This window comes from Hungatella hominis (assembly GCF_014288005.1).
Taxonomy (GTDB): domain Bacteria; phylum Bacillota; class Clostridia; order Lachnospirales; family Lachnospiraceae; genus Hungatella; species Hungatella effluvii.
The window spans coordinates 288,358-346,028 of record NZ_JACOPB010000004.1 but is presented as its reverse complement, the minus strand read 5'-3'; the positions used below and the strand labels follow the sequence as shown (position 1 = coordinate 346,028).

Genomic DNA, 57,671 nt, shown 5'->3' with positions numbered 1-57,671 from the left:
AGAAGGAGCCAGTCCGCCGTCATGTATCTTGTGATGGCGTTTTCTTTCTGTATTTTTATATGGCTTCTCGGGACTGTGAAGGCTCCCGATGTCCGCTTTGACAGTGAGAAGCCGGTGGTGATTACGGGTGACTGGAGTATGGAATATCAGGGAGAAACGGCAGTGTCGCAGCTGCCGGGGCCATTTTCCCCGCAAAAGGGGATTCCGGTCCGCTATTCCATAACGCTTGGTGAATACGGGATCAGAGGCAATTCGGTCATGGTTCGTGCTGTTCACCAGTATGTGAGGATTTTCCTGGACGGGGAGATGATAGAGGAGTTCGGATACGGCCAGAAGACTCCATTTGGAGAGGCGCCTTATAACGCATGGGTGATTGCCAGACTTCCGGATGACTGCCAGGGAAAGACTCTTTCCATCGAAATTGAGAACTATTACAGCGGCCTTTCCGGCCAATTGAACCAGGTCTATATCGGTACTAAGAATGCGCTGGTATTTCAGATTATCCATGAATGCATGCCGACGATGATCTTTAACTTTGCAATTATCCTGGCGGCACTTCTGCTGCTGGCGTACAGTTTCAGCTTTAAGAAACAATATGTGACGTATCAGCTGCGCTGTCTCTGCCTTTTTTCGCTGGTGACCTGCATGTGGCTCGTGCTGGAGTCCGGGGGATACCAGATCCTGTGGGGGCGGGCGCCGCTTGTGTCCAATATGCTCTTTCTTCTTTTTTATCTGATTCCGCCGACCTGTATCCGGTTTATTCTAACCTATGAAAGCTTTTCGAAGGACAAATGGCTGAATCTGCTCTACTGGCTGTCCTGTATCAACGTTGTGGTGGTATCGGTCCTTCAGATTGCCGGAATCCGCGATTTTATCGAGAGTCTGATTGGAGCCCATGTGCTTCTGGTCCTGATTATGGCGGAGCTTTTATTCCAGTTTGTCTGGCGTATACTGCACGGGGGTAAGGTGCGGGATATTCAGCTGATGGCGGCCTGTCTGTCCTTTGCCGTGTTTGCCTGCCTTGATATTTTGCGGTTTTACGTGTGCAGCCCGGAGATCAGCTCGGCCTATTTCAGCCAGATCGGAGTGGTGATATTTTTCTGCATTCTGGTCTATTACGCAGTACGCCAGATCGTGGAGGAGCGGGAAGAAGGCGTGAAACGGGAACTTTTGGAGCGTATGGCTTACACAGACCTGCTGACCGGCCTGCCCAACCGAAATGCCTTTGAAAAGAGGATGGAGGCGCTTCGCGGAAGCGGAATTTCCGGTACTATGGTGGTGGTGGCCGATTTAAATGATTTAAAACGGATCAATGACCAGCGCGGGCATCAGAAGGGGGATGCGGCCCTGATCTTTGTGGCAGATGCCCTGAAAGCTACCTTTCAGGATAAGGAAGAGCTCTACCGCATTGGAGGCGACGAGTTCTGTGCCCTGTCCGGCCGGATTACCGGGAAAGAGCTGGAGGATTTTGCAGCCAGCCTTCAGAAGAAGCTGGAGGAGGGGGAGACGAAGCTTGGATTTCCTGTCTCGGTGGCGGTCGGCTGGTCCAGGGAGGACGAGTGCGGAATCGATCTGGCCTTTCGCCGCGCCGATTTTACCATGTATGAGAAAAAGCAGCAGATGAAGCGGCACCAGGATGAAACGCGTTTAGAACCGCCGGAATGTGGCTGCGGAGGCATAAAGAATGAAACAGAATAAGAAACTGATGGAAGAAATACCGGACCGGTTCTGGGGGCTGTTCCGCTCTGTGAACCGGTCCACCTACATAGAAGCACTATTGAGAATCAATGAGGAATATGAATACAGCAACTACTTTTTGAGCCGTGAGGTCTGCATCCAGGTATTAAGTGAGTATTTTGCAAAGAAGCGGTACGTGATCTGGCAGGATGAGCTGGAGGATGAACTGGATACGCTGGAACCGCCGGCCACGAGGGTGCTCAACTGGCTTTTAAAGACCGGATGGCTCAGAAAAGTGGACGATTATGCCTCTATGACGGTGTATATTGTGATTCCGGACTACGCCGCCGTCATGACAGAGGCTTTTTTGCGGCTTGACAGCGAGGATGAGGATGAGACGCAGATATACATTCAGAATGTATACGCCATATTGTTTTCCTTAAAGAATGATCCGAGGGCCAGCATCAGCCTGCTGAATACGGCATTTGTCAATACGAAACGGCTGAACAAGACGCTGCAGGATATGCTGCATAATATGGACAAATTCTTTGCAAGCCTGTTGGAACAGAAGTCGTATGAAGACCTTCTCCGGGATCATTTAGAGGGGTATGTGGAGGAGATTGTGAAGAAGAAATACCACATTTTAAAGACCTCCGACAATTTTTACCTCTATAAGACCGACATCAAAAGATGGATCGCGGCCATGCGGGAGGACACGGAATGGATGGAGCAGATGAGCAGACGGAGCGGAGGAAAGGTATCTGCCGCCGATATCGCAGAGAAGCTGGACCAGATCGAGAGGGGCTTCGACAGCATCGAACACCGGATATCCAACATGGACCGGGAGCATTCCAGATATATCCGCGCCACGGTGACAAGGCTTAACTACTTACTCAACCAGGATGATAATATGAAAGGGCTGGTCATACAGCTGCTGAACCATCTATCCGAAGGCGAGGAGCAGGAGGAACGGATCCGGGAGGTGGGAGAGCACATGAACCTGTCGCAGATGACCATCTTGTCCGAGAAATCCTTATACAAGAGGAGACGGCCAAAGGCCGACTTCACCGGGAATCTGGAGGCGGAGGAAGAGGCGGAGGAGCTTTCCAGGGAAGAGATCCTGAACTTAAATAAGCTGAAAAACCGCTACAGCAAAAAAGAGATCGAGAACTTCATCGAGGAGAACATGGAAGAGGGGCGTATGGAGGTAACAGATGGTTCCGTTCGCTCTGGTGAAGACTTTGAGAAACTGATTCTGGCCTACGACTATTCCACCAGGCGAAAGAGCCTCTACCGGGTGGAAGAAGCGGATGGAGAGCCGGAGATGATAGAGAGCGGAGGATACCGTTATCCAAAGCTGACATTTATAAGGAGGAAATCTTAATGGGGTACGAGGAAGAGACGACAGTAAATTTGGGGCTCCCCTATTATGACAGCCTTTTGCCGGAAGAGCAGCAGGAGGTAACGGAAGCCGTTAAGCTTCTGCTTCGTCAGACGTTTGTGCTGGAACGGAAATACGAGAAGCGTTCCGGACGTTTTACCAATAACCGGGAGTTTCGGATCTGCAACAAGCATCTGGAATTTCTGCGGAAGTATTTTGCCGTCAGCGGCGTGTCGGTGGTGGAGAACAGCCAGATGGGAGTCATTTACATCCAGGGGGAGACCCTGGTGGGCGACAAGCTTCCAAAGCTGGCCACTCTTTACTTACTGATATTAAAGCTGATTTACGACGAGCAGATGGCCACGGTCTCCACCAGCGTCAATATCTACACGTCGCTGGGAGAAATGCATGAGAAGCTGGGAAATTACCGGCTGTTCAAAAAGCAGCCGTCGCCCACCGACATCAGAAGGGCGGTCACCCTGCTGAAAAAATACCAGGTGGTGGAGCCGCTGGACCTGCTGGAAGATTTAAATGGCGACAGCAGACTGATTATCTATCCGTGCATCAATGTGGTGCTGTTCGGCGACGATGTGCGGGTGCTGCTGGAATCATTTGGCGAAGGAGAAGAGAACGATGACGAATCAGAGATTTGAGGCCCTGTCCCGGATCTGTTTAAATAACTGGCATTATATCAACCGCAAAACGCTGTCCTTTAACCGGGAAATCAATTTTTTTACCGGGCATTCAGGGAGCGGAAAGTCCACGGTGATCGACGCCATGCAGATTGTGCTCTATGCCAACACGGATGGCCGCGGATTTTTCAATAAGGCGGCCGCGGATGACTCCGACCGGAACTTGATTGAGTATCTGCGGGGGATGGTGAACATTGGAGAGAACAACGAGTTCGCTTACCTGCGGAATCAGAATTTCTCCAGCACCATTGTTCTGGAGCTGCAGCGCACGGATACAGAAGAATGCCAGTGCGTGGGCATTGTATTCGATGTGGACACATCGACTAATGAGATATCGAGACGTTTCTTCTGGCACCGCGGGCCTCTGTGGGACAGCGGTTACCGGACGGCCAGACGGACGATGTCCATTGCGGAGGTGGAAGGCTGGTTACAGAGCCATTACGGCAAAGAAGAGTATTTCGCCACTTCTCACAACGAACGGTTCCGCAGGCAGCTTTACGATGTGTATTTAGGCGGCCTGGACTCTGAGAAATTTCCGCTGCTGTTTAAGCGGGCGATCCCGTTCCGCATGAACATCCGCCTGGAAGATTTCGTGAAGGAATACATCTGCATGGAGCAGGATATCCATATCGATGACATGCAGGAGAGCGTCATGCAGTACGGGCGCATGAGAAAGAAGATTGAAGACACTTACATAGAGATTTCGATCCTGAAGGAGATGCAGGAGAAGTACGGCCTCGTCCTGGAGAAGGAAGAGAATATCCGGAAAAACGGTTACTTTACGGGCAGACTTGAGATTCTGGAGCTGAAAGAAAGGGCTGGAGAACTGACGGATAAGGCGGCGCTTTCCAGAGACGATCTTCAGAAGCAGGAGAGCTTAAAGGACGGCCTCGACGAACAGATCGCAGAACTGACCGCCCAGGGAGAGGAACTGCTGAAACGGATATCCTCCACCGGATACGAGGATTTAAAGACGCGTCTGGAATCCTTAAACGAGCTGATGGAGCATTTGAATAAGAGTGAGGTCAAATGGCGCCAGACCGCGGAACGCCTAAATGTATGGATCGACCAGGAGACTACGTCGAACCAGACGATCTGGGACATTGAGGAGTTTGAGAAAAACACCATCGACGGGGAGAAGCTGGAACGTTTAAAAAAGTCCATTGCAGAGATGCGGAAGGAGGCGGAGGATTTAAAGAGTGAGGCCGCCGCCGTCCTTCGCGATTTGAAGCGTCAGGAGCGCCAGCTGAAAGAGGAGCTGGCTCAGTTAAAGGCCGGAAGCAAGGCGTATCCCAAGTATCTGGAGCATGCCCGGACCTATATTCAGCGAAGGCTGCTGGAGGAGACGGGAAAGGCTGTGGAGGTTCACGTCATGGCCGATCTCTTAGATATCCGCAACGAGGAATGGAGAAATGCGGTCGAAGGATATTTAGGAGGCAATAAGCTTTCCCTTGTGGTGCCGCCGGCATACGCGGAGGATGCCCTAAGAATATACAGTGAACTGGACAAAAATGAATACTTCCACGTGGCCGTTCTCGATACGGAAAAAGCTGGAAAGGATACGCCGACCGTTCTGGAAGATGCGCTTTGCGAGGAAGTTGAGGTGCGGGAGGCGTATTTAAAGCCGTATCTGGAGCGGCTTCTGGGTCAGGTGGTCAAGTGCAGGAGCATCGATGAGCTTCGCGGCTGCCGCATCGGCGTGACGCCGGACTGCATGGTCTACCACACGTTCCGGCTGCAGCAGATGAATCCGGAGCAGTACACGAAATCCGCCTATATCGGTAAGGACAGTGTGAGACAGAGAATCCGCCTTCTGGAGAAATCCCTGTCGGAAATGGAGAAAAAGCGGGCTCCGGAAGAGACGACGGTCAGGGAATGTGAGGCCGTATTAAGCCTGGAGCAGTTAAGCGAGGAGATCTCCGTCTATCTGGAGTGGCAGAAGGATATGGGAGATTTGAAGGAGCGGCAGAAGGAAAAGAAGAGGCTGGAGCAGAAGCTTTTAAAACTGAAAGAAGAAAATGTGGACCAGTGGGAGAAAGAGCGGAGCGCGGTTTCAGCCCTTGCCGACGGCAAGAGGAGAGAACGGGACGCAGTGAGCCGCCGGATTTACGAGATCAACACAAGGATCACCCAGATGGCCCAGGCAGTCACCGCAGTGGAGCAGGAGCTGCTGGCAAAGGACCGGGAATTTATGCAGGACGATTTGCTGGAGGCGGAGTTTGCAGAGTACATGGCTGGAAAAGAAAATCCGCGGTATGAGAAACTTAAGGATTACTTTACCGGAAGACTGAATGCTGCGGCGGAGGCCAGGGACCAGGCGTTTCAGACGCTGATGGACGCCAGGGGAGAGTACGCGAGAAAGTATCCGAACCGGAATTTCTCCATCACGTCCAGGGACAACCGGGAATATGAGAAGCTGATGGAGATTCTGGCGTGCGGTCATCTGGAGGAGTACCGCCAGATCGCGGCCGAGCAGGCGCGGTCGGCAGTGGAGCATTTTAAGGACGACTTTATGTTTAAGATCAGGAGCGCTATCCGGGAGGCGCTTCAGCGAAAGGACGAACTGAACCGCATCATCAGCCGCCTCGATTTCGGCAAGGACAAATACCAGTTTGTTATCGGCAAAAATAAAGGGGCAGACGGCCGCTTTTACGATATGTTCATGGACGATTCCCTGGAGGTCAATCCCAACGAGCTCAGTGAAGCTGTGGACAACCAGATGAATTTGTTCACGATGGAGCATGAGAGTCAGTACGGGGAGCTGATAGAGGAACTGATTAACGTCTTTATCCCGCCGGATAATGCGACGCCGGAGCAGATGGAGGAGGCCAAACGCAATATGGACAAGTATGCCGATTACCGGACATACTTATCCTTCGATATGCAGCAGCTGATCCAGAATGAGGATGAGGTAATCCGGATCCGCCTGAGCAAGATGATCAAGAAGAATTCCGGCGGCGAGGGGCAGAACCCGCTCTATGTGGCGCTTCTGGCCAGCTTCGCGCAGGCGTACCGCATCAGTATGCCGGAGAGCGTCCGGAGAAATCCGACGATCCGTCTGGTGGTGCTGGACGAGGCATTTTCCAAGATGGATGCGGAGAAGGTGGCCAGCTGTATTGAACTGATCCGCGGCCTCGGCTTCCAGGCGATCATAAGCGCTACCAATGATAAGATTCAGAATTACGTGGAGAATGTGGATAAGACATTCGTATTCGCCAATCCAAATAAGAAGTCAATATCGATTCAGGAATTTGAGCGGGAAAGCTTTCCGCAGCTGATGAAGGAACTGGATGAGGGGGAAGAAGATGATTGATGATAAAAAGAGGAAGTTCAGAGTGATACTGGAGGACTGTCCGGTAATCGCCGCGGTAAAGGATGAGACGGGGCTGAAAGAATGCTTATACTCTGAGAGCCAGATTATATTTCTGCTGTTTGGCGATATCTGCAGTGTAGGCCGGTATGTGGAGATCGCAAAAAGCGCCGGGAAAATGGTGTTTGTGCACATGGATCTGATCAACGGACTGGGAAATAAAGAGGTGGCCGTCGATTTTATCCGGGAGCATACCGGAGTGGACGGGATCATTTCCACGAAACCCCAGCTGGTCAAGCGGGCCAAGGAGCTGGGGCTGTTCGGAATCCTGAGGATCTTCGTGATAGATTCCATGGCCTTTGGAAATATCGAAAAACAGTGCGCCTCCCTGGTGCCCGACGCGGTGGAGATTCTGCCGGGGCTGATGCCGAAGATCATCAAGAAGCTGTGCAGTACCGTGAACGTGCCCATCATCGCAGGCGGTCTGATCTCCGATAAGGAGGATGTGATGAATGCGCTGAATGCGGGGGCGGTTGCGATATCGGTGACGAATCAGAGGGTGTGGTTTATGTGAGCGGAATCCCTTTATTTTCCTGCTGAAAACAGGGGCCTGTCCTTCCCGAAAATGGGAAAACAGAAAATCATGGAAAACACGAACAAATGTTTGCAAAAATGAAAAAGCTGTGATATTATGAGATGGCAGACCATTAGAATGAGTGCTGGAAACAGCACAGATCATATAGTAATGATTATTTATTTCATACTTTCAGACAGGAGTCATATGTATGGCAAAGCAGTATATTAAAATCAGAGGTGCCAATGAGCACAATCTTAAAAACATCTCTCTGGATATTCCAAGAAACGAACTGGTGGTATTAACGGGTCTCAGTGGTTCCGGCAAATCTTCCCTGGCGTTCGACACGATTTACGCGGAAGGGCAGAGGCGTTATATGGAGTCGCTGTCTTCCTATGCCCGCCAGTTCCTGGGTCAGATGGAGAAGCCGGATGTGGAGAGCATCGAGGGGCTGTCCCCCGCCATTTCCATCGATCAGAAGTCCACGAACCGCAACCCGCGTTCTACGGTGGGAACGGTGACAGAGATCTATGATTACATGAGACTTCTCTATGCGAGAATCGGTATTCCCCATTGCCCGAAGTGCGGACGGGAGATTAAGAAGCAGACGGTGGACCAGATGGTGGACCAGATCATGGGACTGCCGGAGAAGACGAAGATTCAGCTTCTCGCCCCTGTGGTAAGAGGCCGGAAGGGCGAACATGCGAAGGTTCTGGATCATGCCAGGAGAAGCGGTTACGTCAGAATCCGTATCGACGGCAGCATGTACGAGCTGTCAGAGGAAATCAAGCTGGAGAAGAACATCAAGCACAACATTGATATCGTGGTGGACCGTCTGGTGGTGAAGGAAGGGATTGAGAAGCGTCTTGCCGATTCCATTGAGACCGTGATGGAGCTTTCCGACGGGCTGATGACCGTGGATGTGATTGACGGCGAGCCGATTACCTTCAGTCAGAGCTTTTCCTGCCCGGACTGCGGAATCAGCATTGACGAGGTGGAGCCGAGAAGCTTTTCCTTCAATAATCCCTTCGGGGCCTGCCCGGACTGTTTCGGACTGGGATATAAGATGGAATTTGATGAAGACCTGATGATTCCGGACAAGAGCCTGAGCATCAATCAGGGGGCGATCACCGTGCTGGGATGGCAGTCCTGTACCGATAAGGGAAGCTTTACCCGCGCCATTTTAGAGGCGCTGAGCAGGGAATACAAGTTTGACCTGGATACCCCGTTTGAAGAGTACCCGAAGGAGATCCATGACGTTCTGATTAATGGAACGAATGGAAAGGAGATCAAGGTGCACTACAAGGGCCAGCGTGGAGAAGGCGTATACGATGTTGCCTTTGAAGGCCTGGTTCAGAACGTGGCCCGCAGATACCGCGAGACGTATTCCGAGGCATCCAAGGCGGAGTATGAAACCTTCATGCGGATTACCCCGTGTCCGACATGCCGCGGCATGAGACTGAAAAAAGAGTCTCTGGCGGTTACGGTGGGAGATAAGAATATCTATGAAGCGACCAATATGTCGATCGTCAAGTTCCGGGAGTTCTTAGACCAGCTGGTGCTGACACCGATGCAGCATTCCATCGGCGACCTGATTTTAAAGGAGATCCGGGCCAGAGTGACGTTCCTGATCGACGTCGGCCTCGATTATCTGACCCTTACCCGCGCCACTGGCAGCTTATCGGGAGGCGAAGCACAGCGTATCCGTCTGGCGACCCAGATCGGCTCCGGCCTGGTGGGCGTGGCTTATATTCTGGATGAGCCGAGTATCGGCCTTCATCAGAGAGACAACGACAAGCTGCTGAAAACGCTGCTTCATTTGAAGGATTTGGGAAACAGTGTGCTGGTGGTCGAGCATGATGAGGATACCATGCGCGCGGCAGACTGCATCATCGATATCGGTCCGGGCGCAGGCGAGCACGGCGGCAATGTGGTAGCCGTCGGAACGGCAAACCAGATCATGAAATGCAAGGATTCCATTACAGGCGCCTACTTGAGCGGCAGAATCAAGATTCCGGTTCCGGAGGAGCGCAGAAAGCCGACCGGCTGCCTGACCGTCCGCGGAGCGAAGGAGAATAACTTAAAGAATATCGATGTCACATTCCCTCTGGGCGTGATGACGTGTGTGACCGGTGTCTCCGGATCAGGAAAGAGTTCTCTGGTGAACGAGATCCTGTATAAATCACTGGCCAAGAAGTTAAACCGGGCAAGGACCATTCCGGGCAAGCACAAGTGCATTGAAGGTGTGGAACAGCTGGATAAGATCATCGCCATCGACCAGTCCCCGATCGGAAGAACCCCGCGTTCGAATCCGGCCACATATACCGGCGTATTCGATCTGATCCGCGATCTGTTTGCATCGACATCGGATGCGAAGGCAAAGGGTTATTCCAAAGGCCGTTTCAGCTTTAACGTGAAGGGCGGCCGGTGTGAGGCGTGCAGCGGCGACGGTATTATTAAGATTGAGATGCATTTCCTTCCGGACGTTTACGTTCCCTGTGAAGTCTGCGGAGGTAAGCGGTACAATCGCGAGACGCTGGATGTGAAGTATAAAGGCAAGAGTATTTATGACGTGCTGAATATGACGGTGGAAGAGGCGCTGAAGTTCTTTGAGAACGTTCCTTCCATTTCGAGAAAGATAGCGACCCTGTACGATGTGGGACTTTCCTATATCAGGCTGGGACAGCCTTCCACGGAACTTTCCGGCGGTGAGGCACAGCGTATCAAGCTGGCGACAGAGTTAAGCAAGCGTGGGACAGGCAAGACCATCTATCTGCTGGACGAGCCGACGACGGGACTCCATTTCGCTGACGTCCATAAGCTGATCGAGATTCTGCGGAAGCTGTCGGAAGGCGGCAACACCGTGGTCGTTATTGAGCATAATTTAGATGTCATAAAGACTGCGGATTACATCATTGATATCGGTCCGGAAGGGGGAGACAAGGGCGGTATGGTGATTGCCCAGGGAACCCCGGAGGAAGTAGCTGCAAATCCGGTGTCTTATACGGGGCAGTATGTGAAGAAGTATCTGGAATAAAGAATGAATGCCGGGATTCCTTGTGGAATCTGGAGTTTGAAAAATAAAGAGATGCCAGGTCATTTGCAGAAGATGCAGGTGGCCTGGCATCTCTTTAAAAGTTCCCCCAAAAAGGGAGGAAGCCGGCAAGAGGGGGATCCTGCCGGCTTTGAGTATGAAAAAAAGTTTTATGTTGAAAAGGTGTTTACCTTGTTTACGAGTATTAATATACCCAATGAATGTGAAGATTATTTGATGAAAATGTGAAAAAAATGTGATGAAGAGGATTTATAGGCCTCTGTTCGGAAACCTTCTTGCACCGTCTGCCAAAGAAGTCTATAATATACCATATATTGACAAAAAGCAGGTGAAAAATTATGTATATAGCGGATTTACATATTCATTCCAGATACTCGCGGGCGACGAGCAAAGACTGTACACCGGAATATCTGGATTTATGGGCCAGGAGAAAAGGGATTTCCATTGTTGGTACCGGGGACTTTACCCATCCGGCATGGCGTCAGGAGCTGAAGGAGAAGCTGGAGCCGGCGGAGGATGGGCTCTATGTGCTGAAGGAGGAGTACCGGATCAAAGATGAAACGGCAGGTGCTTCAGCTGTGCCGCGCTTTGTGATTACAGGAGAGATCAGTTCCATTTACAAGAAACACGACCGGGTGCGGAAAGTGCACAGTGTGATTCTGCTTCCGGGGCTGGAGGCGGCCGAGTGCCTGTCAGGAAAACTGGAAACGATCGGCAACATTCACTCCGATGGGCGTCCCATCCTGGGGCTGGACTGCCATGATCTTTTGGAAATTATGCTGGAACTCAATTCTGAATCGATCTATATTCCGGCGCATATCTGGACGCCGCATTTTTCCCTGTTCGGAGCATTTTCAGGGTTTGACACGGTGGAAGAATGCTATGAGGATTTGACGCCGTACATTCACGCCATGGAAACGGGACTCTCCTCCGATCCGCCTATGAACTGGCGGCTTTCGGCGCTGGACGGCTATCAGCTGGTGTCCAATTCAGACGCTCATTCCCCTGCAAAGCTGGGGCGGGAAGCGAACTTACTCGATATGGAGTTGTCCTATAAAGGGCTGCAAACGGCGATACAGACGGGAGAGGGGCTGATGGGAACCATCGAATTCTTCCCGGAAGAAGGAAAATACCATTATGACGGCCACCGGAAATGCCATCTCTGCCTGAGCCCACTGGACGCGGAAAAATACTCCGGTAAATGCCCTGTCTGCGGCAGAAAACTGACCATAGGCGTTTCCCACCGCGTGGAGCAGCTGGCGGACCGGGAGGAAGGGTTCGTGCTGCCGGGAGCGAAGGCATTTGAGAGTCTGGTTCCGCTGCCGGAGGTGATCGCCGCATCCACCGGACATTCAGCGGCCAGCCGGAAGGTGGAAAATCAGTATTATGAAATGCTTTCCGCACTCGGCTCAGAATTTTCAATTCTCAGGGAGCTTCCGATTGAAGATATCCAAAAGGTCTCCGGCCGCCTGACGGCAGAGGGAATCCGCAGACTGCGCGAAGGAAAAGTGGAACGCCGTCCGGGCTATGACGGAGAATATGGGACCATACGCTTATTCGATCAAATGGAACTGGACGGAATGGACGGACAGCTCAGCCTGTTTACGGGAGTCGAGATGGCCGAATTGTCACGCATGGAGACGGCTGCGGCTGCGATGGAGGTTCCGGATCATTCATCAGAGCAAGGGGCGAAACAGAGGATAGAGGGAACGGTTGACGCAGGCGGAGACGAAGCAGCGTCCCACCAGCTTACGTCCGTCTTAAATCCGCAGCAGGAGGCCGCTGTGACAGCAATCTCGCGCACCATCAATGTGGCTGCAGGCCCTGGAACGGGAAAGACGAAGACACTGGTGGCCCATGCTTTCCATCTTCTGGAGGAAAGAGGGGTAAAACCAACGGAAATGACTGCCGTTACATTTACCAATCAGGCGGCCAGGGAGATGCGGGAGCGCCTGGAAAGCCAGTTAGGCGGAAAACGATTCGTAAGCCGTATGAGAATCGGAACCTTTCATTCCATTTGCCATGATATCCTGAAAAAATCAGGCCTGGAGTTTACTCTGGCCGATGAATTGGAGATGAAGGATACCGCAGAAGAGATCATTGCAGACCGGGAGCTGAACCTGCCGGTCAGACAGTTCCTGCGGCAGGTTTCCGCGAGAAAATGCGGTCTGGAAAAAGAGACGGAATCGGTTCCGGCAGAGGCTTACGAGGCATATCAGAGAAAGCTGAAGGAGCAGGGGATCCTGGATTTCGATGATCTGCTTCTGGAAACGCTTCACCTTTTCGAAGAGGAGGGGAAGAATAAAACGCTCCGCCAGGGATTCTCTTATCTGCTGGTAGACGAGTTCCAGGATATCAGCCCTGTTCAGTACCAGCTGATTCAGGAATGGAATAAGGGTGGGAGAGAATTATTTGTCATTGGAGACCCAGATCAGGCGATCTACTCTTTCCGGGGATCGGATGCCAGATGCTTTGAAAAACTGAGAGAGGACTATCCTCAGATAACCACAATCTGTCTGGAGCAGAATTACCGTTCCACTCCGCAGATCCTGGAGGCGGCCTCCGGCGTGATTTCACAAAACGATGGACCGGAGCGAAGACTGATTCCGCAGAGGCAGGCTGGTACTCCGGTGCGCCTGGTGACGGCATCCGGGGAGATGTCAGAGGATATTTTTGTGGCAAAAGAGATTAACCGCCTGATCGGCGGAATCGATATGCTGGACGCGCAGGGGCATTTGGAAACGGGGGATGACTTAAGAGCCAGAAGTTTTTCGGACATCGCCGTGCTGTACCGTACCAACAGACAGGCGGAGCTTCTGGAGACCTGTCTGAAAAAAGAGGGAATTCCTTATGTGGTTGCCGGCAGGGAAGATTTCCTGATGGAACCGGCTGTACGGGGAACGCTCTGCTTTTTCAAAGCGCTTCTTAACCCGGAGGACCGGACGGCGCGCCGGCTGAGCCTGAAGCTGTTATGGAAGCTGCCGGAGGATGAAATGTCCGGGAGTATTTTCGATGCGGCGGCTTTAAAGTACCGGAAAAAGATAAAAAAGGAAAAGCCGCAGAAGCTTCTGGAGGCCTGGGTCTCGGATATGAATCTGCAGGAAGAAGAGGGCGTGGCAAAGCTGGCCTCCATGTCTGTTTTTTATAAAAATATGGCCGAATTCCTCGATAACCTGACCTTTGGGCAGGAAAGTGATATAAAACGGTGCGGAGGCAAAACGTATACATCGGATTCCGTGACACTCATGACGCTTCACGGCTCAAAGGGGCTGGAATTTCCAGTGGTTCTGATGTGCGGAGTCAGAAAAGGGCTGATTCCACTGGAGAGCGGTAAGCAGGATATCGATGAAGCCGAAGAGCGACGTCTCTTCTATGTTGGTATGACCCGTGCAAAGGATGAACTGCTTCTGATTACATCGCAGGAACCGTCACCGTTTTTGAAAGCGATTCCAGAGGAAGTGATAACGCGGGAAAATGCGGGAAAACAGCGTGATCCGGGTATGGGGAAACAGATGAGCCTGTTTGATTTCATGCAGCCGTGATGCGTGGAATATGTGGAAGCGAAATAATGGATTAAACGAAAATGCTGAAAGAAGGTAAAAACTCGAGAGTGTGATTGGAAATAAAAAAATGCCCTGACAGATATCCGGGCACACTTCATTATCCATTATACATAATTTTTTATTACAAGTCTACCATTTTTTCTTTTTTTTGCTAAGATAGTAATATGCACGTAACAGTTCAGACGGCGGGAAAATTGGCGCAGGAAGCAGCGTCAAGCTTGCTTGTAAGCGGCTTTATGCACCAATTTTCCCGCCGTATAAACTGCAACATATGCGCAGAACAAAGAAGGGAGACGGGCATGAAGCAGAAAAATCAGACAGAGACAAAGAGTATACCGGGAGTCACCCTGGAGGATGAGAGAAATACACTTTCAGAAATTCTTGCCATAGCGGACAGGAATTTAAATCAGGCCAGGTCCTCTGTTGAGAATTTAGCAGATGAACTGCATGAACTGAAGGAAATTTATGATGTAGAGGACAAAGAAGGTCTGGCGCTGTGGTTCAATACCGACGCCAGATTCCAGCAGGTCCGGCAGGAACTGCTCCGCATGGAGCGAAGCAGAAAAAAGCCGTATTTTGGAAGAATTGATTTTACTGATGCCAGTCTGTTAAAGAAAGAGTGTTACTACATTGGAAAGGCAGCAATTACAAAGAATTCCGCAGAGCTGGTAGTCATCGACTGGAGGGCGCCGATCGCATCGGTTTATTATGAAAGTTCCCTTGGAGCGTGTACGTATTCGGTAAAGGGAGAAGGGGCGTTTGAGATTGATCTCTCCAGAAAGCGCACCTACGAAATCGAAAATGATGAACTGAAGGATTTTTACGATTCAGACGTAGTGGCCAATGATGATCTGCTGACAAAATACCTTGCCAGGAATAAACGATCCGTTTTAAATGATATCATTGCAACGATTCAACAGGAGCAGAATGAGATCATTCGTAAGAGGCCGCAGCATAATGTCATTGTACAGGGCGGGGCCGGTTCCGGTAAGACGACTGTGGCCATGCACCGCATTTCCTATATTTTGTACAACTACGATCTGGAATTTCAGCCAAAGGATTTCTACATTATTGGAAGCAACCGGATTCTCCTCAACTATATCACGGGTATTTTACCGGATCTGGACGTGTACGGCGTATCACAGATGACGATGGAGCAGCTGTTTACGCGTCTTCTGTATGAGGACTGGGATGATAGGAAATATACGATTAAAAAACTGGAGCGGGAAGATAAAACAGCCTGCGTAAAAGGCAGCTTTTCCTGGTTTCATGATCTGGAAGCGTTTTGCCGGCGCTACGAGTGGAGCTATATTCCGTTGGAGGATGTCTATACGGAGAAAACACACCGCCTGCTGATGACCCGGAGCTCCATTGAGGGGCTGCTTAAGAAGTTTGATTACCTGTCGCTTCCTGACAAGCTGGACAAGCTGACGGAGCACCTCATGGCGAAGGTGGAGAATGAGATATATGGAAGATACTATACGTATCCGCCGGAAGAGCAGAAGGCGCTTCTGAAGTATTACCAGACCTATTTCGGAAAACGGGAGTGGAAGGGTTCCATTTTTGAGTTGTATGACAGTTTTCTGGCAGAGCAAAGGGAAAAAGGAACCCGGATTCCTTCACCTGGAAATTCCTTCGATCTCTATGATCTGGCCGCATTGGCTTATCTGTATAAACGAATCAAGGAGACGGAGGTCATCCAGGAAGCAAGCCATGTGGTTATCGATGAGGCGCAGGATTTTGGCATGATGGCCTATGGGGCATTAAAATACTGCCTCAGTAAATGTACGTATACCATTATGGGCGATGTGTCCCAGAACATCTATTTTGATTACGGACTGACAGACTGGGAGGAACTCAGGAGCCTCATGCTGCCAGGGGAATTTGATTATTTCGGGCTGCTGAGAAAAAGTTATCGAAACACGGTGGAAATCTCTAATTTCGCAACGAATATTCTGCAGCATGGGAATTTTCCTATTTATCCGGTTGAGCCGATTATCCGCCACGGAAAAGAAGTTCGAACGACGGGGTGCGAGGATGAGGGACGGCTGATTGCAGAGACCGCGGGCACCATTTTGGAATGGCAGAAGAAGGGCTATGAAACGATTGCAGTCATTTGCAGAGACGAAGAGGAAGTGAGCAAATTAACGAAAGAGCTGCGGAAAAAAGTAGAACTTCGGGAGTTTGATGCGGAAACGGAAGAGTTTGGAAGCGGTGTTATGGTTCTGCCGATCGAATATGCAAAAGGTCTGGAATTTGATGCAGTTCTCCTTTTTAATGCCAGTGAGGAGAATTATCCGTCAGAGGATGGCTTTGCGAGACTGCTGTATGTGGCGGCTACGAGAGCGCTCCATGAACTGGTGGTGCTTTATTCCGGAAAATTGACAGATTTGATTGGTACCACCGTATCAGAGGAGAAGAAACGAAAGTACGTAGTCGTGCGGCAGGAGCAGCCTGCCAGGCGGGTGCGTGAGGAGAAGCCCAAAACCAACAGGGAAATAGAACTGGAACGCGTATCCCATGGAAAATTCGAGATGGAACTGCGCAACCGCATCGGACCGAAGCGAATTGTTGTTCAGAATTCCATCGAAGAGAAGCGGTCAGAAAAAGCACGCGCTGCAAATAGCCCGTCAGAAAAATCGGAATTTGGAGTAATTCCGGGTACGAACAGCTTAAGGCCGCTGGGCCATTCCAAATTAAATCTGGCAGTACGATGGGTGACCGGCAATAAAAGCTATGTTGAGGTGACGAATGCCTGCGGAGTTCTTCGGGTCACGCCGATATGTGAAAATGCAGTACGAATCACTTTTGCAGGGGAGTCATTAGGCAGGCTTCCGGAGATACCGGCAGAGATTGAACTCACACCAAGGCTGAAATGGAATTACAGGGAAGACAAGGCCCGTGTGGAGGTGAAATTTGGAAAGCTGCTCTTGCGGATCGACAAGAAAAACGGCGGAATCTCTTTCTATACTGAGAAAGAGATGCTTCTTCTCAGCGAAAATCCATCACTGCCAAGACAGATAGCAGGCGCTCCCCAAAATAAGACGTGGACCTATTTCGACTGGAGCAAAAAAGAGGTATTGAAGGCGAGAGGGGCGGTCGACCAGCAATGGCTTGATTTGAAGACTACAGCAAAGTATATCTCTTTCGGTGCAAAATCAAAGAGGCCTGCCTGTGTCAAGTCGAACAGCGGCTATCAGATCCTGGTTCCAGGGGGCAGACGGGTCATGTGCTGTACGATTCCGATGTATGGCTCTTATTTATATACGGAAGGGGAAGCGCAGATTGATTATTTTTTCATTTTATAGGTAATGGCGGGCTCTTTATTTGAACGGTGTTATAGTGTAAGCAAATAAAAGTAGGATATGGCGTATGTAATTCGGCAGCCATATCCTACTTTTTGTTTTACGTGGATTCTCCAATGATGAAATCTGAAAAAAATTCCGCCGCATGCGGTGGAGCCTTTTGATTGTTTTTTACAGCTTCCATACGTGCGATTGCCTCGCGTGCGCATTCACGGTAAGGATGCCGGAACGTGGTCAGGGAGAGCGGGGACATGGCTCCTACATCAACATCATTGTCACAGCCGATCACACAGATGTCCTTTGGCACACGCACGCTGTTTTTGGTGAAAAAATTAATCAGAGCAACTGCAATACGGTCAAAACTGCATACAACAGCTGTTGGACGCGGGCTAAGCGATAGAATTCTGGCGCCTATACGGTCGATTTCCCCCTGAATATCTGCGATTGATCCAACGTTGGCGTTAGTCAGGGAAAAGATATTCTGCTTTTCCAATGGTATGGAAGAAAGGTCCAAAGCAGTCTGGAAGGATGAAAATCTGTCGTGAATAGTAGAAATCTTTCCATAGGCTTTGATGTAAGCGATGTGCTCATGGCCATTTTGCAGTAAATATTCAGCAGTCCGGCTTCCAATATAGTTGTTGCTTACACCAATGTAATGAAAATTCCGGCCATGAAAATACCGGTCGATCAGAATACAGGGCAGTTCTTCATTCATTTTCTGGAGCAGCGCCAGGTTCGGGTTATCGGTACTGTCACAGGTAGTTAAAAATAAAAAATCCGGACGCAAAGAAGCCGGCTTGGAGTAGATTGTTTCCATCAGACGGCCTTCCTCTTCCACGGAATTATGGGTATTACTGAAGATTAAATTGATTCCGTGTCTCGAAAATATGCTTTCGAAATTAGACAGATATTTGTTGATCGTGTAATTCCAGGTAGTAAAAGGAAGCAAGTACTGGACCGACAGTTCCTGGCCCCGATTGTATTTGCTGTTTACTCCGATTGGCTTTTCGCAGAGCCGGTATCCCTGACGGGGAGATGTCCCTTTTTTTATGATCCCCTTTTCATTCAGAGACTGGATTGCTGTCAAAACAGAATTGCGCGACAAACAGAGACGGGATTGGAGTTCACGTACAGAGGGAATTGTATCGCCTACTTCAAGCTCATCCATATAAATCTGCTGTAAAATTAATTTTTCCTGGGTTATTAAATCATTCTTATTCATGTAATTATCTTAGATGAATAAGGGGGAAAAGTCAATACAATTATTCCGGAACAGGAACAAAAATATAAACAAAATAGGAACAAAAAGATTGTATAATATGACAAAAATAACAAAATAGGAACAAAAATAGAACAAAAGTGGTTGACTTTAAATGGTCAAGTATGGTTTAATTCAGTTAGGGCGAGAGAACAACTGCCAATATGTTCGACGAAATGTCAACATTCAGAAGCGGAAATGTTGAAGTCTCCGGCGGATGTGCAGAGCGCCCAAAGGTATTATGTCATGCAGGCATGACGGGCGCTCGCACCAATTCGCCGAGGCGAATTGAATAGGATCATGGAACAAAAAACGGAGGAGTGATTATGGAAGTAACACAGCAAATAAAGAACGGAATAAAATTGGCCGTGTGTTCTTCAGGAGGTGGGCACGCGGGGGGAAGTCTTTCTGTCTCAGATATTCTTGCAAGCCTGTATGGTACAGTTATGAAGTATGATTCTTCAAATCCGGAGTGGGAGGGGAGGGACCGGCTGATTTTATCAAAGGGGCATTCTGGAATTGCTCTCTACGCGGCTTTGGCGGCCAGCGGATTTATTCCATTTGAAGAGCTTGCCAGCTTCGGAGCGGCGGGAAGCCGTCTCATGAACCATCCGGACGCACATCTGGTTCCAGGAGTGGAAATGTGTACCGGTTCACTGGGGCATGGCCTTTCCCTTGCAGTGGGTATGGCTTTAGCTGGACAGATGAAGGGGCAGGAATATTTCACATACTGTATTCTGGGTGACAGTGAATGCTGTGAGGGCAGTGTGTGGGAGGCCGCCATGTATGCCTTCCAGAAGAAATTAAAACGATTGGTTGTTATTATTGACCAAAATGGAATCGGATGTGATGGTCCGTTGGAGAAGATGGTTCAGATGGAACCGTTTGACAGCAAATGGAGCAGTTTTGGATTCAAGGTAGAGGAAACTAACGGACATGATGCAGATGAGATGAATCAGTTGTTTTTACGCCTCCGGGAAGAAAGGAATGGGCCTTATGCGGTTATCGCTCATACGATAAAAGGCCATGGGCTGAAAAGGGAAATTGAGGGAACGGGAGCCAGTCATTACATATCAGGAACCAGTGAGGCTCTCAATGAAATGTTTGCATTTTAGGAGGTGAAGCAGACTATGCAGGTGAAAGAAAAAGTATCCGCGCTTTCGCAGTTGGGAGCATCGGCAGGAAAGTTGGAACAGTTAATGGAGACAGATGAACAGATTGTTGTAATAACTGCGGATCTGGCAGAATCCTGTAAACTTAAAAGAATCGAGAAACGCTTTCCGGATAGATTTATAAATGTCGGTATTGCTGAGCAAAACATGGTATCCATTGCAGCAGGGCTGGCGCATGAAGGATTTAAGCCATTTGTTCATACGTTTTCTGTCTTTTCCAGTCTGAGGGCCTGTGAACAAATCCGTACGGATGTATTCTATAACCAGGCAAATGTAAAGATTATAGGGACGCATTGCGGCATGAGCGGAGGGCAGGCAGGATCAACGCATTTTTCCCTGGAAGATATCGGGGTGATTCGGGCCATGCCGGAAAGTGTCATGATTGCTCCGGCAGATGCAGTTTCTGCCGCCAAATTTATAGAATTGCTTTCTGGTATCAAGGGACCGGCTTATGTCCGGCTGGACAGGAATCCGCTTCCGAATTTATATGATGAAAGCTATGAGGCTGTGATTGGAAAAGGTAAGGTATTGACGGAAGGAAGGGATATTGCAGTTATCGCTATTGGTGAGGCAGTGTCAGAGGCGCTGGCAGCAGGAAAAGAACTTCTGCAGCAGGGAGGTCCTGTTATTACGGTGGTGGATATGGCGACCATTAAACCGATGGACTATGAGCTATTAAAGCGGTTATCGGAAAAGCATTCTGTTTTTATAACCGCGGAGGAGCACAATGTTTATGGTGGCCTGGGAAGCGCGGTCGGACAGGCTGCGGCAGAGTTGGGGCTGGGAATCCGGTTAAAATGTATTGGGATACCGGACTGTTATCCTCAGGGAAATCCAATCGGCTGCAACAGAGCTATGTATGGTTTAGATAAAAAATCAATAAAAGAGGCCGTAGAAAAATTATATGGAGTAACAGGCGGTCGGGACAGGGAGGACAGTTATGAGAGTGGCATTGATGAATGAATTCAGCCAGGCAAGTAAAAATGCATTGATTTTACGAGCACTGGAAAAGAGTGCTGCAAAATATCATGTGGAGTGGTTCAATACGGGGATGAGGACAGATAATGATCAGCCGGTGCTAAACTATATCCACCTGGGCATCCAGGCATTCGTACTTCTTAATACAGGGACGGTCGATTTTGTAATAACAGGATGCGGTTCTGGTCAGGGAGCCTGTATGTCTTTAAACAGTTATCCAGGTGTAAACTGTGGTTATATTACAGACACTTCAGATGCATATCTGTTTACACAGATTAATAATGGAAACGCGGTTGCACTGCCTTTTGCCAAGGACTTTGGATGGGCTGCGGAACTAAAATTGGAGGATATTTTTGATAAGCTGTTTTCCTGTGAGGGCGGGGGCGGCTACCCCGTGGAAATGCGGGACATTCAGCGTAAAAACGGTACAGTTTTTAATCAGGTAAAAGATGTATTGTGTAAGGAACCTGTGGATATTTTGAAGGCATTGGATCCGGAAATGGTGAGAACTGCACTGGAAGGGGCGTGGTTTTGCAGTTGTTTTCAAAAATATGCAAAGCCGGGAAGCCTGACCGCATATGTAAAAGAAATAATTGCAGAAAAACCAGATGATCCTGCTTTGTCAGGCACAGGCGGACACGACGGCTCTAAAAACTGACAGGGAGGAGACGGATATGGATACAAAAAAAACAGGGCGGAGAAGGATGGGAACGACTGGAGTTATACGAAAGATGCAACCATACCTGTATATTTTGCCACTCTTTATTCTTCTTGGAGTTTTCAAACTGTATTCCTCGGTTTATGCGATCTATCGGTCATTTTTTGAATGGGACGGCGGACGGATATCGGTGTTTATCGGAATTCAGAACTATATAGCGCTGCTTACCGATGCAACGTTTGGAAAATCGCTGGTGAATCTTTTTATATTATTGGTAACGTCTGTACTTAAAGTAGTAACTGTTCCGCTTCTGGTAGCAGAACTGGTAATGAGTGTGAAACGTCAGTTTTCCAGCAACTTATATAAATATCTGCTCATCATTCCCATGGTGGTACCTGGCGTGGTGATGATTCTGTTATGGCGCTGGATTTACGATTACAATGGGCTTCTTAACGGTATACTATCGACACTGGGGCTTGAAAATCTTATGCACTCCTGGCTGGGGGAGCAGGCGACAGCTTTGGGGGCTCTGATCTTCTACCAGTTTCCATGGGTCGCAGGAATTCAGTTCCTGATCTTTCTGGCAGGGCTGCAAAGTATTGATACGAGCATTTATGAGGCGACCAGAATTGATGGCATTGGTCCGGTAAGCAGGCTCTTTTACATTGATATTCCACTGCTGACAGGACAGTTCCGCTATCTGATAATAACTACAATCATATCGACATTCCAGGCATTTGAACACGTCCTTATCATGACAAATGGAGGACCGGGGGATTCCACCATGGTGCCGGCATTACATATGTATAATGAGACATTTTCATATTATAACATGGGATATGCGTGTGCCATGGGAACGGTACTGTTTTTGTTTACATTAGGTGTTACCGCCTTTAATATGAAGTATATTAAGGGCGTTGACAGTCAATAGGGGGGAGAAAGTTACATGAAAAAAAGACACATAAATCGCTTGCTTGTGCATGGTACACTGATTTTTATACTTTTTCTTACTATTTATCCTTTATTTGTGATGGTGGTATCTTCCCTGAAAACGAATATACAGATTTATCAGAATCTCTATTTTTTCAGTCTGCCGCTGCATTTTGAACATTATACCATTGCTTTTGGACAAATATACAAAAGCATTATAAACTCATTGATTGTAACAGCAGGTAACGTAATTCTTACGCTGATTATTTCTGCGTTGGCTGGCTATGCCTTTGCGCGATTCCAGTTTAAGGGGAAAAACTTATTATTCATGGTTATGATGATGATGATGATGGTGCCATATTTCCTTATATTGATCCCTCAGTTTATTATTTCACAGAAAATGCATTTATTAAACACTTATGCAGTGCAGATACTGCCGCCATCGTCGGCCTTTGCAATATTATCTACATTTCTGATCACTACTCATATGGAATCCCTGCCGCAGAGCCTGTTTGAAATGGCTACGATTGAGGGTGCAAGTGATTTTAAAATTTTCTATTACATAGCATTGCCGCTCAGCAAACCAATTATGGCTACTGTATGTATTACAACGTTGATTTCCAGCTGGAATAACTACATATGGCCGCTGGTATCAGCCAATGCCGAGAATGTACGTCCGGTAATTTTGCAGGTATCAAAGGTGATAGCCAGTACCTATCAGATGCCGGGTGTCAGTTTTGCAGCATACGTAATTGCATCGATCCCGCTGCTTCTCATCTTTACAGTTGCAACAAAACCGTTTGTGGAAGGGCTGACCGCAGGGGCAGTGAAAGCATGATAAAACGTTTATTATTTTAAGGAGGATAAATTATAATGAAAATGGGGAAGAAACTTTTAGCAATGACATTGGCAGCACTTACACTGACCGCCTTAACCGGATGCGGAGAAAAGACGGAAAGCAGCCAGGCGTCACCAGAATCGACACAGGAGGCGGTAAATACAGGCCAGGCGGATGGAAACTGGCATCCGGATAAGCCCATTACACTTAAGTGGGCAACCTGGGAACATAACAGTGCGGAAGGACAGGAATACTTAAAAAAATCGCTGGAGCTATATAAAAAATACCAGCCCAATATCACGGTTGAATACGAATACATTGCCAGCGACCAGTATCAGACGTGGCTGCAGACACAGTTGATGGGAGGCACCGCTCCGGATCTGTTCCTGGTTCGCCATACCTGGGGGCAGCAGTATCTGCGCGATGGTTCTGTGATTGATCTGACCGATTATCTGAATCAGGAAACCAACCCTTACAACAGCAATTTAAACTGGATGAGCACATTTCAGGAGTCGGTAATGGCGCAGGTGATGGATCCTACCAACGGGAAATACGCCAGTGTACCAACCAATGGGGTTCTTTGCAAGCTGTTTTACAATAAGGATCTGATGGCGAAAGCAGGAATTGATACGATGCCGTCCACATTTGCTGAGTTATTGGAAACGTGTAAGGTGCTGCAGGGAGCAGGCATCACTCCAATGGTAGTCGGTATGAAGGTTTCAGAAGGTGGTGGTTATCACTGGTTCGAACGTCTCATGATGGATCCGCTGGCCACCCGGTTTATCGAGGATCTGGATATTAACGGAACCGGACTGATCGAAGTCAATGAAATTGCCCGCGGTGTAGACCAGGGAGTCATTGATATTACAAAGAAGCCGTGGAAGGATATTTATCCGCTTATTAAAGAATTTTCGCAGTATTGGTATCCAGGCTACACCGCTATGGATAATAATGAGGCTTTGGAACAGTTCATGCGGGGAGAGATTGCCATGACCTTTTCAGTCGGATCTTATGCAAAAATCATGGCCAGTAATCCTGATTTGTCTTTTGAGATTGGAATAACTGAATTTCCGACCCTTGGGACAGAGAGCCATCCGGATTCTTCCGGGATTGCATATGAAATTGGAGGGGCACCCCAGGGAAATATCTGTATACCGACCACAACCACAGGGGATCAGCTGCTGGCGGCCATGGATTTCCTGAAATTCAAGACAGGCCAGGAGGATTCCAGCCTTTACGTAAATGAGCTGTGGGGCGTTACTCCGATAAAAAATGTAGAAGTCAACAGTGATAATCCTATGCTGCAGGCCCTGCAGTTTAAAAATGACGTATCGCCTTTAAAATTGTATGAGACTTATTTTGATAAGCAGTTCTTTGATGATTCTGTTATGTATGGCCAGTTGTATTTACAGGACGAGATGAGTCTGGAGGAGTATACTCAGGTTCTTCAGGAGGATCTTGTAAAAGCAAAAGATAATTACGTGAAAAAGGAAGGCTGGAGCGAAGCGAATAATTGGGGAGAGGATTAATATGAAACTTACAATATCACCGGATAAACATTATTTTATGAAGGAGGGTAAGCCGCTGTTTCTGATGGCAGATACAAACTGGAGTGCGTTTACCCATCCGGATTTGGAAGAATGGCGTGAATATCTTGATTTTCGCAGGGAGCAGAATTTTAATGCGGTACAGATGAATCTGCTGCCGCAGCGCCATTCCTGCACACCACGTCAATGGATTCATCCATTTACAGTTACGGGTGAAGGCCGTTTTGACTATTCCTGCATCCGGACAGAGTATTTTGACCATGTATGCCAGTATCTAGATGAGATGGCAGCACGAGAGATGCAGCCCATGATTGTACTTCTATGGGGGAATTTTGTTCCGGGTACCTGGCAGGGGATAAGGGACGCAGGTCGCACAAACGTGGAGGAAAAACCATATTATCAGCCTATGACGATAGCTGAGATGGAGCATTTCTTACAGTACGTGATCCCGAAACTGCGGGAATACAATCCTGTATTTCTGGTAAGCGGTGATGTAAATCTATCCGAGGACGTGGTTCATTATGATACTGTTCAGGATCAGAGGGGGGCCAACCCTGAGACTGTGGCGTTTTATCACAAAGCGTTGCAGATCACAAAGAGTCTGGCGCCGGACTGTCTTACAACGCTGCATATTGCTCCTAAAGTAGTACTGCCTGCGCGGCTGATAGAGGCTCCGGAACTGGATTTTTATATGTATCAGCCGGGTCATGTATACTCGGAGCCACAGCTAAATCGTACACTGGCACAGGATATCCGTTCCTATCCGGTCTCACGTCCCGTATACAACAGTGAGACCAGTTATGAAGCAAATATATACTTCGACCGGTCACAGGGCCGGTTTGATGAGAGATGGATACGGAGAGCTTTCTGGCAGGGAGTGTTGAGCGGGGCAAACGCAGGATTTACCTATGGTGCTGGCGGTGTGTGGCTATGGAGACAGAATCAGAATTTTTGCAGTGAAAGAGGAGATTTGGGGTTGGTAAATGACTGGCGGGATGACTTACGCCTGCCGGGAGCCTACGACATGGGGTTTGCAAAACTGGCCGCAGATACGATCGGATTTTACGATTTGAAGCCAGCTTCTGATCTGATACACAACAATCCCTGTGAGGAGATTGTATGTGCAGCAAATGATGATCAAAGCAAACTTGTTATCTATATGCCGTTTTCATGGCCAATGAGTGTCAATGCCGATTTAAGTGGTTATCGTGTCTGCGGAGTGGATCTGGAAAAACGCTGGGCATTAACTCCTGCATTCTCTGTGCAGGACGGAATCACCTCTTTCGGACAATTGCGTTATAATCATGATTATCTTATTGTTGCATGTAAAGAATAATGTTTGGGAGAGCGGAGGCCGAAGGGTCTCCGCTTTTCGATGTATTAACAATTGTATTGAGTAAAGTATTTGATAAAATATATAATTTAGTATACTATATTATTAAACAAGACATCAAAAGCATCCACCCACGGAGGTACCCTATGCGAAAAGTAACCCTATTTATCGCCATGAGCTTAGACGGCTATATTGCGGATAAAAACGGCAGCGTAGACTGGCTGGCCGGTCAGGAACCGGATTACGACGATATGGAAAGCTATCATGAGTTCATCAAAGACATTGATACAGTCGTCATGGGCTGGGACACGTATCACCAGGTGGCAACTGAGCTGTCACCCGATGAATGGATATACCGTGGGCTGACAACTCATGTTGTGACCCACCGGGCCATGGTTTCAACGGAAGAAATAAAGTTTACGAAGGAAGATGTCTGCAGTCTGGTAACCGCACTGAAACAGGAAGATGGAAAAGGTATCTGGATTTGCGGCGGGGCGAACATAATTCAGCCCCTGATAAGGGAAAACAGGATTGACCGATACCATATCTCCGTCATACCAACTATTTTAGGCTCCGGCCTTCCTTTATTTCCGCGGACAGCGAGTCCGGTGGGGGCGCCTGCAGACAGGGAAATTAAATTAAAATGCATCAAAACCCAATTATATAACGGCATAACGGATCTTATTTACGAACCAAGATAACTTTCGTGTAAACGAGGAGAGGAGCACTATTATGCAGGAACGTCCAATTCTGGAACGAAAGAATATCCCCATCGCCTCCCTTTTGAGAAACCCATCCATACGGAAGGAAATTCATTCTATTTGTCAGAATCAATGTGTGGATGACACATTTCTGACCAGCGCATCGGTTACGTTTCGCCAGTTATTTCTTCTGTCTTCGAAAGCGCGGATACCCAGCGGGACGATGGAACTGATATTTGAATTTTTGGCCTCAGAAGACAGGAGCCATCCTGTTTTCCTGGAAGAAGAATACGCTTATTTAAAAGAGCCCGCCTGGTGTTTGAATATGAGTGAAATCAGTTATATGAAGGTCTCTTTGGAGAAAAGAGGAGAGTATGTTTTCTCCATACACAAAATACAAAAAGGGATTGATCCAGTGTCCGGGAAGCCGTATCTGATACTTTTTCCGGAAGGTTCCTGGAAATTTAATGGCTGTTCAGAGGACAGGGAAAGAATGGCGGAAGAGAGGAAAGTCACTTTTGATCATGAATATCAGTTGCAGGAATTTATGAAAGAAATTATATTAAATGGAATGGTTGATCTTAAAGACTATTCATAATAAAATAGCAGAATGATAAAAACAGCCTCATGGTTTCAATCAGAAACCAACTTGCTTTTCTGTTTGAAATCATGAGACTGTTTGATATGAAAACGATCTCTGCCCCAACGATCCCTACAGGAATAATTCAGTCAGAAATACAGCCGCACATGCAGCCAGTGAGACGACAAAAAGGCTTTTTCCTCTGTAAGCCAGGAAAATAGCAATCATGAGGGCAATCACAGCCGACCAGACACTTGCCGTGGCGGTTAAGATTGCCGGAAACGTCATGACAGACAGCGTCACATACGGCACGTAATATAAAAATGAACGGATATAAGTGTTTTTAATTTCTTTTCTTATCAAGGTCAGGGGGAGAACCCGGATCAGATAAGTGACTCCCGCCATGACGAGTATGTATAAATAAATACGGTTATTCATGCTGTTCCTCCCCTGTCTCTTTTACCGGGAATAAATATGCGGCCGCCCCTGCAATCAGCAGTGTCAGAATAATAATTTTAAATCCCGATGAAATGGTATTTAATATCGGTGTTGCCGCAAAGATCAGGCTGCAGACCATGGATACCACGATAACCCCTGATAAAATCCGGTTTCCCTTAGCGGGAGGGATAATAACTGCAAGAAACATGCCATACAGGGCTACATTTAGTGCACTCAAAATACGAGGAGGCAGGAAATCTCCGGAAACCGCACCGAGAAGAGTACCCAGAGTCCAGCCCGGTACTGCGACGGCAATCAGGCCGTAGCTGAAAAATGGGATCAGCCTTCCAGGCCTGCACACAGAAACTCCGAAAATTTCATCGGTAACACCATATCCGATCAGGAAGCGGTGAAAAAATGGCGTCTTTTCGTCCAGCTTCTGGGAAAGAGAGCAGGACATAAGGCAGTATCGCAGATTTATGATAAATTGCGCCACTGCCATTTCCATAAATGGCGCCTTCGCCGCAATGATTCCCAGCGCCGCAAATTGCCCCGCCGATGTCAGATTTGTAAAGGACATGATGACTGCCTGCCAGGGTGAAAGACCGGCGCCGGAAGCCATAATGCCAAAGGTAAAGGATACTGCAAAGTATCCGAGACAGATAGGGATTCCGTCTTTTAACCCATTTCTCCATTGAATCGCATTCGTATTCATTTTTAAAACCTTCAATTCTTATATTCTTTTGTTATCAAAATAGTTCCTACAAAATATACCACGAAACTTTACATCAGTAAAGCAAATGTTTATAATGAAAACATTGACCTTCCGGCCGGCGGAGAAATATGCCGATTTCGGACTGTTTGAGAAGCAAGGAGGAAATCTATGAAGAAAATTCATATATCACTGTTCAGCGCGATTGTGCTGGTAATTATTCTGGCAGCATTGTACGGAAATCTGACCGGAAAGAATGATCCGCTGTTTGACCAGGGGACGAAAACCACGTTTTATGCAGAAACAGAGGTTGGAAAGGAGCCGGATATCAGGGCTGAGAATTATTTTTCCGAAGAGGAATATGATTTATCGAAATTTACCTTTGATTTGAGCAGCTGTAACTGGGAGCAGGAAGGAATCTGCCAGATTCCGGTACTGTATAACGGAAAGGAAACAAACTGCGTGGTTTCTCTGGAAGTCATGGGGGCTGCGGGCAGAATACCGGAGACAAAAGCAGGAATGAGCGAGGATACGGCAATCACCAATTAATATTTATTTTTTTTTCACCCAAAGTGTCACAAATCTCTGGCTGGATTGTTTTATAGTCAGAAGGAGGGGATGGGCATGGAACAGGACGAGTTTACAACTGTATACAGGCAGTTTTACAGGCCGCTTTACGTCTATGCGCTGTCTCTTTCCGGTAACCGGTCTGATGCGGAAGACCTGGTGCAGTCCACATTTTTGAAAGCGCTGTTGTCTTATGAGGGAGGCGGAAGTCTGCGTTACTGGCTTACCAAGGTACTGAAGAATGAGTATTTCAACCTGTGGAAGAGGCGTAACCGTCTGGTGGATGAAGGAAGCTTTGATTTATCGCTTATCAGGCAGGAGGATCACATTCTGGAGGATCTGATTCAGGATGAGGAGAAGCGTCTTTTACTGGAAGCGATAACCACGCTCCCGGTTCACTATAAGGAAGTGCTGCTGGATTCGGTCTATTTTCATTTAAGCGATGAGGAGATCGGAAGATCCATGGGAATCACAAAAGAGAATGTACGGCAGATCCGGTCCCGTGCAAAGAAACAGGTCATGAGGTTGTTGGAGGTGAAAGATCATGAAGGATTTTGATGAACTGGCAGAAGGCTTGAGTGATCTGCCGGAATGGAATATTATGGAGGACACAGGCCTGGAGAGGCAGATTGAGCGTCAGATTAACAGAAGGATTACAAAGATCAGCCTTCGCACGCTCTTCGCAGTGGCGATTGCGGCGGCGGTGCTGCTTCTGATCATTAATCCTGTGATGAAACTCTGCAGTTTTAATCCACGCCCCCTGTTTACATCGGCTGAGGCGGCCTACGAGAATGAATTTACGAAATATATGAGGGTTTATTATGAAACTGCCCAGCCATATGTAACGGTATACGATTCCAGCCTGAAGGATCGTGGATTTGGCCGTTACGTAATTGAAATGAGTGTTTTGGACACCAGCAGTCCCATATATGTGGGACTTCCTCCCAATGTTAAGATGAATGTAAACTGGGGCAGAATTGCAGTTGAAGATCCTCAGAATCTTACGGCGGTTACCGCGAACCGTTATGGCTACGGACTGATGAGCGAAGAGGATAAAGCTGCACTTAAGGAAGAGATGGAAGAACTTCCGGATTCCAGTGTGATTCATTTATCACTCAGTACCAGGACCGCGAAACCGGTATCTGAAGTGATTGACGCCCCGATCCAGGTAAACTGGGTGGAAATATATAATGAAGAAGGAAAGGTACGCGGTGGTCTTACGATCAGAAAGAGCATTATGGGAGAGGATGAACGCGACCGGGTGGGAATGACAGATGAAGAGTTAAAGCAGGAGTATCTGGGGAATCTGGAATATCTGCTTTCACAGCCGCAGCTGTTGAATGCTTTGGGCCTCCGTATGGGAAGCAAAGGACGGTATTACGTATATCCTACGACGGTGGAACCAGTGAAGGTATTGCTGGATCAGACCAGGGAGCAGGCGGTACTGACCACGAAGAACTACTGTATTTCCGGAAAGAAGCAGGAGATACTGGATTATTTGAATACCATAGACTATACTTCTGTCATGGTGGATGATGTACGTTTATCAATTTTGGGGAAGAGGAAGTAAATTCATGCCGCATACAAATTTTACAACACTTTGTTATATCGAAACGGAAGACAGCTATCTGATGCTGCACCGGGTGAAAAAAGAAGGGGATATGAACCGAGATAAGTGGCTGGGCGTAGGCGGCCACTTTGAGAAGGGAGAGAGTCCGGAGGAGTGTCTGCTTCGGGAGGTGAAGGAAGAGACCGGACTCACACTCTTAAGGTGGTGTTTCCGCGGCCTTGTCACGTTCGTTTCTGACCGTTGGCCGGAAGAGTATATGTGCCTGTATACAGCTGACCGCTATGAGGGGACGATCGGTGATTGCCGGGAAGGACAGCTCGAATGGGTAAAAAAGGATCAGATTCGGGAACTGAGTCTGTGGGAAGGCGACCTGATCTTCTTTGAATTGCTGCAGAATAACCAGCCTTTCTTTTCGTTGAAGCTTTGTTATAAAGGGGAGCGGCTGACTCAGGCAGTACTGGATGGCAGTTCTCTGGAACTATTGGATGAACGGGATGCGGATGGGAGTGTAACCGGACGTGCCAGGGCCAGATTTCTGATGCACCGCTATGGAGATCTCCATGGAACGTCCCATGTGTGGATCGTGAGGTCTAATGACAAGAGTGGATTCGATCTGCTGCTTCAGAAGCGGAGCGAGGAGAAGGATGCGTTTCCGGGGTGTTACGATATTTCATCGGCAGGACATATTCCGGCCGGGGACGATTATCTGGAGTCAGCTGTCAGAGAACTGGAGGAGGAACTGGGAATCACTGTCCGGCCAGAGGAACTAACCTTTGTAGGGCTTCATGATGAGACGGATATTGCAGAATTTTACGGGAAACCATTTCATAACCATGAAATATGCAGAGTCTATGTATACACAAGGCCGATAGAAGCAGATCGGCTGAAGCTTCAGAAGGAAGAGGTAGAATCTGTCATGTGGATAGACTATGACGAGTGCCTTTCCCGAATCGAGAATCATACCCTGAAAAATTGCCTGAATGTGAAAGAACTCCAGATGCTGAAAACGTGGTGGACAGAAGGTGGAAGGAAATTCCGTTGACATTTGAAGATTGACATGATATAGTAGCGATAAATAAAAATGATTGGAAGTGTGTGTTTGTTAATTGCATCTGAATATGGCGCATAGAAAGAGAATAGCGGGAACAGGAACAGCTTAAGAGAAGATTGATTTTGTAAGGCAGAATCTTCTTTCTATTTTGTGTACCTGTTTGGACCATAGGGATGTGAATGGCAGTGATATACACGAAAAGGATGAATCGTTATCTGCAGGAACATAGCCAGCCCTATGATCCTGCAGTTTTTTGTGTAACAGGAAAGTGCTCCTGTTACACAAAAAGCCCTCCGGGCAGGATGCGCACTCCGCGCTAAGGAAGTATGGTTGCTGAGGCAACCGCGCTCCGGCGCGAGAGTCCGGCGAGCCGGACTCTTTATTCGTAATAAGAAAAGCTGCTGTCTATTCCTCTTCTGATGACGCCTGGCTGCTACTGGTAAAGGAACAATAAAACAGGAGAAAGAACAATGAACAACACATTTCATACATTAGAATTTGACCATATATTAAGACAACTGGAAGAACTGGCATGTACAAAGTCAGCAAAAGAGAGAATACGCAGCCTGGAACCGTATCTGTACGAGGGCGATGTAAGGAAGAGTCAGAAAGATACGACAGAGGCGAGACTGATTATTGAAAGTGCAGGAATGCCGCCGATTGCATCCATGGGTGATGTGGATGACATCCTGATTATAGTCGGACAGGACGGCTGTCTGTCAGCCGAACAGCTGGAATCGGTCGGTATGACGCTGACGGCGGTAAAACGCCTGAAGGACTTTTTGAACCGGTGCAGATATTTAAACACGAGTCTGGCCTGCTATGATGAGGAACTGGATCCCCTGGAGCACTTGAGGGAGCAGCTCGCGGAAGCTGTCAGAGGGGGACGGGTTGAGGACGGAGCCAGCCGCCTTCTCAGAAGTCTGCGGCAGGACATGATCCGTATGGAGGAAAAGGTCCGGGCCAAAGCGGATTCTATCTTAAAGAGCAGGAAGAGCTGTTTTGCTGATCATTACGTGACGAACCGTAATGGCAAGATGTGTCTGCCTGTAAAGAAGGAATACCGGTCATCGGTGCCGGGAAGCGTGATTGATAAGTCCGCTACAGGGGCCACTCTTTTTATCGAACCGGAAGCGGTTGCCTCTATGAATTCAGAGCTGGAGCTGCTGAAGATGGAAGAAGAGAATGAAACGAGACGAATTCTCTATGAATTGACGGTAATGGTGGCGGAAAACCGGGAGGTTTTCGAAGCCGACAAGAGACTGATTGAGAAGCTGGACTATATATTCGCCAAAGGAAAGTTAAGCGCTGCCATGGAGGCGAAAGAACCGCAGATCAACATGGAACGGTACATTCGAATCAGGAACGGCAGACATCCGCTGATGAGCCGGGAACACGCAGTGCCCTTGAGCTTCGAACTCGGAGACAGGGGAAATGGTGTCGTCATTACAGGGCCCAATACAGGCGGGAAGACTGTGACGATGAAGACGGTGGGACTGTTCTGTATCATGGCGCAGTGCGGACTTCACGTGCCATGTGAAGAAGCCAGTCTCTGTATGAATAATCAGGTGCTGTGCGATATTGGAGACGGACAGAATATATCTGAGAATCTGTCCACATTTTCCGCTCACATTACAAATGTGCTGGATATTTTGAAAAAAGCAGGACCGGAGAGTCTGGTACTTCTGGACGAACTTGGGTCCGGTACGGATCCGGTGGAGGGAATGGGGATTGCCATTGCCATATTGGAGAGTCTGAGGCAGTGCGGATGTCTGTTCCTGGTTACTACCCACTATCCGGAGGTGAAGGGGTATGCGGAAGCGGCCGATGGTGTTGAGAATGCGAGAATGGCCTTTGACCGGGAGACCCTGCAGCCGCTTTACCGGCTTGTACAGGGAGAAGCGGGAGAGAGCTGCGCCCTGTTTATTGCTAAAAAATTAGGTATGCCGGACGCCATGCTTTTAAGAGCGGAACAGGCTGCATACGGCAACTTGAAACCAGAGTGGCTTCAGGCGGAGAGCGGAGGCAAAAAGAAAAAGCATGTCATTCTTCCGGAAGGCCCCCGTATTCGAAAACAGAAGGAAGAAAAGGGAATTCAGAAGGAACTGGCTGTGAAGTTTACAGTTGGCGACAGTGTTTTAGTTCTGCCGGATAAAAAGACGGGAATTGTATGCAGAACGGTGAATGAGAAGGGTGTCCTCCAGGTGCAGCTGCAGGACAGGAAGATATGGATCAATCACAAACGGATAAAGCTTTTAGTCGCAGCAGAAGAGCTCTATCCGGAAGATTACGATTTCTCGATTATATTTGACACAGTGGAAAATCGGAAGAATCGGCATCAGATGGAGAGGAAACACCAGGAGGGTGTAGAAATCAGGAGGGAGGATGAATGAATGATGGAGGAAGAACGGCTTGACCGGTATCTGGCTTTTATAAAGGAGACAGAGCTTTTAAAGAATGTACTGCGCACGGCGTGGGGATCTGCAGGGAGACAGGAGAGCACGGCTGAACACAGCTGGAGGCTGGCTCTCTTTGCCGCTCTGATGCTGGGCGAATATCCGGAACTGGATGGAAAGAGGGTACTTATCATGTGCCTGATCCATGATCTGGGGGAGCTGTATGACGGTGATATATCGGCCGCTCTGCTGCCAGATGAACAGCAAAAGCATGCGGAGGAGCAGCGGTCTGTGGAACGGCTGTTTTCATTTCTTCCGGATAAGGATCGTGAGAATTTTATGGCGATCTGGAAGGAATATAACGAGAACAGGTCTCCTGAGGCCCATCTGGTGAAGGCTCTGGATAAGGCGGAAACTATTTTGCAGCATAATCAGGGAATGAATCCCTCCGATTTTGATTATGAATTTAATCTGCAGTACGGCGCAGCCTATTTTCGTGAAGACGGGCTGATGGCCGTACTGCGTGACAGATTGGATCAGGAGACGAAGAAACACATTATGTAGGAACCTGCGTAGTGGGCTCCGGTGATTCGGCCGGCTCCGATTGCGGTTCCGGTTCCGGCATGGAAAGCTCGGATAAGAGAGAACGGAATATCTTGACGTGAAGCTCTTCATCCGCGATGATGCGGTTTAAAATTGATCGAATATGTCCATCTTCAATCCATTCAGATTGAGCATGGTATTTGCGGATAGCTTCGATCTCTCCTTCGAGTGCGTTATTGAGCAGTGCATGAATCTGCGTCGGATACTGGTTGCATCCGGGACACCAATAATACATGCGCCCTTTGTTATAGCTCCATAACCGCGGGTCAGTTCCCAGCTTTAAAGCCAGTTCACCGAAGATATCGAGGTGCCGCATTTCCACAATGCTGATCCGGTGGAAACATTCGGCTACGTCGTGATAGTACTCCCTGGTGACCAGGCTGTTATAAAAGTAAAGGCTGACCGCGGTCATCTCGGAGTTACAGGCACCGATATTGGAAAGAATCGCGGCCGCATACTGGGGATTTTTGCCGTCCACCTTTACGGGTGGATACGGAGTATGATCTGAGTAATGAAATGTTGCTATATCCATGAAATATCCTCGTTAAATAAGGTTCTTATTCAATATATAAGCAAAAAAAGACGAGTTATGACTGGAAAGTTAAAAAAGTGGCGGCAGGAGGGAAAAAGAGATGAATTTGAAGGAAGTGTTAATGGACTATATACCATATAATGAACAGGAAGAAAAAGACCGGGAACAGATTCTGAAGTTTTTGGAGCGAGGGGATCTGGTATATACGAGAGAGAGCAAAGACGTCCATATGACGGCCTCGGCATGGGTGACAAACCGTGAGCGCAGTAAAATTTTGATGGCGTATCATAATATTTACGATTCGTGGGCATGGCTGGGCGGTCATGCGGATGGAGAGAAGAACCTGCTTCTGGTGGCTCAAAAAGAGGCGATGGAGGAGAGCGGGCTTCGCTCTGTGAGCCCTGTCACCGAAGATATCTTTTCCATTGAGATACTGACTGTGTCCGGCCATATAAAAAATGGAAGCTATGTATCGTCTCACCTTCATTTGAACATCACCTATCTGCTGGAGGCGGATGAAGAAGCAAATCTGCATGAAAAAGAGGATGAAAACAGTGATGTGCGCTGGTTTTTGACGAAGGATGGAATCAACGCATCAAAGGAGCCGTGGATGCAGACCTGGGTTTATCGAAAACTTGCAGAAAAGATGAAGAGTTATGAATATTAACAGAAAATTGATAACTATTTTGTGATTTGCTGTTTTATTTTTCCTGATTATGCTTTATAATAGAACCAGCTTATATATTTGCCAAGAAAGACAACGAGGTGATTGATATGAAGATAGTTTATGCAATTGTCAGTTCCGATGATGGAAACCGTGTGACAGATGTACTGAATGAAAACAGCTTCAGCGTAACGAAATTGGCTACTACCGGTGGGTTCTTGAAGAAAGGCAACTCTACTCTGATGATTGGTACGAATGATGACAAGGTTGAGGAAGTAATTAATTTAATTAAGGATACCTGTGGAAAGAGACAGAAGATAACCTGTAATGTTCCGGCACCGAATATTGCATCTATTTCAGCAGGATATATGATGATGCCAATGACAGTTGAGCTTGGCGGAGCAACGATATTTGTAACGGACGTGGAACGGTTCGAAAAGATTTAAGCGGAAAGAGGGATTGCAGGAAGCTGTGATCCCTTTTATTTTTGCCTTTATAAATGGAAGTGAACAGAACCCCTAGAACTCTTTTTTCCTGTTGGACATAGAATAATAATGGAAAGAGAATTCAGGAGGTTTTTTATGAGTTGTAAATATTATCCGAAGGCGGGGGGCCCGTTTGGAATCCCCAATTTCGATAACCATATATCTGATGGACAACAGGAGTACCAGTCTGTTTCACAGCAGTCGCCGTATGCAGACCGTCCAGGCTGTCCGAATGTATCAAATCGTAGCTGTGGAGGTACTTGTGGTAGTAATTGCGGTAATAACTGCAGTAATAACATGTGCCACTGCTGTCCAGGGCCTCAGGGACCGAGAGGACCGCAGGGACTTCCAGGTCTTCCGGGTCCGCAGGGGCCGCAGGGCTGTCCTGGGCCGAGAGGGCCTCAGGGCGCGACAGGTCCGCAGGGGCCTCGTGGGGCAACAGGGCCGCAGGGGCCGCAGGGACCAAGAGGTTTTCAGGGCGTTACAGGTCCGCAGGGGCCTGCCGGTGTGACAGGTCCTCAGGGACCGCAAGGTGTAACCGGACTTCAGGGACTTCCTGGAGCAACAGGTGCTACCGGTGCAGCAGGAGCTGCAGGTCCGAGAGGAGCTACAGGTCCGACAGGTCCAACAGGAGCAACCGGCCCAATGGGTCCGACAGGAGCGACAGGGGCAGCAGGCAGAACAGGAGCAACAGGTGCGACCGGCGCGACTGGCGCGACTGGAGTCGCAGGCCCAATCGGCCCGACTGGCGCAACGGGAGCGAATGGCCCGGCAGGTGCTACAGGAGCGACTGGAGCAACGGGAGCAAACGGAGCCGCAGGTGCGACGGGTGCAACTGGAGCAACGGGAGCGAATGGAGCCGCAGGTGCGACGGGTGCCACTGGCGCTACCGGAGCTGCAGGCCCGATTGGCCCGACCGGACCAACGGGAGCTAATGGTGTTGCAGGTGCGACAGGAGCTACCGGAGCAACGGGAGCGAATGGAGCCGCAGGTCCGACAGGCCCAACAGGAGCCGCCGGAGCCGCTGGAGCAACGGGAGCAACTGGAGCAACAGGCGCTACTGGAGCAGCAGGAGCGGCTGGAGCCACCGGAGCTACAGGTGCCACTGGTGCTACCGGAGCAAATGGTGTGGCAGGTGCCACTGGAGCGGCTGGAGCAGCCGGAGCCACTGGCGCCACAGGTGCAACCGGAAGCGCAGGTCCGATGGGAGCCACAGGCCCGACAGGCCCAACAGGTCCGACAGGTCCAACCGGAGCCACAGGTCCAACCGGAGCCAACGGAGTGGCAGGAGCCACAGGAGCCACCGGAGCTACAGGAGCGGCCGGAGCCGCAGGCGCAACCGGAGCAACGGGAGCGACTGGCGCAGCAGGAGCGGCAGGAGCCACGGGAGCTACAGGTCCAACAGGTCCAACAGGTCCGACAGGCGCTAACGGAGCAACGGGAGCGAATGGAGCCACAGGCCCAACAGGAGCCACGGGAGCAACAGGAGCAGCCGGAGCGGCCGGAGCAACAGGAGCAACAGGTCCAACAGGAGCGACAGGAGCAGCCGGAGCGGCCGGAGCAACAGGAGCCACTGGAGCGACAGGAGCAGCCGGAGCAACAGGAGCCACTGGAGCGACAGGAGCAGCCGGAGCAGCCGGAGCAACAGGAGCCACGGGAGCCACGGGTGCAACGGGAGCAACAGGGGCCACAGGCGCTACGGGAGCAACAGGAGCAACCGGTGCAGCGGGTATAGCCGGAAGCAGTGCAATTATTCCGTATTCATCTGGATTACCAATTACAATGACAACAATTCTCGGCGGATTAGCTGGTATTCCATCATTAATTGGTTTTGGAGACAGCGCACCAAGTGTTGGTGTGTTGGGAACAACAATCGATTTAACAAATGCGTCCGGAACACTTACAAACTTTGCATTTTCAGTACCGCGTGATGGTGTGATCACTTCTATGTCCGCATTTTTCAGCAGTACTGTGGCATTGTCTTTAGTAGGTTCGACAATTACAATCCGGGCACAGCTTTATCAATCTACGACACCGAATAACATTTTCTCACCGATTGCAGGGGCAGTTGTTACGTTGGCTCCAGCTCTCAGCGGTCTCATTTCCATTGGTGATATCTCCAGTGGGTCGACGACAGGGCTTTCAATCCCGGTGACAATGAATACACGTCTCTTACTTGTATTTTCAACTACGGCTACGGGCCTTAATCTTGTAAACAGTGTTGTAGGTTATGCAAGTGCTGGTGTGGCTATATCATAAAGAAAAATAGAAGCAAAGGAATAAATGTCTCCTTGTATTAATGGGTGAAGAAAACACTGGCAGTTCATATTTTGTTGAACTGCCGGTGTTTTTTGTATAGGTGTGATGAAAAACAGGAGTATGCTGAAAATCATTTCTGCTGCATGTACAATTCCATTTTTCAGTATGACAGCATCAAATCAAAAGGGCATAGGTGGCGGTTTTTTCAGGCATTTCATTTTATATTTAGAATGACGTGCCGCAGAGCAATGAATTATTCAGATATATTTCAGCAGATTGCAAATGACTTCAATGTGGTAATATGCCTTTGTGACATAATACAAGCCTCCGCATATAATAGCCTAGGTGTATTAGATCCATCTGTGCGTCTGATTACAGGACGAAACAGCTGGCGCCTGGGAATGGAGTAAATTTAAAATATCGGTTTCGGCTGCATGGCACAATATACCTGGCAGCTCCATTCATGCAGCATATTGATTTGCAGCTTAATCAGGAAAGGAACATGCGTGATGCTTAGGGACAATGATAATGATAACCGCGGACACGGTGATGTGAGGAATTGTGAGAACACCTCTTGTAACAGATGCTGCTGCAAGCGCTGTTGTCCCATCTGTCCTCCGGAACAGAGGTCCTGTAACTTAAGTGGTGTACAGGTACAGCTGTGCGGGGCGGCAAGAGCACTTTTAGAAAACAACAGCAATGTCGTGTTTGATAAAATGGTAAACCAGTCAAATCCAAGAATCCAATATAATGATATGACGGGAGAGTTCACATTACCTTCCAATGGAAGCTACTATGTTTCCTGGGAGGTGGCTATTGATGGGTCAGAAACTGTGCAGAGTATTGATTTTTGTGTGGTAGTTAACAATGTCATGATATCAGTCAGTTCGTCTTCACAGGTAACCTGTCAACTGGCAGGAACAGCTCTTATTACGACGGGAAAAACACCGGGAAGACTCTCACTTGTAAATATAAGCGGAGGTATTGTGAGGTACACGGAAGCTTCGGTACAGGCTAATCTTGTGATTGCAGGAATTACTTGTCAGGCTGGTAGTTACAAAAGCAATTGAATAAATCAGAAGTTTACGCAATAAAACATTGCGATTTATATAGAATTTAGGGAAGGTGATATTATGGCTGATATAGGATTACAACTTCAAAATACTATTGCTGATTATATCGCTGTAGGCGGTGCGGTCCTTTTCAATGAGACGCTCGTCAACGATGATCCAAACGTAGTTTATAATCCTGCTGATGGAGCAATATCCTTTGTGCAGGAAGGCGAATATTATGTATCTTGGTTTGTGGTGACGAAAACGGGGCTTGGCACATCTGGGCCAAGCTTTTCCATTGTGACCAATGAAGCCACGCCTACGTATTATACGGCTGGTAGCGGTATAAAAACAGGAGAAATATCCGGTTTTGCACTTCTCAATGTAAGTGCCGGATTTAGTTTTACACTTCGAAATGTGACCAATGGTGGTGTTCGGCTTAATGATAATGTAGAAATTATGGCTGGAATTGCAGTAGTCAATATCGGTAAGGGGGGGCCAACTGGCCCGACTGGTGCCACTGGTGCAACCGGAGCGACTGGTGCAACGGGAGTGACCGGTCCTCAAGGAGTTATAGGCCCGACTGGGGCGACAGGAGCTACGGGCCCGCAAGGGGATATAGGTCCAACGGGAGTAACTGGCGCAACGGGGGTGCAGGGAAATACCGGGTCAACGGGAGCGACAGGAGCAACAGGCCCACAGGGAGATATAGGCCCGATGGGGGCAACTGGTTCAACAGGAGCAACAGGACCGCAGGGAGATACCGGGTCAACGGGAGCGACAGGAGCAACAGGCCCACAGGGAGATATAGGACCGACGGGGGCAACTGGTTCAACAGGAGCAACAGGACCGCAGGGAGATACCGGGGCAACGGGCCTGACGGGAGCAACGGGCCCGACGGGAGCAACAGGTCCACAGGGAGATATAGGCCCGACGGGGGCAACAGGCCCATCAGGAGTGGTTGGTGGTATTCAGCTTGAAGTTAAGAATAGTTCGGGAAACAATGTTGTGGATGGAGGAGTATTTACTTTTGATACAATCTTTGCAAATTTAGCTCCGGATATCACAAATACGGCTGGGACTATAGAAATTACGGCAGAAGGTTTATATTTTGTTGATTGGTGGTTGAATTTAGACGGATCAGGAGATCTCGACTTTGTAGTAGTGAACTTAGTTAATGCTGCGACATCCGCTATAATTGGCGAAAGTTATGCACCGCCATCCATACCGGGACAATTTTATGGGAATGCGATTCTTCAAGTAACGGCTGGTCAATTACCATTTACAATGCAATTGGTAAACCAATCAGGTGCGGCACTGACGTTATCAGATATAACTGTTCAGGCGAGTATGCGTATAGTAGAGGCCAAAGTGTAAGCCATATTTGAATATGGCTAGGAATAAAAGGTTTTAAAAGAGGTGTTATAATGGCTGGTTTAGGATTACAGTTACAAAATACGACGCCCCTTATTGTATCTGCAAATGCTGCAGTAATGTTTAACGAAATATTGGTTAATTCTGATACCAATGTAACGTATAATCCGGCAGATGGTATGATAACGTTTATAAATGCGGGGCAATACTATGTATCATGGTTTGTGACTGTCAAAACAGCACTTGGCGTATTCGGTCCAAGTTTTTCGGTTGTGACTAACGAAACGCCATCCAGTAGTTATAGTGCTGGCAGTGGAATAAAAAATGGAGAGATATTTGGCTCGGCAGTTTTGACAGTTACAGCAGGTTTTAGTATTTCATTAAGAAATGAATTAGCTGCGGAGGTCAGTCTATCAGATGTGGTTCCGGTTAATGCTGGTATCAGTGTATTAAATGCTGGCTCAGCAGGTCCGACAGGTCCTACGGGAGCGACAGGTCCTACAGGGACGATAGGCCCCATAGGAGCGACAGGCCCGACGGGATCAACAGGAGCCACCGGTCCGCAAGGAGCGACCGGAGTGACGGGTCCACAAGGAGCCATAGGTCCGACAGGAGCGCAAGGCGTCATAGGTCCCGCCGGCCCGACAGGAGCGACAGGAGCGCAAGGCGTCACAGGTCCTACCGGCCCGACAGGAGCGCAAGGTGTCATAGGCCCTATCGGCCCGACAGGAGCGACAGGAACGCAAGGTGTCATAGGTCCCACCGGCCCGACAGGAGCGACAGGAGCGCAAGGCGTCACCGGCCCTATCGGCCCGACAGGAGCGACAGGAGCGCAAGGTGTCATAGGTCCCACCGGCCCTACAGGAGCGACAGGAGCGCAAGGCGTCACCGGCCCCACCGGCCCGACCGGAGCAACGGGACCGCAAGGTGTCATAGGTCCCACCGGCCCTACAGGAGCGACAGGAGCGGAAGGCGTCACCGGCCCCACCGGCCCGACCGGAGCAACGGGACCGCAAGGTGTCATAGGTCCCACCGGCCCTACAGGAGCGACAGGAGCGCAAGGCGTCACCGGCCCCATCGGCCCGACCGGAGCAACGGGACCGCAAGGTGTCATAGGTCCCACTGGAGCGACAGGACCGCAAGGTCTTATAGGCCCGACCGGAGCGACAGGACCGCAAGGCGTCATAGGCCCCACCGGCTCAACAGGTGCCACAGGTCCGACTGTCACCAGCGAAGGTTTTTCAGCATTTCTGTCAACAGCTAGTGTATCTGCCAGCAGTCAGCTAACTGGCTGGTCGGTGGCCGCCCCATACTTCAACAGTGGAAATTTTAATCCGGCGACTGGAAATTATACTGTGCCGGCCACAGGCAGATATATTATAGAAGCGACAATTAACTATGCAACGACAGCGGTAATTACAATCGCACTGGGGGCGGGAATTAACCCTGCATTTGTTGTACAGAGAAGTTCACCGACAGTGACCAGTTTAATTACAGGTTTATTTCCAATCTTAAATGTTAATATTGCGCTGATACTGTCATTAAGAACGATATTGGGCAGCGGAACTGTAACATTGGCTGGCGAGGTACAGCTAAATGCTGGTGATATCATCGGACTTTACTATGTAGCAAACGGACTTACGATCGGGCTGAATTTAGGTGGTTCCGGAAGTGGTATTGTATGGTCCGTAAATCAGATTAATTAGCAGCAATAAACAAAGGAAAAGCAAATGGTCTGGATTAAAACAGACCACATAAGTCAGGCGGATTCTTAAGAATCCGCCTGTTAAGAATACCTTAAACTCTGTTTACGATACCTTCCATTCGTATCTGGATCCACGCCTCACCCCATTTGCTGATTCTCCCTTATTAGCCTTTCAATTCATACCTTAATTTGCTTTTCGGAAAACGTCATAATTCCTCAAAAACTGTCTCCACCCCACCCTTAAATCTGCTTCACCCCTGAAAAAATCTGCCTCCACTCCCCCCAAAAATCTGTTCCCAGATCCCCCCTAAACCTGCCACCACTCCCCCAAAAAAATCTGTCCCCAGATCCCCCTCCCCAACCTGCCGCCAATCCAAAAAAATTCTGCCTCTCAATCCCCCCAAAATCCCCTCCTCTCCCATATCCTGGCCGCCCAATCAAGTTGTCTCCGAGTCCCCATCACCTCAATGCCGCCCCTTGTCCCCACCATCCAAAGGACAGGCAAGATGCCCAAATCCCGATATGTCACCTTTTTCCATTTTTTAAATATACTGTAGTATACCATCAGGGTATTAATAAAAGAAATAATATGGAGGTTCCATTATGAGTGATATGAACTATAATAACTGTGAGTGTGATCAGAGAGAATCCTGCGATTGTGACTGCAAATGTTACTGTGAATGTGAAAGATGCAGAGCTCTCGCTCCGAACAGAACAACATTAAAATGCGGCTGTCCTGGTGCGGTGACTCTTCCTCTGGCAACGATTGCAGGAACTAATTTTACAGTTGCTACAACAACTGTAGATACAAAAGGATTCCGTAAACCTTGCATTAAGTTTGAATTTGCCAGCAATATTGTTACTACGGCGGCAGTTCTTTCCCTGAATTTCCAGATTTTCAAACAGTGTAAAAATCAGCTGGTTCCGATTCCGGTTGGTCCTGTCTGGACGTTCTCCCGCCTCGTTGCTGTTACTGCGAGTGATTCATTCTCATTTTTCGTATGTGACTGCGATATCTGCGAGGCAGAATGCTGCACTTACAGTGTAGTTGCAACTGTTGCAGGTGTTGCAACGGTTGGTGTTACTTCTATTAACAATGCGACTCTTGGAGCTATTGTTGTCGATAACGCTACCGGTTGCTAATTAGCTAAAAGGAGCAGCAATGTATTACAGGCTATTTGGACATGGTTGTCAAACAGGTTCCAGAACATGTAACTGCATTCCCCCGAAATTCAATCAGCCAAGATATAATGTGGGGCAATACCCTTTCCCCCAAATGAAACAGCGCCCGCATTCTTCTGAAGATGTATGCCGTAAAGAAAATATGTTCATTAAAAACGCTGATTTTGGGGGAGTTGTCCTGCCTGAAGGAACAGATAAGAGAGCCACATTTCATGTGGCTTCTCTTAGTTTGGATACCTCTGGTTATAAAAATATACTGATCCATTTGGCTTTTTCCTGTAATATCATTGCTGAGAAACTAAAACTGCGGCTGAGATTTCAAATTTTGAGGCAGGAAAGCGGTCAGGGGGTAACTGTTCCAGTCAGTGCAGGGATCTTATACGATCGGGATAAAGTATGTTCGGAGGCGAATAGTTTTACGCTGTCTGTGTATGACCACAGTGCAGCGGCAGAAAGACGTTGCGTCTATAGCGTCTTAGTGGATATTGAAGAATTCGATACGGGGGGAAGCGCAATAATAGCAAATCCTACATTAATTGCAACAGTTGTAGGAGAAGTGTGATTTCGTTTTTGGAAGGATACATTATGTCAGGAAAAAACCAGGAAACTCAGTATAAGATTTCTAACATACAGATAAAAGATGGTCTCATAAGCTGGGAAAATCATACGGTGCGGTCATCAGGGATTTCCCAGGTATGGCTGGGGGAGCTGACGGTGAAACCGTTTCCGGCGGAACTGTTTCTTATCCTTTTATTTATAGCATTAGCGGGTACGCATGTTGTGTGCATGTTGATCGCCCTGGCTGCCTCTGTCGCTGTGTGGCTGCTGTACCATCGTACCGGCAGCGCAGAGAAAATGGTTCATATGAAGCTTCTGAACGGAGATATTATTTCTTTTTCAGCTCATGATGAGGATTCCATAGTCGGATTTTACGAGGCTGTTAAACGTTTGACAGAGGATGGCAGTGCCTCAGAGATTCTGTTTGATGAAAATGGAAAGGCAGTAAAAAGCTCAGAGGAAGACACCACTAAGGATACGACACCAGCTAAAGTAAAAGCCGTCAACAGAAATGCGGTAAGCGGGCCGCTGGCCCAGGAACTGCAGGTGTTGTACGAGAACTATTCGAAGAAGGAAGATGCGGACAGTGAGATTTTAGCTTTTATTGATGAGATGATCGGCTTGACTGAATCCGGTGACCGGAGCGGTCTGACAGCGGCTTATAAGAAATTTGTTACAATGGGGCTGATCAGTGAGTGTAATGAGCTTGGCCTCGATAAGATCATTCAGGAAATAAAAGCCAGCATCTATCAATAGCAGAAGGAAGTATGAACACAGCCGGACTGAACCGAAAGGTTCGTTCCGGCTGTGTTTTGCATATGATAACCGTAAGAGCCTATACGTATTTTGCGGACAAAAATCAGAAAGGATGAGATAAAATGGCGACGGTGAGCCTGTGTATGATTGTACGGAATGAGGAGGATGTTCTGGGGCGGTGCCTGGAGAGTGTAAAAGATATCGTGGATGAAATCATTATTGTGGACACGGGGTCCACGGACAGGACAAAGGAAATTGCCGGCCGGTTTACGAAAGCGGTATACGACTTTCCGTGGATTGATGATTTCTCGGCAGCGCGCAATTTTTCCTTTTCAAAAGCGACTATGGATTATCAGATGTGGCTGGATGCGGATGACGTGATCGAAGAAGAGGACAGGAAGAAATTTCAGCAGATGAAAGAGGAGCTGGATGGGAGCACGGATGTCGTCATGATGCCGTATCAGGTGGCCTTCGACCAGAAGGGGAACCCCACCATGACGTATTACCGGGAGCGCCTTCTGAAACGAAGCAGGAGATTTCTCTGGCAGGGAGCGGTTCACGAGGTAATCACACCGGCCGGGGCCATCCTTTATGGCAAGGCGGCCGTCTGCCACAGAAAGCTGCACCCTTCGGATCCCGACCGCAATTTGAAGATCTATGAGACCATGAAAGAACATGGAGGGATCACGGATCCCAGACATCAGTTTTACTATGCCAGGGAGCTGTTCTATCATGGGCGTTATGAAGAGGCTGCGGCCATGTTTCTAACATTTCTGGAAGAGGGGAGAGGATGGATTGAAAATAATATCAGTGCCTGTCTGGATCTCTCCCATTGCTACGCCAGAATGGGAAAACGGGAAGAAGCCCTTCAGGCATTGTTCCGAAGCTTTCGTTACGACCTGCCCCGCCCGGAACTCTGCTGTGAGGCGGGAAAATGGTTTATGGAACAGGGGGGAAGCGACAAGGGTAACTTAAAACAGGCTGTTTACTGGTATCTGCGGGCGAAGGATCATAAGACCAATGAGGAAAGCGGCGCCTTCGTGAATCCGGACTGCAGTGATTTCATACCGGATATTCAGCTCTGCGTCTGCTATGACAGGCTGGGAGAAAGGGAAAAAGCGTTGGAGTACCATGAGAAGTCCAAAAAGAAAAAGCCGGATCACCCGGCCGTTCTGTTCAATGAAGCTTACTTCGCAGGAAAGGGAATGTGAAATACCGCCCCCTTTCGGATTTTTGCAGGAAGGACACAGGGACGCTGAAGAGTCATTCTCCGGCGCCCTGTACCATCAGCTGTTTTTCAATATTACCAGTTCCACCGAATCGGCCACGTGTTCACACATGTCGCAGCATTTTTCAAACCGGTCATAGATTGTGGTCCAGGACAGGATTTCCACGGCATCCGGACGCTCCGTGTGAAGGCGGTGCATGGCTTCTGTATAGAGGCGGTCTCCGATTTCTTCCAGATGGTTGATCTCAATGATCTTTTCCCTTATGGTTTTCGATTTCCGGAAATGAGGGAACTCGTCCATCAAATCCTGAAGCGCAGCACAGCACTGTGCCACAATACGGGAAAATTCCAGGGCATCCGGCCTCAACTCATGAATGTTAAACATGTAGAGGCGCAGCAGCACATCCTCGATGCTGTCTGTCACATCATCGATCGCGCTGGTGAGACCCAGAATGTCTTCGCGCTCCAGGGGAGTGATGAATTCCCGGATCAGCTTTTCCATCGCCTGGTGTTTGGTCAAATCGGCCTGGTGCTCCAGTTCGTGCATGGTATCAATCTGCTGATTTAACACGGAGGCATCAAAGTGCTCCAAATCGTTCTGCAGCTGCGCCGCCGCTTCAACTGCATACCGGACGCCTTCCTGAAGCAGTTCAAAATATAAATGATCTCGTTTTCCTGTCATGATTCTGACTCCTTTTCTATTTGCTGTTTATAGTTTGATCGTTATTTATCTCTTGATATCTTCCATTTTGCCTAAAAGATCCAGAGAAACAGTTTTGCCATGAAAAAGCCGATGATACCGCAGCCGGGAAAAGTTAAGACCCAGGTAAGGACCATCTCCTTCACGACGCCCCAGTCCACACAGGAGATCCGCTTTGCGGCTCCCACGCCCATGATGGCGGTGGTCTTCGTGTGCGTGGTGGAGACCGGAATCCCTGCGATGGAGGATAAGAAGAGGCAAAAGGCCCCGGCTAAGTCAGCGGCAAATCCCTGATATTTCTCCAGCTTCACCATGTCCATGCCTACCGCCTTGATGATGCGGTAACCACCGATGGAGGTGCCGAGCGCCATGACGATACTGCACAGTACCATCAGCCAGACCGGAATGGAGAAATGGCCTTCACCCACATTTCCCTGGGCCAGGAAGATTCCAAGCATGAAGACACCCATGAATTTCTGGCCGTCCTGAGCGCCGTGCATGAAGGCCATGGCGGCTCCGCCGGCAATCTGGGCGCCGCCGAAGAAGTGGTTTGTCTTTCTGCGGTCGCGGTCCCGGAAGAGCAGTTCCACCAGCCGGACAGAGATCCAGCCGGAGACGAAGCCGAGAACGGTTGAGAGCAGGAGGCCATAGAGAACCTTGACCCACTCGGACGCATTGATTCCGTCTACGCCGTTATGCAGGGCGATCGCGGCTCCCGACAGGCCGGCGATCAGGGCGTGGCTTTCGCTGGTCGGGATTCCGAACCACCATGCGGCCACGGCCCATGCGACGATGGCGGTCAGTCCGGCGCAGAGCGCAATCAGCGCCTGGTGGCTGTCGCCTCCGAAATCGACCATATTGTAAATGGTGGAGGCCACACTCTGATTGAGCATAGTCATGAGAAAAACTCCAAGAAAATTGAAAAGGGCCGCCATCAGAATCGCATACTTTGCGGTGATGGCCCGGGTAGAGACGCAGGTAGCGATGGCGTTAGGGGCGTCGGTCCAGCCGTTGACCAAAATAACGCCCAGCGTCAGAACCGTGGTAACGGCAAACGCCGGGCTGGACGAGAGTCCTGTTAAAAAATCAGATATGGGGATTGTCATACCATTCATGTCTTACCTCACTTTACGTGGATTTTAATGTTTCTTTACTTCGATTATAACGGACTGACGTGAAAAATCTATAGAAAATGAAAAGCTTAACGCCGATTTTACAAAGGATAAAAAAGTGTTAAGACGAGGCGGCGAAAGGGAAGAAGGAATATTAACAAACTGCTAAAATTGGAAAAATCAGGATGCAGGACCGGATAAACTGTGCTATAGTAAGAAATTGTGACATTTTAATTGATACAGAAAAGAAAGAGATGTGTGGAACATGAAAACTGGAATATTGAAAACGGGCGCGGCCGAACGCCGTGAACTGATCCTGAACGGCAGCATCGTAAGAACCTTGATGATGCTGTCGTTTCCGACCCTGATGATGAGCGTGGTGCAGTCCCTGATGCCGCTGTCCGACGGTCTCTTCATCAATAATGTAGCGGGTACGCTGGTGGCCAGCGCCGTTACATACAGCGAGCCGATCATAAACATGATGACCGCGCTGGCCCAGGGCTTAAGCGTGGCCGCCATGGCCATCATCGGACAGACCTTCGGCCAGGGGAATTTTAAGCGGGTGAAGCATATCAGCACTCAGACCGTGGTGTTTGCATTCTGCCTCGGCCTGTGCATCGCGCCGCTTCTGGTGCTCATCGCGTTTCCAATATCGGGCCATGTGGATCAGGAAATCTCTCATAATGTCTGGCTTTATATCGCCTTATATGCCATGGTTCTTCCATTTTCCTTCCTGGAAAGCATTTATAATGCTATTATGAATGCAACCGGGCGGCCGGAAGCGACATTTATCCGGATGGTTTTAATGCTGGTATTAAAAATAACTTTCAATGTAGTCTTTATCGTGTGGCTCCGCCTGGGGATTGTGGGCTGTGTCATGGCTTCGCTCTGCGCCAATATGCTCATCTGTATCTGGATGTTCTATGAGCTGTTTATCCAGAAGGGAGAGAACCAGCTGACCCTGAAGGGCTTTCGGTTTGACGGAGTCCTGATCCATCAGCTGATCCGCGTCGGCATCCCGGCCATGGTGACCAGTCTGATGCTGAATTTTGGCTTCTTCCTCATCAACAACGAGACCCAGAAATACGGACCCGTCGTCTTAAACGGTCAGGGAATTGCCAACAACATCACGTCAGTATGCTTTAACCTGCCCAGCTCCTTCGGCGCTGCCATCACAACCATGGTGAGTATGAACGTGGGCGCGGGACAGGGCGCGCGGGCGAAGAAATGTACAGTGACCGGATGCGTGGCAAGTATGATCACGGCTGTCCTTATTATTTCCATTATAGTACCGGCCTCCTCCCATTTAACGACCCTGTTTACGCGCCAGCAGGATGTGCTGGAGATCGCAAATCACGCGTTACATATTTACACGTATTCCGTAGTCGGTTTCGGAATCTGCATGGTAGTTCAGGGAGCATTTATCGGCCTCGGAAAGACAAAGGTTCCAATGGTGGTGGGGCTGCTGCGAATATGGCTGCTCCGTTACCTGTTTATACTGGCAACGGAAAGCTTCCTCGCCTATTATTCCGTATTCTGGGGGAATTTATTCTCCAACTATATGGCGGCGGCGATCTCCATTGTCCTGCTGCTTCGGGTAAAATGGAAATCCGCATTGCAGGAAAATGAATAAGTGGTTGTAAGTTTATCCTGATTGCTTGACAGAAAATGGTGTGTAATGCTAAGTATTCTGTTATAATATCTTTGTCCAGGAAGAGGTCGATGAGATGCCAGTTCCTTATTGGGCTAATACCAGTGCGGACAGCATCGTAAAAAATTTGATAAAGAAGGCTGGTCTTTCGACGAAGAAAGGAATTTTCTTTTCTTTACCGGTTATCTGACGAAAGTGTCCCGCAGACTGGATAAGGTGACCTGGTATGTAACTCTGGCTGTCCCGAATCTGGAGGTGGAGTATATATATAGAAATACGATTACCTCATGGTTTCATGAGGAAATGAAGGAAAGGGATCTTTCTGTTATGTATCAGGCTATGCAGACTGGAGATATCGGTATATTTCAAACGGAATTGTCCAGGCTGCTCCAGATCAGTATTAGTTATATGGATTCGAAGGAAGCTTTCTATCATGGCTTTTTTGCGAAGCCTGGATGTAAGCTGTCCGCCAATTGTATTGGGACTGAAGGTGTCAGAAACCTACAAGGGACTGGATCAGGCCAGTGACAGGGCTTTGGCTCAGATCAGAGATAAAGCGTATGATTCCTGGCTGCCGGAAGAAGGTTATACGGAAGTATGGAACTATGGAATTGCTTTCTACAGGAAGCAATGCCGGATAAAAGCAGAGCACCGTTTTTTACCGTAACCAGATCATAGTCTTATTGAAAGAAGCCGCCGCCCGGATGATTGAGAAATCATCCGGGCGGCGGCTTCAATATTAATGGTAAATCTTTTTCTCCTCATAGATCGGTTCGCATGTCAGATTGACGCCCAGCTTCTTGAATATCTTCGTATCCACGTCGGAGAGCAGGACGGAAGTGTGAACTTCGCGGCCCTTTAGCTTTGGAAGTTGCTCTAAGGCGACCTGTGCGTTGTGATCGGTGGCCGCGCTGGCTGACAGGGCGATCAGCACCTCGTCGGTGTGGAGACGCGGGTTCTTGCTGCCCAGGTAATTGACCTTTAACTTCTGGATCGGTTCGATGGCAGAAGGTGCGATCAGATGAATGTCATGAGAAATGTTACCCAGCACCTTGACCACATTTAACAGGAGGGCCGCGGAGGCACCGAGAAGATTAGTGGTCTTGCCGGTGATGATGGTTCCGTCATCCAGCTCCATGGCTGCCGCCGGGGAGCCGGTCTTTTCCGCCCGCTCGTTGGCTGCTCCGACCACGCGTCTTAAGTTGGTGGTAATCTTGGCCTGCTTCATCAGAAGCTCGATCTTATATACCTCATCCTTGCTGCCCATATCCTTGGCCAGGCGGGCCAGCGCCTGATAGTAGCGCCGAATAATTTCCTGACGGGAAGCCTCGGTACAAACCTCGTCATCCATAATACAGCATCCGACCATATTGACACCCATGTCGGTAGGAGACTTGTAGGGGCATTCGCCGTAGATTCCCTCGAAAATGGCGCTTAACACCGGGAAAATCTCCACGTCGCGGTTGTAGTTTACCGTGGTAACACCGTAGGCGTCGAGATGGAAGGGGTCGATCATGTTGACGTCATTTAAATCGGCGGTAGCCGCTTCATAGGCTAAGTTTACCGGATGCTTTAAGGGGATATTCCAGATTGGGAAGGTCTCAAACTTGGCGTATCCGGCCTTGATGCCGCGCTTGTTCTCATGGTAGAGCTGGGAAAGGCAGGTGGCCATCTTTCCGCTTCCCGGTCCCGGTGCCGTGATGATGACGAGCGGCTTCGCTGTTTCGATATAATCATTTCTGCCGTATCCCTCGTCGCTCACAATCAGAGATACGTTGCTGGGATATCCGTCTATGATGTAGTGGCGGTAGACACGGATGCCGATTTTCTCCAGCTTGCTCTTGAAGAGATCGGCTGCCTTCTGTCCGGAGTACTGGGTGATGACGACACTGCCGACATAGAGCCCCCGGTCCGTGAAGGACTGAATCAGGCGGAGCACATCCACATCGTAGGTGATGCCGAGATCGTGACGTATCTTGTTCTTCTCGATGTCTGCGGCATTGATGGCGATGATGATCTCGGCCTGGTCGGCGAGCTGCATCAGCATGCTTAACTTGCTGTCAGGTGCGAATCCTGGAAGGACTCTGGAGGCGTGATAATCATCAAATAATTTTCCGCCGAATTCCAGATACAGCTTATCGCCGAACTGGTTAATCCGCTCCCTGATGTGCTCAGACTGCAGCTGCAAGTACTTGTTGTTATCAAATCCGATTTTCATGTTCGTACCCCTTTTTATTCTTTAGAATCTATGTCCTCAGAGGCTGTTTACCCGCAAAAAAGCACGCAAAAAGCCCCCATATCGTTAAAAACGACGGGTTCCTGCTCATAATACTTACCGATTGTATCATAAAACGAATGAAATTACCACGGTTATTTCGTTCTCCATAGGGTAAACTTACAAAGTTATGAAGAATCGTGGTTCCTCATGAGGCCGAAATCCCGGCTAAAGTTATTGACGAAAGCAGCTTTTCATAAATTTTTCCGTTTCTGAGAAAAAATGATTGTTTAAAGGTCTTGCAGGGGGTTGTAAAATACAGTCAATGCGATACAATAAAGCTGACCAGATCGGTTAAACCAAACAGGTTAAGGGGGTCAGGAAGATGAATGAACAGTTTTATGAGCTTCCTCAGGAAAAACAGCTGCGGATCATCAATGCCGGGCTGGAGGTATTTTCAAAAAATGATTACAGACATGCGGTGACGGACGAGATCGCGAGAAAAGCAGGGATATCCAAGGGGCTGTTATTCTATTATTTTCACAATAAAAAGTCACTGTACCTGTATCTGTTCGATTACTGCGCCAGTCTTATCATGAACCAGGTTATGGGAGATGGGCCAGGCGGCAGCGGAGATGAACCCGCCAGCGGCGGAAATGAGTCCGGCGGCAAGGCGGCCAGATGGGAGACAGTCACCGATTTTTTCGAGCTTCTGGAGATGGCGGCGGAGGCCAAGATCAAAGTGCTGGAGAAGACGCCTTATCTGGCTGATTTCATGGTGCGGGGGTATTACTCTGAAGACGGAATCGTAAAGGAAGACTTAAACCGGGCGACGATGGAGGCGGTTTCGTCTGCCTTTAAGAAGTATTTCAGAAATGTGGACTACAGCAGGTTTAAGCCGGAGGTCCCACCGATGGAAATCTACGAGATGCTGGTCTGGCTGACAGAGGGATACCTGCATGACAAGCGGAAATCCAACGCGTCCATTTCCATAAAGGAAATCATGGAAAAGTTCTATGTCTGGGAAAAATGGCTGAAGCAGATCGCTTATAAAGAAGAATATCAGAAAATGGAGGCATAGAATGGCAGCAGGAAAAACGGTAATCAAAGCGGATCATCTCTCCGTCCGGTATGAAGGGGAGGGCGTGGCGGTGGATGCCTTAAAGGATGTCACCTTCGAGGTGGAACAGGGAGAATTTATCGTGGTACTGGGGCCCTCCGGCTCCGGGAAGAGTACCCTTCTAAATATAGTAGGCGGGATGGATAAGCCCACAGGCGGTGAGATATGGTACAAGGACAGAGAATTGACGGGATATACGGCGGACCAGCTCTCCGACTACCGGAAGGATGTCGTAGGCTTCGTATTTCAGTTTTTCAATCTCATCCCCTCCTTAAATGCCATAGAAAATGTGGAGCTGGCGGCCAGCATTGTGAAGGAGCACATGGACCCGAAGGAGGTGCTCGCCATGGTGGGGCTGGGCGGCAGAGAGAGACACTTTCCGGCTCAGCTGTCAGGAGGAGAACAGCAGCGGGTCTCCATCGCCAGGGCCATTGTTAAAAAGCCAGATCTTCTTTTGTGCGATGAGCCGACGGGGGCGCTGGACAGCAAAAACAGCGTGGCCATCGTAAGACTTCTTATGGAGGTGGGCAGAAGCTTAAAATGCCCCGTCATGACCATCACTCACAACGCGGAGATGGCCCGTGTGGCGGACCGCGTCTTCCACATGAAGGACGGAAGGCTGAAGCGTATCACGGTCAATGAGCATCCATGCCAGGCGGAAGAACTGGACTGGTAGCGGCGGAAAGGGACGGATATGACGAAACTTTTATTGAAAAAAATGATTCGCGACATGAAGCGATCCATGACGGCTTACATACTGTGCATCCTGATCGTTGCCATCGGTTTCTGCGGTTTTACCGTGCTGGAGCTGTGCTACGACAATCTGGCCGAATCCCGTGATATGTTCTTTTCCCAGTCCGAATTCTGCGACGGCTTTGCCGAGGTAACCGATTCCCCCGTCTCCGAGGCGGGAATCTTAAAGAGGATTCCCGGAATCGACACGGTGCAGGCCCGGCTCGTGAAGGACACGAGGGTATACGGATACGAAGAGGATGTGGAGCTCCATCTCGTATCCTGGTCGGAGGGCGAGATGAACCGTCCGGTCTTATCCCGCGGCACGCTGCCGGAAGAGGGAAAAAAGGAGATCGTTATCGGCGACGGCATCGCGAAGGCCAGGAATTTAAATCCGGGGGACACGGTGGAGATCGTCGTGGAAGGTAAGCGGGTCCCCATGGAGATCACGGGAATCGGCCTGACGCCGGAAAACATCTACATGATCCGCAATATGAACGAGCTGTATCCCAGCCCGGCCGTGTACGACGCGGCGTTTACCTCATATCGGACCATGGCCCAGCTGTTTGGCCAGGAAGGCCATGGTAACAGCTTTTTGTTTAAGCTGGAGCCCAGCAGCGACTGGGAGGCAGTGAAGGACCAGATCGAACAGACGCTTACGCCCTACGGCCTCATTTCCCATTATGCCAGTGAGGACCAGTTGGCAGTCTCCGTGGTAGGGGAAGAAATCAAGCAGTTGGAGAAAATGTCCGGCGTGGTGCCGTTCCTCTTTCTGACCGTGGCGGGAGTGATTCTCTATATCACGCAGAGCCGTATGGTGGAGCAGCAGCGGACCCAGATCGGAACCCTGATGGCGATTGGAATCCCATTGAGGAAAATAAGACTCCATTACATGGGCTTCGGAGCGGTGACCGGTTTGCTCGGCGGACTGTTCGGCGGGCTTCTGGGATATGCCCTGGCGGATCCCATGGCGGGCTTTTACCGGGTATACTTTAACCTGCCGGACGTGACGGCTCCGCTTTCGGTGTCCTATCTGCTGGAAGGCATCCTGCTGGCGGGGATCTTCTGCTCCGGCACCTCCTGGATTATCGCCGGTGTGATCGGAAAGATGAAGCCCGCCCAGGCGCTGCGTCCCCCGTCACCCAAGTCAGCCAGACAGTCATTTTTGGAGCGGATTCCGAGTTTTTTAAATCTCTTTACGGTTCCGGGCGTTATGGCGCTTCGAAGCCTTTCCAGAAACAGACGGCGGACGGCCATGTCGGTGGCCGGCATCGCCTTTGCCTATATGATTACGGCTACTCTGGTGTCCATGAACTCCCTGTTTGACGTCTTTATCTTCGATTACTGGGAGAAGACCCAGAGACAGGACATCATGGTTCAGTTTGAGCAGCCGGTCCTTTTAGAGGAGGCCCTGGAGGCGGTAAAACATCCGCAGGTGGAAATCACGGAGGGGATGATGGAATTTGCGGTCACCCTGTCGGGGCCGGGAGGGAAGACGGACTGCACTATCCAGGCCATTTCGCCGGAGGCTTCCCTCACAAGGCTGTACAAAGAGGACGGAAGCCGCGCGTATCCGGAGGAAGAGGGCATCGTGATATCGGAGCACATGGCGAACGTCATGGGCGTGAAGAAGGGGAGCACCATAGAGGTAAAGGTTCCCTATCCCAAGGAGCGGATCAGCCGCGTCACGGTGACGGACACAATCGCCCAGTATATGGGGAGCTCCGCCTATATGTCCTTCGACGGCGCCAGCAGGATCAGCGATTACCGAAATGTGTGCACGACCGTTCTTCTGAAGGCACCGCTCACGGTTTTAGAGGAACTGCGGGAGCGTCTCGAGGATGCGGCCGCTGTGTCCGGAATCCAGAGCCGCCAGGACAGACTTTCCCAGTACCGGTCCATGATGGGGAGCATGAGCGCCATCATGGCCTCCATGTCCATGCTGGGCGTTATCATCAGCTTTGCGGTCATCTATATCAGTTCCCTGATCAGCTTCGAGGAACTGAAGCGGGAGCTGTCCACCCTGATGATGCTGGGATTAAAGAGTAAGGAGTGTCTCGATGTGATCTCCACGGGACAGTGGCTGCTGGCCGCGGGCGCGGTGCTCATCGGAATTCCCATGTCCATGGGGGCCAGCCAGCTGATTTCGGTCTCTATGGCTTCGGATATGTATACAATTCCCAGCTTTATCGACGGAAAGGCGCTGCTGCAGGCCATTGGGCTGACTGCCGTCTCTGTCGGGTTCAGCTCCATGATGATGCTTCGAAAACTGAAAAAAATAGTTCCGGCAGACCTTCTGCGGGAACGGGAATAGAGGTGCAGGATGAAAAGAAAAGTGAAATGGATATTTCTTGCGGCCATTGCCGTGATCAGTATCGGCGCGTATGCGGCGGTGCTCTTAAAACCTGTGGAAGCTACCGCAGAGCAGGCGGTAAAAGGAAACCTGGAGAGTCAGTTTACCGTTTCGGCCTCCATTCTACCCGTATCAGGCATGGTGCTTAATTCCGTTACCGCGGGCAATGTCTCGGAAATCCCGTATTTGCCGGGAATGGAGGTCAAGGAGGGGGAGTTCCTTTTAAAGACGGATACTGCCTCCCAGACGACGCTGGACATTCAGAGAGAGCAGTTTAAGCAGCAGTTAAGCGCGGCCCGTCAGGAGTACGACCGTCTCTACGGTTCCAATGGTTCGGCAGCGGCGGCCCTTAAGGCGGCGGAAAGCGAATACCGCCTTGCGAAGAAGAATTACGACAACGGGGTGGTGCTGGCGCAGCAGGGCGGCTTCATCGCCCAGTCGGACCTGGATTCCTTAAAGACCCAGCTGGATCTGACTTACCAGAAATACACGCAGGCGAAGGAAGATAATTCCGAGGAGCAGAAGGTGCATTCCCAGGAGCAGATTGCTTCCTTCGAAAGGCAGCTGGCCCTTCTCGATGATACCGTGAATCCCGGTGCGGTAAAGATGCCATACGACGGCGTCCTGTGGGAGGTGTACACGGAGGAAGGCGCCTATCTGTCGCCCAACCAGCCGGTGGTGAAAATCTACCGCCCGGACAGCATGAAGCTTTCCGCCTCCGTTCTGTCGGAGGATGCGGCCGCATTGACACCCGGGCTTAAGGCGAAAGTCATTTACGCCGACGGGAGCGAGGGGGAAGCCGAGGTGAGCTTCATCGCGAAGACTGCCGAGAAACAGATGTCTTCCATCGGCCTGGAAGAGAACCGGTGTACCGTAGAGTTAAAGCCCGCAGCACTTCCGGAACACGCGGGAGCAGGCCAGACGGCGGAGGTATCCTTTCATGTCGTGATCGCCCCGGAGGTCTTTTCCGTACCTGCCGCGGCCGTAATACCGGCGGAGGATGGAAGCGCTGTCTATCTCATACAGAATGGGAAAGCGGTATTAAAACCTGTGGAAACCGGAAGAAGAGAGGGCGGCCGGGTAGAAATTATTTACGGACTGGAA

General features: G+C 49.3%; 46 protein-coding genes and 1 pseudogene (2 of these 47 only partly in view). 40 read left to right on the top strand and 7 right to left on the bottom strand.

Going from position 1 to position 57,671, the window contains the following annotated elements:
• The 9 genes and pseudogenes from H8S75_RS12055 to H8S75_RS12015 form a co-directional block, all read left to right on the top strand.
• On the top strand, positions 1–1,698 hold the 3' portion of the coding sequence (locus tag H8S75_RS12055) for a GGDEF domain-containing protein (RefSeq protein WP_187021847.1). Its footprint begins 27 nt before the window's first position; only the last 1,698 of its 1,725 coding nucleotides appear in the window; its start codon lies beyond the left edge, outside the window; its stop codon occupies positions 1,696–1,698.
• Positions 1,685–3,061 carry a Wadjet anti-phage system protein JetA family protein gene (locus H8S75_RS12050; RefSeq protein ID WP_187021846.1) on the top strand — a complete coding sequence of 459 codons (1,377 nt, stop codon included), beginning with the start codon at positions 1,685–1,687 and terminating at the stop codon, positions 3,059–3,061. The genes H8S75_RS12055 and H8S75_RS12050 overlap by 14 nt, the downstream gene beginning before the upstream one ends.
• Positions 3,061–3,708 (top strand): annotated as a pseudogene (locus H8S75_RS12045) (DUF4194 domain-containing protein); the annotation flags it as partial. The gene H8S75_RS12050 and the pseudogene H8S75_RS12045, both read left to right, overlap by 1 nt.
• Complete coding sequence (locus H8S75_RS12040; protein ID WP_187021845.1) at positions 3,692–7,063, top strand: ATP-binding protein; 3,372 nt, start codon at positions 3,692–3,694, stop codon at positions 7,061–7,063. The pseudogene H8S75_RS12045 and the gene H8S75_RS12040, both read left to right, overlap by 17 nt.
• Entirely contained in the window at positions 7,056–7,634 is a 579-nt protein-coding gene (locus H8S75_RS12035) for a glycerol-3-phosphate responsive antiterminator (protein ID WP_055657413.1), read from the top strand. Before H8S75_RS12040 ends, H8S75_RS12035 begins: the two co-directional genes overlap by 8 nt.
• 211 nt (positions 7,635–7,845) lie before the next feature.
• Positions 7,846–10,671 carry an excinuclease ABC subunit UvrA gene (gene uvrA, locus H8S75_RS12030; protein ID WP_187021844.1) on the top strand — a complete coding sequence of 942 codons (2,826 nt, stop codon included), beginning with the start codon at positions 7,846–7,848 and terminating at the stop codon, positions 10,669–10,671.
• A gap of 36 nt (positions 10,672–10,707) precedes the next feature.
• The gene (locus H8S75_RS12025; RefSeq protein WP_187021842.1) at positions 10,708–10,917 is read left to right on the top strand and encodes a hypothetical protein; all 210 of its coding nucleotides are present in this window, start codon (positions 10,708–10,710) and stop codon (positions 10,915–10,917) included.
• A gap of 110 nt (positions 10,918–11,027) precedes the next feature.
• Positions 11,028–14,231, top strand: coding sequence for a UvrD-helicase domain-containing protein (locus tag H8S75_RS12020; protein WP_187021841.1), 3,204 nt, complete (start codon positions 11,028–11,030; stop codon positions 14,229–14,231).
• Positions 14,232–14,551: 320 nt separating this feature from the next.
• A complete protein-coding gene (locus tag H8S75_RS12015) occupies positions 14,552–17,560 on the top strand; it encodes a 3'-5' exonuclease (protein WP_187021839.1) in 3,009 nt (1,002 codons plus the stop codon).
• A 97-nt stretch (positions 17,561–17,657) separates the two neighbouring features.
• On the opposite strand, the gene H8S75_RS12010 is transcribed toward H8S75_RS12015, so the two are convergent.
• A complete protein-coding gene (locus H8S75_RS12010; protein WP_279288664.1) occupies positions 17,658–18,779 on the bottom strand; it encodes a substrate-binding domain-containing protein in 1,122 nt (373 codons plus the stop codon).
• A gap of 362 nt (positions 18,780–19,141) precedes the next feature.
• Here H8S75_RS12010 and H8S75_RS12005 point away from each other — a divergent pair, with 362 nt between their 5' ends.
• The 9 genes from H8S75_RS12005 (at position 19,142) to H8S75_RS11965 (ending at position 27,570) form a co-directional block, all read left to right on the top strand.
• On the top strand, positions 19,142–19,930 hold the full coding sequence (locus tag H8S75_RS12005; protein WP_187021837.1) for a transketolase: 789 nt from the start codon (positions 19,142–19,144) through the stop codon (positions 19,928–19,930).
• A gap of 15 nt (positions 19,931–19,945) precedes the next feature.
• Complete coding sequence (locus tag H8S75_RS12000; RefSeq protein ID WP_187021835.1) at positions 19,946–20,950, top strand: transketolase family protein; 1,005 nt, start codon at positions 19,946–19,948, stop codon at positions 20,948–20,950.
• Positions 20,928–21,623, top strand: a complete 696-nt coding sequence (locus H8S75_RS11995; RefSeq protein WP_187021833.1) for an RpiB/LacA/LacB family sugar-phosphate isomerase — start codon at positions 20,928–20,930, stop codon at positions 21,621–21,623. Before H8S75_RS12000 ends, H8S75_RS11995 begins: the two co-directional genes overlap by 23 nt.
• Before the next feature lie 16 nt (positions 21,624–21,639).
• On the top strand, positions 21,640–22,554 hold the full coding sequence (locus H8S75_RS11990; protein ID WP_187021831.1) for a carbohydrate ABC transporter permease: 915 nt from the start codon (positions 21,640–21,642) through the stop codon (positions 22,552–22,554).
• Between the two features lie 15 nt (positions 22,555–22,569).
• Positions 22,570–23,391 carry a carbohydrate ABC transporter permease gene (locus tag H8S75_RS11985; protein ID WP_187021829.1) on the top strand — a complete coding sequence of 274 codons (822 nt, stop codon included), beginning with the start codon at positions 22,570–22,572 and terminating at the stop codon, positions 23,389–23,391.
• A gap of 35 nt (positions 23,392–23,426) precedes the next feature.
• Positions 23,427–24,920 carry an ABC transporter substrate-binding protein gene (locus H8S75_RS11980; RefSeq protein ID WP_187021827.1) on the top strand — a complete coding sequence of 498 codons (1,494 nt, stop codon included), beginning with the start codon at positions 23,427–23,429 and terminating at the stop codon, positions 24,918–24,920.
• Between the two features lies 1 nt (position 24,921).
• Positions 24,922–26,274, top strand: a complete 1,353-nt coding sequence (locus H8S75_RS11975; RefSeq protein ID WP_187021817.1) for a glycoside hydrolase family 140 protein — start codon at positions 24,922–24,924, stop codon at positions 26,272–26,274.
• Between the two features lie 143 nt (positions 26,275–26,417).
• The gene (locus H8S75_RS11970) at positions 26,418–26,972 is read left to right on the top strand and encodes a dihydrofolate reductase family protein (RefSeq protein ID WP_187021815.1); all 555 of its coding nucleotides are present in this window, start codon (positions 26,418–26,420) and stop codon (positions 26,970–26,972) included.
• Positions 26,973–27,195: 223 nt separating this feature from the next.
• The gene (locus H8S75_RS11965) at positions 27,196–27,570 is read left to right on the top strand and encodes a hypothetical protein (protein ID WP_243270246.1); all 375 of its coding nucleotides are present in this window, start codon (positions 27,196–27,198) and stop codon (positions 27,568–27,570) included.
• A gap of 114 nt (positions 27,571–27,684) precedes the next feature.
• Here H8S75_RS11965 and H8S75_RS11960 read toward each other — a convergent pair whose 3' ends face one another.
• Together H8S75_RS11960 and H8S75_RS11955 are read right to left on the bottom strand one after the other, a co-directional pair.
• Positions 27,685–27,990, bottom strand: coding sequence for an AzlD domain-containing protein (locus tag H8S75_RS11960; protein ID WP_187021811.1), 306 nt, complete (start codon positions 27,988–27,990; stop codon positions 27,685–27,687).
• Positions 27,983–28,705 carry an AzlC family ABC transporter permease gene (locus H8S75_RS11955; protein ID WP_187021809.1) on the bottom strand — a complete coding sequence of 241 codons (723 nt, stop codon included), beginning with the start codon at positions 28,703–28,705 and terminating at the stop codon, positions 27,983–27,985. Before H8S75_RS11955 ends, H8S75_RS11960 begins: the two co-directional genes overlap by 8 nt.
• Positions 28,706–28,873: 168 nt before the next feature.
• Between H8S75_RS11955 and H8S75_RS11950 the strand changes: the two genes are divergently transcribed.
• The 6 genes from H8S75_RS11950 to H8S75_RS11925 all read left to right on the top strand — a co-directional run bounded on the left by H8S75_RS11950 (position 28,874) and on the right by H8S75_RS11925 (position 34,850).
• Positions 28,874–29,251, top strand: a complete 378-nt coding sequence (locus tag H8S75_RS11950; protein WP_187021807.1) for a ty transcription activator TEC1 — start codon at positions 28,874–28,876, stop codon at positions 29,249–29,251.
• 75 nt (positions 29,252–29,326) lie between these two features.
• On the top strand, positions 29,327–29,827 hold the full coding sequence (locus tag H8S75_RS11945; RefSeq protein ID WP_117623833.1) for an RNA polymerase sigma factor: 501 nt from the start codon (positions 29,327–29,329) through the stop codon (positions 29,825–29,827).
• The gene (locus tag H8S75_RS11940) at positions 29,814–30,839 is read left to right on the top strand and encodes a hypothetical protein (protein ID WP_187021805.1); all 1,026 of its coding nucleotides are present in this window, start codon (positions 29,814–29,816) and stop codon (positions 30,837–30,839) included. The genes H8S75_RS11945 and H8S75_RS11940 overlap by 14 nt, the downstream gene beginning before the upstream one ends.
• 4 nt (positions 30,840–30,843) lie before the next feature.
• Entirely contained in the window at positions 30,844–31,881 is a 1,038-nt protein-coding gene (locus tag H8S75_RS11935) for an NUDIX domain-containing protein (RefSeq protein ID WP_187021803.1), read from the top strand.
• A gap of 479 nt (positions 31,882–32,360) precedes the next feature.
• On the top strand, positions 32,361–34,283 hold the full coding sequence (locus H8S75_RS11930; RefSeq protein ID WP_187021801.1) for an endonuclease MutS2: 1,923 nt from the start codon (positions 32,361–32,363) through the stop codon (positions 34,281–34,283).
• A gap of 3 nt (positions 34,284–34,286) precedes the next feature.
• Complete coding sequence (locus tag H8S75_RS11925) at positions 34,287–34,850, top strand: HD domain-containing protein (RefSeq protein WP_055657437.1); 564 nt, start codon at positions 34,287–34,289, stop codon at positions 34,848–34,850.
• Here H8S75_RS11925 and H8S75_RS11920 read toward each other — a convergent pair.
• Positions 34,843–35,421: a ferritin-like domain-containing protein gene (locus H8S75_RS11920; RefSeq protein ID WP_187021784.1), complete on the bottom strand. Its 579-nt coding sequence runs from the start codon at positions 35,419–35,421 to the stop codon at positions 34,843–34,845. The genes H8S75_RS11925 and H8S75_RS11920 overlap by 8 nt on opposite strands.
• A gap of 100 nt (positions 35,422–35,521) precedes the next feature.
• Between H8S75_RS11920 and H8S75_RS11915 the strand changes: the two genes are divergently transcribed.
• The 10 genes from H8S75_RS11915 (at position 35,522) to H8S75_RS11870 (ending at position 46,667) form a co-directional block, all read left to right on the top strand.
• Positions 35,522–36,088 (top strand): NUDIX hydrolase, encoded by a 567-nt coding sequence (locus H8S75_RS11915; RefSeq protein WP_187021782.1) that lies wholly within the window; start codon positions 35,522–35,524, stop codon positions 36,086–36,088.
• 107 nt (positions 36,089–36,195) lie between these two features.
• The gene (locus H8S75_RS11910; protein WP_002600650.1) at positions 36,196–36,531 is read left to right on the top strand and encodes a cyclic-di-AMP receptor; all 336 of its coding nucleotides are present in this window, start codon (positions 36,196–36,198) and stop codon (positions 36,529–36,531) included.
• Positions 36,532–36,666: 135 nt separating this feature from the next.
• On the top strand, positions 36,667–38,829 hold the full coding sequence (locus H8S75_RS11905; protein WP_187021780.1) for an exosporium glycoprotein BclB-related protein: 2,163 nt from the start codon (positions 36,667–36,669) through the stop codon (positions 38,827–38,829).
• Positions 38,830–39,338: 509 nt separating this feature from the next.
• Positions 39,339–39,899: a C1q-like domain-containing protein gene (locus H8S75_RS11900; protein WP_349768913.1), complete on the top strand. Its 561-nt coding sequence runs from the start codon at positions 39,339–39,341 to the stop codon at positions 39,897–39,899.
• Between the two features lie 63 nt (positions 39,900–39,962).
• Entirely contained in the window at positions 39,963–41,258 is a 1,296-nt protein-coding gene (locus H8S75_RS33090) for a collagen-like domain-containing protein (protein WP_279288662.1), read from the top strand.
• A gap of 50 nt (positions 41,259–41,308) precedes the next feature.
• On the top strand, positions 41,309–42,961 hold the full coding sequence (locus H8S75_RS33085; protein ID WP_187021777.1) for a collagen-like domain-containing protein: 1,653 nt from the start codon (positions 41,309–41,311) through the stop codon (positions 42,959–42,961).
• Between the two features lie 602 nt (positions 42,962–43,563).
• Positions 43,564–44,103: a DUF4489 domain-containing protein gene (locus tag H8S75_RS11885; protein ID WP_110321096.1), complete on the top strand. Its 540-nt coding sequence runs from the start codon at positions 43,564–43,566 to the stop codon at positions 44,101–44,103.
• A 19-nt stretch (positions 44,104–44,122) separates the two neighbouring features.
• Positions 44,123–44,704, top strand: a complete 582-nt coding sequence (locus H8S75_RS11880) for a DUF4489 domain-containing protein (protein ID WP_187021775.1) — start codon at positions 44,123–44,125, stop codon at positions 44,702–44,704.
• Positions 44,705–44,727: 23 nt separating this feature from the next.
• Positions 44,728–45,456, top strand: a complete 729-nt coding sequence (locus H8S75_RS11875) for a hypothetical protein (protein WP_187021774.1) — start codon at positions 44,728–44,730, stop codon at positions 45,454–45,456.
• Between the two features lie 122 nt (positions 45,457–45,578).
• On the top strand, positions 45,579–46,667 hold the full coding sequence (locus H8S75_RS11870; RefSeq protein ID WP_187021772.1) for a glycosyltransferase: 1,089 nt from the start codon (positions 45,579–45,581) through the stop codon (positions 46,665–46,667).
• A 75-nt stretch (positions 46,668–46,742) separates the two neighbouring features.
• Here the strand turns inward: H8S75_RS11870 and H8S75_RS11865 are convergent, their stop codons facing one another.
• Together H8S75_RS11865 and H8S75_RS11860 are read right to left on the bottom strand one after the other, a co-directional pair.
• Entirely contained in the window at positions 46,743–47,366 is a 624-nt protein-coding gene (locus tag H8S75_RS11865; protein ID WP_002600640.1) for a DUF47 domain-containing protein, read from the bottom strand.
• A gap of 71 nt (positions 47,367–47,437) precedes the next feature.
• Complete coding sequence (locus H8S75_RS11860) at positions 47,438–48,490, bottom strand: inorganic phosphate transporter (RefSeq protein ID WP_187021922.1); 1,053 nt, start codon at positions 48,488–48,490, stop codon at positions 47,438–47,440.
• Between the two features lie 271 nt (positions 48,491–48,761).
• Here H8S75_RS11860 and H8S75_RS11855 point away from each other — a divergent pair, with 271 nt between their 5' ends.
• Together H8S75_RS11855 and H8S75_RS11850 are read left to right on the top strand one after the other, a co-directional pair.
• Positions 48,762–50,129, top strand: coding sequence for an MATE family efflux transporter (locus H8S75_RS11855; RefSeq protein WP_187021770.1), 1,368 nt, complete (start codon positions 48,762–48,764; stop codon positions 50,127–50,129).
• A 451-nt stretch (positions 50,130–50,580) separates the two neighbouring features.
• The gene (locus tag H8S75_RS11850) at positions 50,581–50,814 is read left to right on the top strand and encodes a hypothetical protein (RefSeq protein WP_187021768.1); all 234 of its coding nucleotides are present in this window, start codon (positions 50,581–50,583) and stop codon (positions 50,812–50,814) included.
• Positions 50,815–50,886: 72 nt separating this feature from the next.
• On the opposite strand, the gene H8S75_RS11845 is transcribed toward H8S75_RS11850, so the two are convergent.
• A complete protein-coding gene (locus tag H8S75_RS11845; RefSeq protein WP_187021767.1) occupies positions 50,887–52,365 on the bottom strand; it encodes a DUF1846 domain-containing protein in 1,479 nt (492 codons plus the stop codon).
• Between the two features lie 382 nt (positions 52,366–52,747).
• Here H8S75_RS11845 and H8S75_RS11840 point away from each other — a divergent pair, with 382 nt between their 5' ends.
• The 4 genes in view from H8S75_RS11840 to H8S75_RS11825 are tightly spaced (at most 18 nt apart) and all read left to right on the top strand, a layout consistent with a single transcriptional unit that may run on beyond the window.
• Positions 52,748–53,443 carry a TetR/AcrR family transcriptional regulator gene (locus H8S75_RS11840; protein ID WP_187021765.1) on the top strand — a complete coding sequence of 232 codons (696 nt, stop codon included), beginning with the start codon at positions 52,748–52,750 and terminating at the stop codon, positions 53,441–53,443.
• Position 53,444: 1 nt separating this feature from the next.
• Positions 53,445–54,158 (top strand): ABC transporter ATP-binding protein, encoded by a 714-nt coding sequence (locus tag H8S75_RS11835; RefSeq protein WP_187021763.1) that lies wholly within the window; start codon positions 53,445–53,447, stop codon positions 54,156–54,158.
• Positions 54,159–54,176: 18 nt separating this feature from the next.
• Positions 54,177–56,528: an ABC transporter permease gene (locus tag H8S75_RS11830; RefSeq protein WP_187021762.1), complete on the top strand. Its 2,352-nt coding sequence runs from the start codon at positions 54,177–54,179 to the stop codon at positions 56,526–56,528.
• 9 nt (positions 56,529–56,537) lie between these two features.
• Positions 56,538–57,671, top strand: the 5' portion of a protein-coding gene (locus tag H8S75_RS11825) for an efflux RND transporter periplasmic adaptor subunit (protein WP_187021760.1). It continues 81 nt past the right edge of the window; the window shows 1,134 of its 1,215 coding nt (coding positions 1–1,134); its start codon is at positions 56,538–56,540; its stop codon lies beyond the right edge, outside the window.

Coding starts and splice junctions, on each gene's coding strand:
- H8S75_RS11875 (WP_187021774.1), top strand. CDS start 44,728: ATGTCAGGAAAAAACCAGGAAACTCAGTATAAGATTTCTAACATACAG.
- H8S75_RS33085 (WP_187021777.1), top strand. CDS start 41,309: ATGGCTGGTTTAGGATTACAGTTACAAAATACGACGCCCCTTATTGTA.
- H8S75_RS11970 (WP_187021815.1), top strand. CDS start 26,418: ATGCGAAAAGTAACCCTATTTATCGCCATGAGCTTAGACGGCTATATT.
- H8S75_RS11840 (WP_187021765.1), top strand. CDS start 52,748: ATGAATGAACAGTTTTATGAGCTTCCTCAGGAAAAACAGCTGCGGATC.
- H8S75_RS11920 (WP_187021784.1), bottom strand. CDS start 35,421: ATGGATATAGCAACATTTCATTACTCAGATCATACTCCGTATCCACCC.
- H8S75_RS11980 (WP_187021827.1), top strand. CDS start 23,427: ATGAAAATGGGGAAGAAACTTTTAGCAATGACATTGGCAGCACTTACA.
- H8S75_RS12005 (WP_187021837.1), top strand. CDS start 19,142: ATGGAAGTAACACAGCAAATAAAGAACGGAATAAAATTGGCCGTGTGT.
- H8S75_RS12000 (WP_187021835.1), top strand. CDS start 19,946: ATGCAGGTGAAAGAAAAAGTATCCGCGCTTTCGCAGTTGGGAGCATCG.
- H8S75_RS11865 (WP_002600640.1), bottom strand. CDS start 47,366: ATGACAGGAAAACGAGATCATTTATATTTTGAACTGCTTCAGGAAGGC.
- H8S75_RS11845 (WP_187021767.1), bottom strand. CDS start 52,365: ATGAAAATCGGATTTGATAACAACAAGTACTTGCAGCTGCAGTCTGAG.
- H8S75_RS12020 (WP_187021841.1), top strand. CDS start 11,028: ATGTATATAGCGGATTTACATATTCATTCCAGATACTCGCGGGCGACG.
- H8S75_RS11955 (WP_187021809.1), bottom strand. CDS start 28,705: ATGAATACGAATGCGATTCAATGGAGAAATGGGTTAAAAGACGGAATC.
- H8S75_RS12040 (WP_187021845.1), top strand. CDS start 3,692: ATGACGAATCAGAGATTTGAGGCCCTGTCCCGGATCTGTTTAAATAAC.
- H8S75_RS33090 (WP_279288662.1), top strand. CDS start 39,963: ATGGCTGATATAGGATTACAACTTCAAAATACTATTGCTGATTATATC.
- H8S75_RS11950 (WP_187021807.1), top strand. CDS start 28,874: ATGAAGAAAATTCATATATCACTGTTCAGCGCGATTGTGCTGGTAATT.
- H8S75_RS11935 (WP_187021803.1), top strand. CDS start 30,844: ATGCCGCATACAAATTTTACAACACTTTGTTATATCGAAACGGAAGAC.
- H8S75_RS11830 (WP_187021762.1), top strand. CDS start 54,177: ATGACGAAACTTTTATTGAAAAAAATGATTCGCGACATGAAGCGATCC.
- H8S75_RS11900 (WP_349768913.1), top strand. CDS start 39,339: ATGCTTAGGGACAATGATAATGATAACCGCGGACACGGTGATGTGAGG.
- H8S75_RS11995 (WP_187021833.1), top strand. CDS start 20,928: ATGAGAGTGGCATTGATGAATGAATTCAGCCAGGCAAGTAAAAATGCA.
- H8S75_RS11835 (WP_187021763.1), top strand. CDS start 53,445: ATGGCAGCAGGAAAAACGGTAATCAAAGCGGATCATCTCTCCGTCCGG.
- H8S75_RS11965 (WP_243270246.1), top strand. CDS start 27,196: ATGGAACTGATATTTGAATTTTTGGCCTCAGAAGACAGGAGCCATCCT.
- H8S75_RS11885 (WP_110321096.1), top strand. CDS start 43,564: ATGAGTGATATGAACTATAATAACTGTGAGTGTGATCAGAGAGAATCC.
- H8S75_RS11960 (WP_187021811.1), bottom strand. CDS start 27,990: ATGAATAACCGTATTTATTTATACATACTCGTCATGGCGGGAGTCACT.
- uvrA (WP_187021844.1), top strand. CDS start 7,846: ATGGCAAAGCAGTATATTAAAATCAGAGGTGCCAATGAGCACAATCTT.
- H8S75_RS11930 (WP_187021801.1), top strand. CDS start 32,361: ATGAACAACACATTTCATACATTAGAATTTGACCATATATTAAGACAA.
- H8S75_RS11990 (WP_187021831.1), top strand. CDS start 21,640: ATGGATACAAAAAAAACAGGGCGGAGAAGGATGGGAACGACTGGAGTT.
- H8S75_RS11985 (WP_187021829.1), top strand. CDS start 22,570: ATGAAAAAAAGACACATAAATCGCTTGCTTGTGCATGGTACACTGATT.
- H8S75_RS11915 (WP_187021782.1), top strand. CDS start 35,522: ATGAATTTGAAGGAAGTGTTAATGGACTATATACCATATAATGAACAG.
- H8S75_RS11925 (WP_055657437.1), top strand. CDS start 34,287: ATGGAGGAAGAACGGCTTGACCGGTATCTGGCTTTTATAAAGGAGACA.
- H8S75_RS11880 (WP_187021775.1), top strand. CDS start 44,123: ATGTATTACAGGCTATTTGGACATGGTTGTCAAACAGGTTCCAGAACA.
- H8S75_RS11945 (WP_117623833.1), top strand. CDS start 29,327: ATGGAACAGGACGAGTTTACAACTGTATACAGGCAGTTTTACAGGCCG.
- H8S75_RS11860 (WP_187021922.1), bottom strand. CDS start 48,490: ATGACAATCCCCATATCTGATTTTTTAACAGGACTCTCGTCCAGCCCG.
- H8S75_RS12010 (WP_279288664.1), bottom strand. CDS start 18,779: ATGAATAAGAATGATTTAATAACCCAGGAAAAATTAATTTTACAGCAG.
- H8S75_RS11870 (WP_187021772.1), top strand. CDS start 45,579: ATGGCGACGGTGAGCCTGTGTATGATTGTACGGAATGAGGAGGATGTT.
- H8S75_RS12035 (WP_055657413.1), top strand. CDS start 7,056: ATGATTGATGATAAAAAGAGGAAGTTCAGAGTGATACTGGAGGACTGT.
- H8S75_RS12015 (WP_187021839.1), top strand. CDS start 14,552: ATGAAGCAGAAAAATCAGACAGAGACAAAGAGTATACCGGGAGTCACC.
- H8S75_RS11850 (WP_187021768.1), top strand. CDS start 50,581: ATGGCTTTTTTGCGAAGCCTGGATGTAAGCTGTCCGCCAATTGTATTG.
- H8S75_RS11910 (WP_002600650.1), top strand. CDS start 36,196: ATGAAGATAGTTTATGCAATTGTCAGTTCCGATGATGGAAACCGTGTG.
- H8S75_RS11855 (WP_187021770.1), top strand. CDS start 48,762: ATGAAAACTGGAATATTGAAAACGGGCGCGGCCGAACGCCGTGAACTG.
- H8S75_RS12050 (WP_187021846.1), top strand. CDS start 1,685: ATGAAACAGAATAAGAAACTGATGGAAGAAATACCGGACCGGTTCTGG.
- H8S75_RS11940 (WP_187021805.1), top strand. CDS start 29,814: ATGAAGGATTTTGATGAACTGGCAGAAGGCTTGAGTGATCTGCCGGAA.
- H8S75_RS11905 (WP_187021780.1), top strand. CDS start 36,667: ATGAGTTGTAAATATTATCCGAAGGCGGGGGGCCCGTTTGGAATCCCC.
- H8S75_RS11975 (WP_187021817.1), top strand. CDS start 24,922: ATGAAACTTACAATATCACCGGATAAACATTATTTTATGAAGGAGGGT.